The sequence below is a fragment of the Lamprocystis purpurea DSM 4197 genome (genome assembly GCF_000379525.1).
GTDB classification, from domain to species: domain Bacteria; phylum Pseudomonadota; class Gammaproteobacteria; order Chromatiales; family Chromatiaceae; genus Thiodictyon; species Thiodictyon purpureum.
The window spans coordinates 1-57671 of the sequence record NZ_KB902430.1 but is presented as its reverse complement, the minus strand read 5'-3'; the positions used below and the strand labels follow the sequence as shown (position 1 = coordinate 57671).

The following is a 57671-nucleotide window of genomic DNA, read 5'->3' as shown; positions in this document are numbered from 1 at the left end:
GGTCTGCCTGCATGGTCCAGTGCCTTCGCCACTTGGTCGAGAAAGATCTCGGCCGCGGGATCGGTCAGCCCCAGCATGGCGGCATGGAGAATCCGCTCCTCCATGCAGTCCGACTGCCTGGCACCCGCCTGCTGCTGGGCGCGGATGAGTTCCCAGGCCAAGCGGCGCTGGGCCTCGTCGCCAGTCTCGGGGAAGGCACGGCGCAACTGCTCGACCGCCTCCGGGGCACCGGGGAGCAATGCGAAGTCCCCGGCCACGAATGCGGGATGCTGCCAGGCCGCCGCCTCGCTGCCGGTATCCGCCAGACCCACGGGCAGCCGGTGACGCAACTGACGCAGCAACACCGGGCGAATAGCGACACAGGCGCTGAGCAACGCGAGGAGGCGATGCGCCCCCTGATCGTCCCGGATCGCCTGTTCGAAATCGACCGCCCAGGCCGGCCAGGGGCGGGGACCGGCCGGCCGGGGCGGGATTTGTGCGCCGCGGTCGAGAAAAACCGGAAAGTAAAGACCGGCCAGTGTCGGGTCCCACCAGCGGGGCGGACAGGGGGTGAGGACAACCGGCGGCCGACCGCTGCCCGCGAGTCGCCGGCCGAGCCGAACCCAGGCCTGACGCTGCGCCGGCGTACCCAGACAACCCAGGTCACCGGCAATCAGTACGGGCTGGCCTGCCGCGGGCGGGGTATAGGGACGCGGCGGACCCCAGGTCCCGGCCTCCCAGACGTGTACCAGGCCATCCGGCCCCTGATCCATGCGCAGAATACGCAACCCGGTGCCGCCGCGCAGGCGCGGCAAAGCTGCCTTGAGGGCATTGAAGTCATCCCAGAAGGGGTAGAGCCGCGGGTGCAGATCGAGAATGAGCTCACCCGCGACGGCCCAGCGTTCGCCCTTGAGTCGCGGCAGTCGGCGCAGGGGTTGGATGCGCGCACAGGCCGCCGCCACCTGCCGGAGGTCGATGCGGTGACGCTCGGCCAGCTCACCCAGGGCCGCGCGCAGGAAGGGCCAGAGCCGCGGCCAGGGAATCAGGGGCGGCGCCGGACCCAGGGGCGCGACCGGCGACGCGGGCTCGGGCGGCGGCTGGGGCTCGGTGATCGCGGGCGGCGGGGCGAGCACGCGGCGCGCGATGACGCGGTACTGGCGGTGTCGAACCCTGGTCGTCACGGGCTGCTCGCCGGCGGGGGCGGAGAGCGGAAGGCTGGACTGCCCGGCGCTGTCAGCCGCGTCTTCGGCCGCGTGCTCCGGCAGGTCCGCGTAGCCAAGAACCTGCGCGAGCCGACCGAGACGGGCATCGTCCAGACTAACAGCCCAGCGGATGAAATCGGCGCGACCCAGCGCGGCGCGGTTCATGGCGCCGGCGGACGTGTCGGTCGGCTTGCGACCGAAGGGCACGGCGGGGCTCGCACAGCGCCGGGAGGGTACGGAAGCGACCGTCCGGTCACGAACCACGGGCTCCGGTCTTGTCCAAGGCGAAGTGGGCAATGCGCTGGAACAGCGCCTTCTGCTTGGCCTCGCTCGCCCCGCGCGCGTTCACCAAGGCGCGCAGGAGGTCCAGGTACTCGGCCTGACCCGGCGCCGGGCGGCCCAGGTCACGGGCGCGGGCGCGGTCCTCGGCGAGCTGCCGGGCCACCAGGGTGCGGACGGCTTCGGTACAGTGCGTGCCGTAATGCTCCCCGCCACGCTTGACGAGACAGGCGATCAGCGCGTCCGTGGTGGTGGGCAGTTCAAGCTTCAGCACCATGCAGCGGCGCAGGAAGGCCGCCGGGAGTTCGCGCTCCTCGTTGGTGGTGATGACCACCAGGGGCGTCGGTACTTCGGGACACAGCCCCACCGGTTCATCGAGCCAGGGCACGGGGAAGGCGCCGTTGCCCAGGGTCTCGAGCAGGCTGTTGGGCAGGTCCGCCTCGGCCTTGTCGATCTCGTCGATCAGGAGCACGGCGCCCTGGTCGGGTGTCCAGCCGGCCGGCGTGGCGGGGGATTTGACCTTGCACAGGCTGAAGTCGGCGATCTGGGCCTGGGCGGAGGCCCAGTTGAAGACCCACCAGAGCGGGCCTGGAATCAGAAAGCGACGGGGGTCGAGCCGCTCGCGATGATCCAGGTCCGAGCGCACCGCAGCCAGGACCTGGGCCTCGCCCAGGCGGGCAACCGCGTCGTATTCCCACTGAAGGTCTTGAGCCTCGCTGCGGCAATGGACCACGGTGGAGACAAAGAGTCGACCCAGTACCTGGGCGGCGGCGCGGGCGAGTTGGCTCTTGCCCGAACCCGGCTCACCGCGCACCAGCAGCGGCCGTTCGGCGGCCAGGGCGGCGAGCACCGCATCGGCGCTGTCCTGGTCGAACAGGTGCACCGACGCGGGCCAGGTGCCGCAGCGGGGAAGCTCGACACGGGTGTCGATGGGGATGTCGGCAATCATCTGGTTGTTCCGTGCGTCAGTTCCGGCAATTGAATAGCATCGATCGTCTGCAGACATTCCTCGATGTCGCCCGCCAACTCACCCGCCGGCAGGAGGAAGACACCGGCCGCGGCCCGGTCGGCCGCATCGATCACGATCAGGTGCAGCCAGGGAATGGCCTGGCTGACCGCCTGCAAGGCCGCCGGGAGGTTCAGCGGGTTGTGTAGATCCGCTCGATCGATCACCAGCCGGAGCCAGCGCTTGCGCTCATTCAACTGGATGTCGAGTCGTTTGCGCAGTCGATCCCGCAACTCGCTATCGACCGTCGCCGGCGCGGTTTCCTTATACAACTGCTGAAAGATCAGACGCCAAACCTCGTTGACGACATGCCCCTGCGTGATCTTGAAGGGGTCGTCGAAACCGGTCTCGCCGAGCCGGACCGGCGTGATGTCGTCCTCTCCAGTTTGGCGGCGCGTGCGCTCGACCCCGAATCTGGCCTCGCGCTTCAACCACCGTGCCGACAGCACTTCCAAACAGAGGCTACTGCCAATGGGGACATAAAAGGCTGCACCATCAAACCAGGCCCGGACCGCCGGGGCCTCTTTCTCGTCGTAACCATCCACAACCGTGGTGACGACCATCCAGCCCAGGATGTCGTGGGCGCGGTTGCGCAGATCCCGGAGGTCGCCCTGCCGTTGTCGGATCGCACGTCTGGCGTCACCCAGCGCCAGTCGGAAATGGCTCAATGCCCGCCCGAACGCCACTGGCTCAGACGCACAGAGCCGCTCGGCGATCACCGCGGCCGACGCCGCCGGAACACCGGCCACGGGCCGCGACAACGCGTCGCGAAGCGGTACAACAAGGTCCAGCGCTTCAGCAATGCCGGCCACGGCATCGGCGCGAATCGAGGTTGCCGGCGGCTCCTTGGCAGACAGCGCGGAGCCGCCACTCCGCAAGTCAGCCGGCGCGTCTGGGGCTGGTACAGAACCCGACCCGGGGATGGGGCGAGACTTCGAGTGCCGCTCGCCGCGTTCGCCACCGTAAGCGGTCAGACAATGACGAACAAAGGTCGCCGCATTGAGCGCGGCCAGGGTCTGGCGGGCGTCCTTATCATCGCCCTTGTTCCCATCGGCGAAATCGCACACCGCCTTGACGACGATCCAGGCGCGTTGTTTGAGCATGGCGGCGCTGTAGATCCCGGCAGCCTCCATCTCGCCGCCGATGGCCTCGGGGTAGTGCTTGCGCAATTTGCCCTTGAATGCCGGCTCGTCGATCAGTTTCTCACCGGAGAGGAGTTCGCCGAAACGCACCTCGGCACCGCTCCAGTAAGGCGCCGCCGACACGGTTTGAAGATGCTGCTTGAGATGCGGATGGACCGACACCGTATCGCCGCGGGAAATGGTCTTGGTCCTGCCCATGCGCTGGGGCTCATAACATGACACCCGGTCGGAGACCAGAATGGTGCCGATCGGGGTCTTGTCAGGGTCCATGCCGAAGGCGATCCCTACGGCGATGATCCATTCCGGGTCGAGCCCGGTGATGGCATCAAGGGTCAGGGTCGCCGTCCCGCCAGGTGTTGCGCTACCCATGTTGGTGGCCATTGCCAGGATTCGCCGGCCGCCGATGGTTCGCAGGTCCAGGCATGCAAGCCCCTGGACGGACATCGGCTTCGGGAGACCGCCGCGGGGCCCCCTGAAGGTCTCGATAATGGCCTGCTTCTCCTTGTCGTTCACGTACAGCAAGAGCACGTCGCAGCGGCTACTAGCGCGGCGCACGGCAGGGCCCGCAGCGACCGAGGCAGCAACTTGGCGGGCTGGTGGTTGAGGGACACCCGTCACTTGTCCGGGGTCATCGCGGTCGGAACCCGTTGTCTTGGATTTTTTTTGGCTTTGCGGCTTCACCGCGGGTGCATGGTCGCCAGCTGGCAAGTCGATGCTGTGCATCCCCTCCCGACACTCCGGCTGATTCCGATCCACCTGCCAATCATCCTGATGCCAACAGCGGAAATGGAACCGCACCCGGCGTGGATCGGGAAAGAGTTCGATCCACTGGAAGGCATTCGGATAAGGCTTGCCGGAGTAGCAGCACCCGGCGGCGGCCTCGATGCAGGAGCGCCGCGGATCCGCGGGGACGATACGGAAAAGGTCGGGCTGATGGAGATGGCCCCGCAAGATGAGATCGCGATGGCGGTGCAGTGTGCGTTGGGCGTCGTTGCGGTCGAATTCGGCCAGCGACGCCCAGGGGTGGTGCAGCAGGGCGATGCGCCAGTCGCAGTCGCCCTCGCCGTCCCGGTGCAGGACGGTCTGGTTGATCTGATAGGTGCCGAGCAGCAGCCGGCTGTCGTCGTCACCGCCGGCCAGCCAGGCGGAGTCGAGTCCGGCAACATGCAGGCGCTGATCGCGGATGACGATCCGGCGCTGCCACCAAGGGAGGCTTTGGCGCTGGCCGAGCCAGTCGCCGTAGCACTTGAGGTAGGCGGCGTGTCGCTTGAAGAGCAGCTCCCGCGTCGCTTTGGACTTGAGTCGCTCGGTCACCGCCGCCTGGGTCTTGGCGGCAAGCAGTGCCTGGTGGGCATCGCGGGCACCCGGCTCGATCAGGTTCCAGTCGACGTCGTGATTCCCCGGCACCAGCAGTAGACGGTCCAGCGGCAAGGGCGTCGCCGGGTCGCGGGTTAGACGCGGCCAGAGGTCCTTCAGCCAACGGCGGGCGAAGTCGTACTCGGTTCGCTTGCCGGATTGGGCGAGGTCGCCGGTGATGATCACCAGGTCCGGGTACAGGTCGTTCTCGGCGGCATCGTCGGCGATGAAGCCGGCCAGCGCGCGCAGGATCGGGTCGGCGTCCCACTGTGAGCGGGTGCTGAAGTGGAAATCCGACAGGTGCAGGATCCGGATCGGAGAATCGGCGGGGGTCGTGGTCACCGGAGCGCGCTCCATCGTCGTTGGTTTCCGGGCAGACTAACCAATGCGGCCCGGCGGTTGCAACCGGGATTGGATCGATCGATTGGCCCGCGGCGGCGCGCGATGTCCAGCCATTCCTGGACGCGGCGCAACAGGCCGGGCTCAGGTTATGGAGCGAGCGGTTTTTTGTCGATAAGGTGGCGCGGATGCGTTTTGCCGATGGGCTGCGCTGAGTGAGGAAAACTTGATGCGGTTCGTGCCTGACACTGGTGGCGAATTGCGCTCAAACGGGCGTATCCGCCGCACCGGCTTGGCTCAGATCCGGAATGTCTCACGCCAAGGCACCAAGACGCCAAGGTTCTTCAAGGCGCTATCGAAACCGGAGGCGCTCGCGGGGTGACTGGGGGCACCGCAGGATTGCGCTCTTCTTGGCGCGCTTGGCGCCTTGGCGTGAGATAAATTCTTTCCAGACTCCGCGGTCGGGAGAATTCGCCGCCAGTGTCCGTGCCTCACCGCATCCTACGATCGTGAATCCGTCCGGCCGGTTATCGCGCGGGCCTTGATGATCGTTCCGGCCAGCGATGCGCACGGCCCGGCCAAACCACATCACAGCCGGTCATACCCGCTCGACCTGCGCACAAAAAATGCTGGATACTTTCACTTAGTGAAAGTATCGTACATTGATGGGAACACTCGCTGAAGCCATTACCGGGGCGGGCTGGCAGGACCGCGTGCTGACCGAGTCGCAACTGGCCCGGCTGCTCGGCGGCTCGGCACAGCGGCGCTACAATCTGGTCAATCGCGCTCTGCGGCAGGGCGCGTTGCTGCGGCTGCGGCGCGGTCGCTATCGACTCGCCGCCGCGGTGTCCGGGCGGCTGCCGCAGCCCTTTTTGATCGCGCAAGGGCTGCACCCGGGCTCTTACGTCTCGTTCGAGACGGCCTTGAGTGACCACGGCTGGATTCCGGAAGCGGTGCCGGCAATCTTGTGTACGATACCGGGGCGACGGCGTGATGAACTGACGGTGCCGGGGCTCGGTCAGTTTCGTTTCTTGCCGCTGGCGCTCAATCGCGGTTTTTTTCTCGAAGGTGTCGATCGGCGGCTGTTGGATGGGCAAGCGGCGCTGGTGGCTCAGCCGTTGCGCGGCTTGCTCGATCTGTTGTGCCTGAATAAGCAGGAGTGGCCGGGCTTGACGCGTCTGGCGGAAGGCATGCGCCTGGCGCCTGAAGCGCTTGCCGCGCTCCGCCCCGACGCCTTGGAACCGTTTCGGTCCGTCTATCAACACGCGCGCATGCGAACCTTGATCGACAGGATGCAGCAGGAGTTGGCGGCGCTATGATCGATCTGCTGCGTCGGCGGTTGGAGAGCGATGCGGCAGCCGATGCGCGGCAGGAAGAGCAGGCACTCAAGGAGATTCTGCAGGAACTCGCCTTGTACGGGCTCTGGCGCGCCGGTTTTTTCGCGGTGGCGGCATTTCAGGGCGGCACCAGCCTGCGCCTGCTGCATGGTTTGCGCCGTTTCTCGGAGGATCTCGACTTTATTCTGCGCGAGGCGGATGCGGGTTTCGCATGGCAGCCCTATTTCACGACCTTGGTCGATGTGCTTGCCGAGTTCGGGGTGCGTTGCGAACTGGTCGATCGCGGCAAGATGGACCGCGCCGTGCGCCAGGCGATGATCAAAGACAGTTCCATCGGCCGCCAGCTCGATCTGTCATTCTACCGCGGCGATACCGGACGCAAGCTCAAGGTGAAACTGGAGGTCGACACCGGTCCGCCGGGCGGTTCGGGATTCAGTTATCACTATCTGGATTTTCCGCTCGACTTTGAATTGTGCACTCAGGATCTCCCGAGCAATCTGGCGCTGAAGCTACACGCGTTGCTGTGCCGGCCCTCTATCAAAGGGCGGGATTGGTTCGATTTCGGTTGGTATATCACCCAAGGGGTGGCGCCGAATCTGCCGCACCTCGCGGCTGCCCTGTTCCAACAGGGTCCCTGGCAAGGGGTGACGCTGAACCTCGACCAGGCTTGGCTGCAGACGGCCTTGCTCGAACGGATTGGATCGATCGATTGGCCCGCGGCGGCGCGCGATGTCCAGCCATTCCTCGGCGCGGCGCAACAGGCCGGGCTCAGGTTATGGAGCGCGCGGTTTTTTACCGATAAGGTGGCGCGGATGCGTTTTGCCGACGGGCTGCGCTGAGTCAGGAAAATGCGTCAGGAAAATGAGGGGGAGCGTTGGGGTTCGCTCTCGCTCACCCCAACCTACCGGCTCTCACCGAAAACGAAGATGCTCTCACAAAGACACAAAGCCACGAAGCAGGAAAGAGAGATAAGAAGCCATGAAAGGCTTCTCTATCTTTGTGTCTTTGTGTCTTTGTGAGAGGATTTCTTCTCTTTCTGTCGATGCGACTGAAGTCGCACCTACGTCCACGGTTGGGCGAGCGACCGCAGGATGGCGGCTCAGGGCACGCCCGTCGCACCCGGACGACCGTGCAAGTCGCGCGGCGACCCTGTGCTAAGCTTCAGCTTAAGTACGCCATTTCACGGCCCAGTCGACTGCCATGAGCCCAACTTCCGCCACACTTTGCGCGCCGCTCCCCGCGGTCGCGCGCCCGCCCGAACCCTTGACGCAGCGGCTTGCCGCACCGCACGCCGCCGACGCCCTGCCGGTCTCGGAAGAGACCTATTGGAAAGCGTATTACCTGGAGTCGGACGTCCATTACGAATGGAACAACGGTCGTCTGGAGGAAAAACCCGTGTCCGACTACGAGACCTATCTGGTCCATGCCTGGTTCGTCCGGCTCCTGCAGCTCTTTCTGGATACCCGCCCGATCGCCCGCACGGTGGCCTTGGAGATGGGCTTCCGGCTGCCGCTGCCGACCGGGACCGTGATCCGCAAGCCCGATCTCGGCGTGGTGCGCAACGATAACCCCCAGCCGCTCTTACCCCTGGATATCTCTTATCGCGGCGTCTTCGACCTCTGCATCGAGGCCCTGTCGACGACCGAGCGCGGCGCAATCGAGCGCGACACGGTCACCAAAAAGGCCGAGTATGCCGCCGCCGGGGTCCCCGAGTATTACATCCTGCACCGCGACCCCGAGCGACTGGCGTTCTTCACCCGCACAACAGAGGGTGTCTATGTGCCCATCGCACCGCAGAACGGCGTGATCCGGTCGCGCGTGCTGCCGGGACTGCAATTCCGAGTGACCGACCTGTGCGCGCAACCCGCGCCCAGCGCCATGTATCGCGACCCGGTGTATGCCGAGTTCGTGCTCCCCGAGTGGCGGGAGACTGAATTGCAGGCCGCAAGCGAGACGCGGCGGGCTGACGCCGAGGCGCAGGCGCGCCGAGAGGCCGAGCAAGCGCTGGCGGAGTTGCGCGCTCAACTGGCGGGTCGGCCGCCGGAGGGCTAACCGCTCAGGTGGTCAGGAGGTCAACTTGCGATAGATGTCCGACACTTTCAGCGGCAGTTTGCCCACGTCGGCGATGACGGCATAGTTGGCCGGACCGTACATGTGCGGCAGGTAGTCGGCGCCCTGCTCGTCGATGGTGATGCAGAAGGGGTGGATGCCGTCGCGGCGGGCCTCGAAGAGTGCGGCGCGGGTGTCCTCGATGCCGTAGACACCGCGATACTGGTGATCATAATCGTCGGGCTTGCCGTCCGACAGGGTGATCAGGAGCCTGGTGCGGGCGTCCTGCTCACGCAGCAGTTTGGTCAAATGTCGGATGGGGGCGCCCATGCGGGTGTAGTCGCGCGGGGCGATGCCGCAGATGCGCGCCTTGGCGCTGTCGTCGTAGGGCTCGGCGAAGCGCTTGACCGGGTAGCACTCGCAGCGTTTGCGCGTCCAGCCCGAGAAGCCGTAGATGGCGAAGCGGTCGCCCAGGGTGTGCAGGGCCTCGGCCAGCAGGATCAGCGACTCGCGTTCCGCGTCGTTGATCCAGCCCTTGGTGGAGCCGGACATGTCCACCATGAACAGGACGGCGATGTTCCGCTCGTCCCGGTGGCGCCGGGTGAAGAGCCGGTCGGTCTGCTCCAGGCCGGCGCGGCAGTCGGCATAGGCATCGACCAGGGCGTCGATGTCCACGTCCTCGCCGTGCGGCTGACGTCGGGCGATGCGTTCCTCGCCGCGCAGCACCTCGAAGGTGCGGCGGATGGACTTGATCAGGCCGCGGTACTTGGCCAGGGTCTGGTGATAACAGTCCAGGGACGCGGGCGGCACCGCGTGCTCCCGCAACACGCACCAGCCCTTGCGGTGGTGACGGCGCTCGTGATCCCACTCGTCATAGAGAAAGGCGCCCTCCTCATGATAGGTGCCGGCCCAGACCGCGTCCGGATCGCGCCCCGTGTCCGCCGCGGCGCGCCGATAGAGTCCGGGGCCGGCGGCCACCAGGTACTCGGGAGGAATCTCGCCATGGTCCTGGAGAATGCTCTCCATCACGGAGCGGACATCGTCCGGCGGGGCGACCGGCTTGCCGTCCAGCAACAGTTCGAAGCGCACGCCGGTGGGGCGGTCCGGATCGGCGTGGCGCTGCGCCTCCAGACGCGCGGCGGTCTCGGGCAAAGTCAGGGCTTCGGGCTGCTCCGCGCCGGGTGGGCGGCCGTCCTGATCCTCGACCAGCCGGGCCAGAGCGATGCGGAACAGATCCCGTTCCAGGGCGGCACGGGACTCCAGACAGGCGCGCACCGCGTCCGGGTCCAGCGCGCCGCGGTAGCAGCAGGTGTCGGGGCGGCGGCCGTGGAGCCGCGCCGCGAGATTCAGGCTGTCGGCCACGCCGACGGCCGGGTCGGCCAGCCCCGCGACGGCCGCAGCCCAGTCCGGGTCCCTGCCCTCCCCGCCGGGGTCCAACGCGTGCCGCAGGGCCGCCATGTCGCGCTGTAGACCAGGGAAATCGCGGGCGATGCAGGCGTCCAGCCGCACCTGCTCCAGCGCGTGGAACAGCTCAAGCCCGGCCCCGGTCAGGCCGCGCGTTGCCGCCGCTTCCAGCAGCACGCCGCCGCGCCAGGTGCCGTACCAGTTCTGCGCCCATTGATGGACGACCATCGCCTTATAGAGCCGGAAGTTGGCCGCCGGGTCCGCAAAGCGGCCGATAACCGGCGGCAGCAAGCACTGCTCGGTGTCCGTGAAATGCCGGTCGCCGGCGGCGATCTTGAGCGGCCGGCCGTTGAGACCGCAGACGAAGCGCTCCAGCACCCCGGCGCAATCCTCCAGCGCCCGGCCGGCCAGCTTCTCCTGCTGGTTGGCCGCAAAGGCGGCCACCTCCTGGAAAGCGCGGATGGCCGGCAGTTGGCCTTTCTTGTCATACAGATCCATGGCGTACAGCAGCCAGGACTGCACCGATTCCAGATTCATCAGCCCCATGGCCCGCGGGGCGAAGGCGGTGAACTGATAGGCCAGCTCGGCGTTATCCTTGGCGATCACCGCACCCCAATGCAGTACGAACCCCTGCTCGGCGGCGCCGAAGCCGGCCAGGTCCGCCGCCGGGCGCGCGGCCGTGCGCCGGGAGGACAGCACCGGGTCCAGATAGCGGTCCATGCGGTCTTCAAGTTCGGCGGCGGTGAGTGGGGTAGCGGATTTCATGCCTTCTTTGCCTGGGTAAAGCGGGTTGCAACTCACGTGAGTCCGCGATCACCTCTTGGGAGCACCCTTGAGTTTGGCAGCAACGCCCATCTCTGGGTTACGCAAACGCATGACGGCAATCCCGTCAAACGAGTACAGCGACGGACTCCAGTCGGTCGACGACGATATCCTCTCGATCCGAATCGCGGAGGTTGCCTGAAACTGCGTTCGAGAAATCGCGGTTTTGGAGCAATGCAGCAATCTCGATGGCGATAAATCGACGAACCTCCGCATCAGCCGCAGCGATCTGTTCGACAATATCTGCGCGGCCGTCGAAGAGGTTTATTAAATCCTCCAAATCGTGGCTCGCCAGAGGATCATTCCTACCCCGGCCCCGGTACGCCTCTAGTTTGGTCGCGACGAACAAGGCCGGAGTAACCAGGGGGATAGTCAGTTCACTGGTCAGGCGGTAGGACTGAGCGGTTTCTAGTGCCAACGCGTACCAGCGGTTGGTGAAACCCAACACTTGCTCATCCTGAGGCATGAAATCGACGATTAGGGTGTCGAGGCGCATGCGGCAGATGATGTCATCCTCTGGAGAACAGCGAAAACCGCGTAGCTCGAGTTTTCGCTTTAAACGGGTCCACTCGCCGAGCGTAACTGCCCCGATGATCAAGTCAACATCTTGAGTGTGTCGGATCGCTTCGCGCGTCACCTCGTCCGTTACCAAGAGCCCCGTGGCACACCCCCCCAAAAAAGCCACCCGTTCAAGGAGTTCTGCACCTAAAGCCCGAGCGACCGTTGCAATCATCGCGCGATGCGCTTGGGCCTCACCGCTCACAGAACATCCAGGATCTGCTCAAGGCGCTGACGGGCTGCAGTTCGTTCGCGTGGGTTGCCTAACCGCAAGGCATCGACCAGCGCTAACATCGCATATAGGTCCTGATCCTTTTGCACTGCCTCGGGCACCGCCCGGTGCAAAGGTAATACACTTTGCCCAAGTCGACTCCCTCGCGCGTAAGGCCAAACAGGGATCGTCTCGCCAGCGCTTGCGATGTCGTCAGCCAAGACCGGGGCAGCAAATCCGGTAGGTATGCCGCGCATCAAAGGACCCGGCTTGACGGGAAAGACATATCTAAGACAATGCTCAGCCAAGTCCAATAGAACACGGTTGTTGACCCGCAAATGCCGAGTGACACGCTCGCGGCGCAACAGATCCGCATCGACACTTCGGTTCAGCGAGGCGGACACCTCGTTTTTATTAATACCCAGCGATGCCGCCAGCCCCCGGACCGAGTAGCGCTCGGCGGATCGGTCGTCCTTTGACTTGGCTTCTTCCGCTCCAAATTCACTCTCCTCGACGGGTTCCCATCCGTACCAATCGAAGAGCTTGGCTGCCAATCCCTGCTCAATATCCCGTTGGCGCCGCTCGGCGACACGGCGCTCGGCAAGATCAAGGCTCGCGAGCTTAAAAAGAACAACGATATCTTGACTTTTCATTAGATCAGCTTTTTTAATGTCCCTTTGTCCCGGGACAGAGGGACAAAATTAAAAAATCGAGACGGGCTTGTCAAATATTTTTCAAGAACATCTGACGGCGGGGTCGCGCCCGCATCAGTTTTCCAAGCGACTCCGCGGTGGGGCCTAAGTATGTCCAACGAATACCCACCCCACCCCGTCGCGCCCGCATCAGTTTTCCAAGCGACTTCGCGGGTCCTTTGGCTAAAACAATGACCCCGACAACTCGTTGATCGCCGTGAGCATATCCGGGTCATCGGTCAGCGCCTGGGCGACAGCGCTCTTGCAGGCGACCACCGGGGCGACGCCGGCCACCATCAGTTTGGCGGCATGGACCAGCAGGCGGGTGGAGGCGCCCTCGTCGAGCCCCTGCCCTTTCAGATTGCGGGTCATGTGGGCGAACTTCACCAGTTGGCGGGCGGGGCCGGCATCGATACCGGACTCCTTCTCGACGATGCGCTGCTCCAGGGCCGCGCCGGGGTAGTCGAACTCGAGGGCGACGAAGCGCTGGCGGGTGGATTGTTTCAGGTCTTTGAGGACCGACTGATAGCCGGGATTGTAGGAGATGGCGAGACAGAATTCGGTCGGGGCCTCCAGGAGTTCGCCGACCTTTTCCATGGGCAGACAGCGCCGGTCGTCCGCCAGCGGGTGGATGACCACCGTGGTGTCCTTGCGCGCCTCGACGATCTCGTCGAGATAGCAAATTCCGCCGGCCCGCACGGCGCGCGCGAGCGGCCCGTCGACCCAGATGGTCTCCCCGCCCTTGACCAGGAAGCGGCCGACCAGGTCGGAGGAGGTCAGATCGTCGTGGCAGGACACGGTGATCAGCGGCCGTTTGAGCCGCCAAGCCATGTGCTCCATGAAGCGGGTCTTGCCGCAACCGGTCGGACCCTTGAGCAGGATGGGCAGACCATTACGGTAGGCCGCCTCGAAGACCGCGATCTCGTCGCCCACCGGTTCGTAGTAGGGCTCTTCCAGGATGAAATAGTCTTCGGGCTTGATGACCCTAAGCTGATGCTGCACCGGCGGCCTCCGCGGAGATGAATTCGTCAGGGTCAATTGGGGGTTGCGGCCTGCGGTCGCAACCCGAAGCGGCGACGCCGGGCGCCGACCGGGGAGGTGCCGGCCAAATGTTAGCCGGCATCGCTAAGGCACTGTCCGGCTGAGGCTCAGGCCGGTTGATCACAAGCTATCCACAGAAGGGACCACAGCGGATGTGGAGAACCCTGCCGCTCTAAGGGGCTGGGTCCGCGCAGCGGACCCTACGGCTTGATGACTGCTTCCTCTTCCTTGAAGGCCTCGACCGGGATGATCAGGGTCACCTCATCGCTCACGGCGGGGGCGTACTTGCCGAGATTGAAATCAGAGCGCTGAATCTTGGCGACGGCATTGGCGCCGCAAGCCGCCTTCTTCATGATCGGGTGGGGCTTGCACAGGATGGATTCGACCTTGAGCGCCACCGGCTTGGTGATGCCCTTGATGGTCAGGTTGCCGTCAACGCCGACCAGGGTGTCACCCTTGAACCGCAGTGTGTCGGACGTGTAGGTGATGGTCGGGTACTTGGCGGTGTCGAAAAAGTCCTCGCCCTGGATGTGCTCGTCGAACTTGGCGGACCCGGTGTTCACCGAGGTCGTGTCGATGCTCACATTGACCGAGCCGGTCTTGGCAACGCGGTCGATGACGATGGTGCCGGTGGTCTTGTCGAAGCGCGAGGCCTGGTTGGAATATCCCAAGTGGTTGTATTCGAAACGCGGCAAGGTGTGGCTGCCTTCGATGATGTAGGTCTCGGGGGCCGCTGCGGCGGCGCCGGACAGGGTGACGGTGACGGCCAGGGCGATCAGTCTGTTCATAGGGGTGTTCTCAATGGGGTTGCAAGACGTTTTCGTGCTGCGAAGCGGCGACGACGTGAAACTTGATCTGAATCTCGTTGGCGACCGTGCTTACATCCGACCAAGTGCCCTCGCCGATGCCGAAGTCAAGGCGCTTGAGCACAAAGACCCCGTCGAACACCCCGGCGGCGCCCTCCTGTTTGAAGGTGAAGGGAGCGGTCAGCTCGCGGGTCTGGCCCTTGATGGTCAACTGACCAACGGCCTCGAAGCGGTCGCCGCCCAGCGCCTTGACGCTGGTGGACTGGAACCCGGCGGTCGGGAACGCCTTGACGTTGAGCCATTGCTTGCCGACCACTTCCTCGGTGGCCTCCGCTGAGCCGGCATCAATGCTCGAAAGGTCGATCTCCAGCCGGGCACTGGCGGCCGACGGCTCGGCCGGATCGAAGCGTATCTGGCCGGTGAGTCGGCCGAAACCGCCGTCGACGGGCACCCCCATCTGTTTGGAGGTGAAAACGAGTTTGGTTTTCTCGGGCTGCACCTGATTGAACTCGACGGCCTGGGCGGCCCCGGCGAGGAGCAGGACGGCCACCCCGGCGATGCGCGGACTGATCATGGGCGAGTGTCTCCGGAGGGCAATTTGACGAAGGGCAAGATCCGGCGCAGCGTGTCATCCCGATCGATCAGATGATGTTTGAGCGCCGCGGCGGCGTGCACCACGATCAACACCATGAGCGCCCAGGCGAGGCTGCTGTGCAGATCCGCCAACAGCGTGCCCAGCGCCTGATCTTTGCCGACCAGATCGGGCAGCGGCACCAGTCCCAGATAGACGACCTGGAACCCTTTGGCCGAACTCATCAGCCAGCCGCACAGCGGCACGGCCGCCATCAGCAGGTAGAGCAGCCAGTGGGTGGCCTCGGCCAGCTTGAGTTGCCAGGCGGGACCCGGCAGCAGTGCCGGCGGCGGCCGCACGAGGCGCCACAGCAGCCGCGGCATGAACAGCAACAACACGGTCATGCCGATCCACTTGTGATAGGAGTACAGGCGCAGCTTCTCGGGCGACAGCGACAATTCGTGCATATAGAGCCCGAGCGGGAAAGCGGCCAGAATCAACGCCGCGATCAGCCAGTGGGCAAGCTTGGCGGTAGCGGAGTACGGGGTCGCTGGAATCATGACGGGTGGTCCTTGACGGTGCCTGACCGTTGGTTTTTATCACGTCCACATAGTGGTGAGTCTCGACCGCGGTTTCAATGCCCTGGACAGGCGCGACACGCTGGTGGACTGCGCCGGCGCTGGTCCCCCTAGGGCCGAAACCGCGCCGGTTTCAGCAAGCGTGGAGTCTGCCGGGGCCGATCCGATCCAACAACATCGCATACCGCGCCGGGCGCGGTTTAGAGTCGATTCGTCGTCGCTCACCTGAACTTCGGCAAGCCGGAGGAGAGCCACCAACTTTCGAGTTTCGGGTCGTAGTTCCACGTCTGACGATCGGTGATCGTCTTCACCACCTGCCGATCCTCGTAGAAGTACTCGATCGTGGCGACCTGGACGGCCTCCCCCGGGCTCTGCATCAGCGACGGCTGCACGACGTCATAGCCTGCAACCCGCAGATCCTTGAAGACCGCCGGCAGATCCTTGCTGTTGCCCTTACGCTGATCCGGATGTACATATCCGTACGCGGTCTCGAAATAACCCCAGCGCAGGGCGGACTGATAGGCTGCGGTCGCCGCCTGAAGACCCAGCGCCCGCTTGTCTTTCTCGATGGTGCCGCATCCGGCGAGCAGCAGACCGGCGAGGACAACTGCCGTGACCCGACCGCGAAAAGGCCTGTACTTCATCCTGACTCCGGTATATAGCTTTCGGGTGTGATAACCGGACGTAGGGGCGGGTTTCAAACCCGCCCCTACACGAAGGTCTGTCTGGATATCAGGTGCGAACGCTATAAAGGGCGAGCGCGCGGCACCACTCTCCAGGATTCTACGGGATCTTCCGACGGCCACCAACGGCGCCCCGATCCCCCGCCCTGGGTTATGATGCTCGCCCACGCCTCGTGAGCGACCGCCGCAGGACCTGCCCCATGTTGCCACCCATCGTCTCGCCATCCGATGAACCCCAAAGTGAAGTTGCACTTGGCGAGACCCGCATCACCCTGCTCGGCACCGCCCATGTCTCACGCATCAGCGTCGAGCAAGTCGAGCAGTTGATCGGCAGCGGGGACTATGACGCCGTCGCGGTGGAGTTGTGCCGCAGCCGCTACGCTGCCCTCATGGACCCCAAGTCTCTGGCGCAGATGGACCTGTTCTCGGTCATCCGGCAGCGACGCGTCTACATGGTGGTGGCCAACCTGGCGCTGGCGGCCTATCAGCAACGCCTCGCCGATCAGTTCGGCATCGAGCCCGGGGCCGAGCAGCGGGCCGCGGTGCGCCTCGCCCGCGAGCGCGGTCTGCCCGTGCTCCTCATCGATCGCGAAATCGGCATCACGCTGCGGCGGATCTCGGCGAGCTTGAGCTGGTGGAAACGTTACAGCCTGTTCGTCGGCCTCCTGGCCGCGCTGCTGACGACTGACGATGTGACCGAGGATGAGGTGGAACGGCTCAAGGAGGGCGACGTACTGGAGACCGCTTTTGCCGAGTTCGCCCACGACCGTCAGGACCTGTACGCCCCGCTGATCGACGAGCGCGACCGCTATATGGCTGCCAAGCTCCGCCTAGAGGCCGAGCGCAACGGCGTCAAGCGGGTGCTGGTGGTCGTGGGGGTCGGCCACTTGAAGGGCATCACCCGGGAGCTCAACGCGGGCTGCGATGACTGCCAGGCGCGACTGACGGCGCTGGAGCAGGTGCCGAAACCGCGCCGCTGGCCGTCCGTCCTGCCCTGGCTGCTCCTGCTCTTGATCATCGGCGGACTGGCCTACGGATTCGTGCAAAGCCCCGCGCTGGGCTTCGACCTGGTGGTCTCCTGGATCCTGATCACCGGCGGGCTTTGCGCACTGGGCACCCTGATCGCCGGCGGCCACCCCCTGACCGTGCTCGCGGCCTTTCTGGCCGCACCGTTAACGACACTCCACCCGGCCATCGGCGCCGGGATGGTCACCGGGGTGGTTGAACTATCCCTGCGCAAACCGAGTGTCGGCGACTTCGGCACCCTGCGCGGTGACGTCGCCACGATTCGCGGCTGGTGGCGCAATCGGGTCGCGCGCGTCTTCGTCGTATTCTTGCTGAGCACCCTGGGGGCCGGCATCGGCACCTATATCGGCGGCTTCCACATCGCCGGGAAATTGCTGGGGTGACACCAGGACTCTATCCAGATGCTCACGGATCACCGCCATCGCCGCGTCCAGATGCTGGAAGGCATGATCCCCGCCGTCCCACATCATCAGCCGGCCGCAGTCCAGATAGCAGGTCCGGGCGATGCGGTAGTCGATGAGCTCATCGCCGCGGTCCAGGAAGACCGTGGTCGGCACGCCGTCGCACGGGTTCACAATGCCGTAGAGGCGGGTCGCCTCGATCAACTCCGCGGTGATCTGATAGGACTCCCCCTGCGCCGTGGTCATGGTCTCGCCGCGATGGGACAGCAGCAGGTCCCAAGGCGTCAGCGCGGGGTTGATCAGAAAGACATGCGAAAAGGCGAAACGACGCGCCAGCCATTGGCCGTAAAAGCCGCCCATGGAACTGCCGATGACGGCGGGACGCACGTCCCCGAGATCGGCGAAGAAATCACCCAGCCGCTGCACCGCCGCGGCCGGTCGATGGGCCGGATAGTCCGGTGCCAATACAGTGTGGGGCGAAAGACCCTCGCGCAGCATCCGCGCCTTGACCGACTGGCCGGAGCTGTTGAGTCCGTGGAGATAGACAAGCATGGTGACGGTGACTCAGTCGAGACGATGTTCCTTGATCAACCCTTCGCGATACGCATGCAGCAGCGCATGCAGTTCATCGATCTGCTCCTGGATTTCACGGCCGCGGTCGGTATCGCCGATCAACATCCGGCGCGGATAGGTGTGGATGACCTCGGTCTCGGTGTCGATATCGAGTTCCTCCGACACGGCCTTGTGCGTCGACTCAAAGGGTTGGTGCGCGGCGAGCAGCAGGTAGCGTGAATTGGCAATCAGCGTATAACCGGCAATACCGGTTTCTTTCTGATAGGCGCGCGAGAAGCCGCCATCGATGACGATCAGTTTGCCGTTGGCTTTGATCGGCCGTTCGCCCTTGCCGACCTTCACCGGTACATGACCGTTGATGATGCAGCCGCGGTCCGGGTCGAGCCCGAATTCGGCAAGAATCTTGCGCGCGCTGTCCTCCGTGTCACGCAGCGCGTAGTAGGGATTGCGCTTCTCGGCATGGGTCGCCTTGTCGGCGATGAAACAACGCTCGAAGGTCGCCATCTTCTCCTTGCCGAAGAGCGGTGACTGGGGCGCGCACCACAGGAACCACATGACATCCATGCCGTACTGCTTCTGCGCCGGGTTATCGATCGCGAAATAGCCTTGCCGCGCGAGCCGGTCCACCCGATCGAGAAACGCCCGCCCGGTAAAGGACTCGCCATCGACGTTGAAGGCGCGAAATTGGCCGTCCTCGTTCATGGCGACACAGCCGTGATAGAGCAGATTGCCGTCATGGACCAGATACAGGCTGCCGTTGGCAAAGAGGAAGCGCGTGTGCTGCTGCAACTTGCGGCTGTTGACGAAGGACTGCAGCAACTTGTCCATCACCGACTGCTCTTCCGGCGTAAGGACATCCGGATTGGCCGGGTCGATCGTGGGGAACAGGTGGTCCAGCAGGGGATAATCCACCCCGTCCAGCCTGATGCTGCCGCGTTCATAGTCGACCTGATCGAGCAGCAGACGATCGTTCATCAGGTAGTGTGGACGGCGCTTGATCACCTGGCTCTCCAGCTTGAACTGGATGATGGTGATCGCCTTCTGCATCTGCGCCAACAGGCGGATTTCCTGACTGGTGAAGCTGTGTTCCTTGGGCAGCTTGGGAGCGAAGAGCTCACAGGGGTCATCCATATAGGTTTCAAGCGCGAACGAGGCCAGCGGCAACATACTGATACCGTAGCCGTTCTCCAGCGTTTCCATGTTGCCGTAACGCAGGCTGAAACGGATGACGTTGGCGATACAGGCCTCACTGCCCGCCGCCGCCCCCATCCACAGGATGTCGTGATTGCCCCATTGAATGTCGACCTGATGGTATTGCATCAATAGATCGAGAATCGTGTGGGCGCCCGGGCCGCGATCATAAATGTCGCCGATGATATGGAGTTTCGCCACGGCCAGGCGCTGAATCAGTTCCGCCAGGGTGGTGATGAAGGTCAGGGTGCTGCCGGTCGACACGATGGTATCGATCTGGCTCTGATAATACGCCGTCTTGGACTCGACGCCCTGCTGATCGTACAGCAGTTCCTCGATGGTGTCGGCAACATGACTGTGCAGAAAGCCGCGCACCGTTTCCCGACGGTATTTCGCGGTGAGACTGCGGCAGAACTTGACAAGGCGGATCAGCGTCAACCGGCTCCATTCGTCCTTGTCGGCGACGCAGCGCAGCATCATGGGCGCTTTCAGCTCGGGATAGTAGATCAGCGTGGCCAGGTTGCGCCGTTCGGGTTTCGTCATCGCGTCGCCGAACATCGCGTCGATCTTACGCCAGATCGATCCGGCACCATTGCGAATGACATGCTCGAAGGCTTCATGCTCACCATGGACATCGGAGAGGAAATGCTCGGTTCCCTTGGGGAGTTGCAGCAGGGCCGTCAGGTTGATGATGGCCGTCGATGCAGCCTGAATCGACGGATACTTCTCCGCCAGCAGGTTCAGGTATTTCTGTGTGACATCGGGAGCGTTCTTGGGCATGGGCATGGTTTACTCAGATTCGGTCAGGCAAGATGCCTGGCACCCTTGGTTCATGGGGACAGTCGCTACCTCGCCTCCGGCAACCGGGTTGAGAGGATCGGCATGCTGCGCTCCGCCCATCCGCCGACGGGCGATCAATCGACCGTCGCGGCGACGGCCCGCAGCGCATCTCCGAGTCGAATCAGGCCGCCTTGCAGCACGCGGGCGTTCAGCCCGCCATGGCCGCGCATGGCGTTGTAACCTCCCGGGCCGAGCGCCTCTTCCATCCGCGCGCAGGGATGGCAGAGGCCGCTGCCTTCCAACAGAACCTCACCGACCGTGAAACAGCGGCCCTTGAGTGCGGTCAGATTGATCCCACTGATAGCAAGATTACGACGCAGCCGCGCGGGTTCGAGCGGGGGTTCGCCGAGCAGGGAGCCGATCACGGCCAGATGTTCGTACTGGATCAGGGTGATCCCGCGGGACCCGCCGGCGCTGCCGTAGTGATCGCCGTGCAGACCGGCACCGACCAGCGCACGGACCTCCGGCAGCTCCAGCACGGTGCCGCGGCGCTTGGACCGCACGCCGATCCACACCACCCGACCGACACGAGGGAAGTGCTCCATGAGATCAACCATGGCCGCCCCTGTCCTTGTCATTTGTTCGGTCCTCGCCAATGGGAACCCTGTCTCCAACAATGGAGTTCGCAATCATGGTCCGGATTCCAGTTCGATTCCAGCCGTGAATCCTGGCCCAGCCCAGGGCGCGCGTCAATGGTTGGGGACGTCCCGTTGAACCTACAGAGGCAGCGCTTGCACATGAAAGATCTTTGTCTTCGCGTACCCCGGCTGATCCTGCTCGGGATACTGGTCGGTGCCGCCCTTGCCGGCTGCAGTCAACTGCAAATTGCTTACGGCACCTCCGAGTTCCTCATCAAGCGTTACGCCGATGACTACCTGAAGCTGGACAGCGAGCAACTGGCGCGCTGGGAGCCGAGCCTGAAGGCCGCGCTCAAGACGCATCGGGCGGAGGAGCTGCCGGGTCTCGCGGGCCTGTTCGACGCTTTGCACACGGCTAGTGTCAACGGATTCGACCAGACCAATACCCGCTGCCTGACCGCCGCGTTCCGTACCCTTTACCTGCGTCACGCCCGACTCGCAACCGCGGCGACGGCACCCTTGCTGGCGGGGCTGACACCCGCGCAAGTGCAGGCGTTGGAGCAGCGCTTCGCGGCCGACTACGCGGACGACCGGATCGAGCCCGGGACCCGCGATCTGCGGCGGGAACTGCGCAAGCGCACCAAGCGGTATGTCGAATCGATCGAGGAGTGGACCGGCCCCTTGAGCGCCGCCCAGCGCACGCTGGTCGCCGACGTGACCGGCCGGATGCCGGACACGACCCAGGCGCTCCTGGACTACCGCACGCGCAAACGGGAGCGATTGATCGCGCTGCTGCGCGCCGACGCGAACGCGACCAACATCGAGCGCTTCCTGAGCGCCTGGCTGGTCGATTATCAGGACCTGCCCCCGGCCTTGGCCGCGGCCGGGGACGCGATCGGTGAGCGCATGGGTGAACTGCTGATCCGGCTCGGGGCGACCCTGGATCAAGCCCAGCGCAAACGACTCAACAGCCGGCTGGAGTCGCTGCGGGATGATCTCATGCAACTGCAGCAGGCACCGCGGCTGGTGCCTGTCGGTTGCCCGGCCGCCGGCATCGAGCCAACGGTATAACTGCCGCAGCCTGACATAAAGGTACGGTTCCCGACCAAGTCAAATCAGTCTGATGGACTAGAAGAGATCGTCCACAACCTTGGGCGCCGCGCGTGCGGGCTTGGCGGCCTGGGCCTTGGGCTTGACGGCGGCGGTCTTTTTCTTTGCGCCCGACGCTGCCAGGCCACCGGCGCCCACCGGTTCCGGTCCCATCAGCATCAGCCGGTATTCCTCCATCACCGCCTCGGTCAGGCCCCCGGTGGACTTGGTTTCGGTACCGCGATTGCCATCGACACGCACCCGGACCATCCCGGGCGGCATGTCGAGCTGGGCAACGGCCTTGTCTTGTAACGCATCGTCCATGTAGTCGGTCCACATGCTCAGGGCCGCCCGACCGCCCTCCTCCCCGCGGCCGAGCTTCTCGTTGTTATCGAAGCCCAGCCAGGCGACCGTGACGAAATCGGCTTGGTAGCCGCAGAACCAGGAGTCGCGAACATCATTGGTGGTGCCGGTCTTGCCGACGATATCCTTACGGTTGAGGCGCAGGGCACGGGTGCCGGTCCCCCGCTCGATGACATCCCGCATCATGGACGTCATCTGATAGGCAATGCGCGGATCTATGACCTGTTCGGCCAGATGTTCACCCGAGACGGCCTCGGTCCGCGCGGGCTTGTCCTTCCCGTAGCGGTACCAGCAATCGGAGCAGGACCGCGGCGGCGATGCCTCGTAGATGACATCCCCGTTGGCGTTCTCGATACGCGCGATGAAATAGGGCAGGACGTGATAACCGCCGTTGGCAAAGATGGCATACCCCTCCGCCATCTTCATCGGCGAGGTCTCGATGGTACCCAGGGCCATGGTCGGACCCAGGACTTTCGGATCGACCTCGAAGCCGAAACGACGGATAAAGCGGCTCGCGTCGTCGAGACCGACGCTCTGCAGCAGGTTGATGGAGGCCAGGTTGCGCGACAAGGCCAGTGCCTTGCGCATCCGAATGGGCCCCATCTGACGGCCATCCGAATTCTGCGGGCTCCAATTGCCGACACCCTTGACCGTCGAGTCATTGATCAGGCTCGCCGGGGTCCAGCCCTCGTTGAGGGCCGAGGCATAGATGAAAGGCTTGAAGCTCGACCCCGGCTGCCGACGCATGTCCACCGCGCGATTGAACTGGCTTTCCGTGTAAGCGTAACCGCTCGCCATGGCCTGCACCGCCCCGTCGCGGGGTGCGAGGGTGACCAGCACGCCGGTAACCGCCGGGATGGAACTCAATTCCCATTGGCCTTTTTGATCAAGACGCAACCGGATCAGGTCACCCTTGGCCACCACGTCGGCGACCCGGCGCGGCACCCCGCCGCGCCAACCGGCGTTGCGGAACTGCCGTGCCCAACTCACCTGACTGAGCCCCAGGGTCGTCCAGCGGCCCCCGCCCATGTAGACTTGGGCAGTTCCTGACTCGATGCCGGTCACCAGCCCAGGCTCCAGGCTTGGCACCCGCGCCACCCCCTCCAGGTAGGCGTCCATGTCCGCCTCGGAGGCCCCGGCCAGATCGACTTTCGCCTCGGCACCACGATAGCCATGGCGCCGCTCATACTGGCGCAGGGCCTTGCGCAAGGCCTCCTGGGCCGCGGTTTGCAGACGGGAATCGATGGTCGTGGTCACCCGCAGGCCCTGCTTGGCCGCTGCCTCGCCGTAATAGCTCTGGATCTCCCGGCGCACCATTTCCGCAACATAGCCGGCTTCGAGATCCACCTGTTGGCCATGGAGTTTGGCCAGATCTGGCGTCCGCACGGCCGTGTCGAACCGGGTCTGATCGATGAAGCCCAGTTCCAGCATGCGACCGAGGATGTAGTCGCGCCGCTCGAGCGCGCGCTCCGGATTGGAAATCGGGTTGTTGGACGAGGGTGCCTTCGGGACCCCGGCGAGCATCGCCATCTCGGCAACACTGAGTTCGGAAAGGTCCTTGCCATAGTAGAGCGAGGCGGCCGCCGCGACGCCATAGGCCCGATGGCCGAAGAAGATCTGGTTCAAATAGAGTTCCAGAATCTCTTCTTTACTGAGGGTTTTCTCCACATGCAGGGCGAGCAGCACTTCCGCGAGCTTGCGTCGGAAGGTCTTCTCCGGGGACAGGAAGAAGTTGCGGGTGACCTGCATGGTGATGGTGCTGCCGCCCTGCGCCTTGATGCCGGTGGAGGCGTAGTTGATCAGCGCGCGGCCCATCCCGACCACGTCGATACCGCCGTGCTCGAAGAAGCGGCTGTCCTCGGTCGCCAGGAAGGCGTTGATCAGCAGCGGCGGAAATTTGTCGAAGGCCATGGGTTGCCGCCGCTCCACGCCGAACTCGGCCATCAGGGCACCGTCGGCACTATAGACCCGCAACGGCTCCTGGAGCTGGACCTCGCTCAACCCCTGCTTCACATCCGGCAGCTCCGGCAGGGTCACATTGACGAAGAGGGCCGCCCCGAACAGACCCAAGGTCAGGAATTGCAGCGGCGTTCCCAAAGGCGCCAGATAATGCAGGAACCACCCGCCGACGGATCGCGGGGCGCGAGGCGTGCGACGCCGCGCCGGTGCGGCAGCCGATGGGGCCGCCCGCGACCGGCGCGCCGGTTCCGCGGCCACCGCCCCGTCAGCTCCCGGCCCGATTCTGGGAACTCCGGTCGTCGAGGATCTTTCACCAACAGGGATGTTGTCACCCCTGCGCGGCGCGTCGTTATCGCTCACTCTTGGCACGCTCAACTCCGGCCGCCCGGTTCACGCACGTGGGCGCACCGCCGGGACGAGCCTCACTCGTGTGGTGGTAAAACCGCGATTCTACACGATGATAAGGCCGGGCCCACGATCCGCGCCAGTGGCCCCCGCGCCACATCCCGGCGCTTGCCTGCGGATACGCAATGCGGTGGCACCCCGTCTTCAATAGCCTTGTACAGTCGGTCGGCCGGTCTCCCGACGGCCCCATCATCCAAACCCAGCCCAAACCCCTTCGCGGAGGATATCACTCGTGGATCGCTTTACCCGAAATTATAGCGTCGTCCTTGGCATCATCGTCATTGCCGTTTTTGTCATGTGGATGCGCTCGACCTGGCAACCACGGGTGTGGGAGATCAATCAAGTTCTCGAATCGGATCCGGCCGTGTCCGATTACCCCTACCAGTTCCGCGTCCTCTCCCTGGAAAACGGCGTTGCAACGATATCGACACCACGGTCGGCAGCCTTTCCCGCCATCCAATTCCTGCCGATCGTGTATCCGGAACTGGCGGGCCTGAGTGATGACCATCCGGCCATGGTCAAGGCCCAGCAGTCCCTGGTGGATCACCAGAAACGCGCGATGGAGGTGGTGGAGGCACTGCCTGACGTCAAATCCGTGACCTGGGGGCTCGATGTGCAGTGGCTGGCGGATCATGGGGTCCAGGTGCAGAACACGCGCTGAAGCGATTTCCGTCAAAGCGCCTCAGGGTCGATACCGAGCGCCATCAGGCGCGCGGCCAGTTGATCCGCGCGCGCCCGCGCCTGCGCGGCCTGGGCCTGCTCCTGATCGGCCCGCGTCCGCTCCTGATCGGCCCGACCTCGCTCCCGCTCGGCCTGTGCGCGCTCCTGCTCGGCGCGGGCCCATTGTTGAGCCGCTCGCGCCTGCTCCTGAGCCACCGATTCGGCCAGGGTCGGGACCAGGGCACCATCCGGGGTGAAAAACCGCAGCAGACCCTCATGCACCCCAAGGCGCAAGCCGAGCATGGCGCTGGGTAGCCGGCCTGCCGGGTCCGCCGCGATGGGCTGATACCGCGCATCCACGAGGTGGAAGCCAGCCAGATCGTGGGTGTCGGGTGAAAACCAGAAATACTCCGGAGTACGGAAAACGTCCTGGTAGAGCGACTTCTTGGCCGTCCGGTCCGTGCGGGCGGTCTCATCGGACAGCAGTTCGATGATCAGATCCGGGTACCGCCCCTGCTCCAGCCAAACGGTCCACGAACGCCGCGGCCGACGCGCCACGCCGCGCACCAGAAAAAAATCCGGTCCGCGCAGTTCCCGCGGGGCGAACTGGTCACGCCGGAAATAGACACTGAGGTTCGCGCCGATAAAGAAATCGTCCCGGTCGCGCCAGTACCAATCCAGCGTGCTGACCAGCAAGGCCAGTTGATCATAGTGCAGGGAACTTTCCATCTCGGGTTCATCGCTGTCGGGCTCGCGGCCTTGCGCGAAGGCCAGGTAGAAATCCTCGGCGGTTTGTGACATGGCAAGAGACCTCGCGGGCACTGAATCCTGAAAAGGTAGCGAGTCGGCAATAACTTAAAAAATACAATCGTTGTCGTTGTCGTAATCGGACAAGCAAACTACAGTTGGGCACATAGCCTTCGTACCTGATGACAGACTCTGGAGTAGGGGCGGGTTTAAAACCCGCCCCTACGTCCGGTTATCACGGCCGAGGGCTATCAGCAGCCCGATGTCCAGCGAATGCCTGTCGGGTCCGGATTGACTGTTTGATCCGGATTCACCCCAAGTATATCTTGACTTGCGCCAACGGCGCCGATCCGGCTAAATACCCAGGCGCTGGTGTGTGTTGACCGGCCGCGGACCGCACACTCCCGGCGCGGAGCATTCCACTGAAAACCGCAACACAGGCAACCGACCATGGAACAAAGCAATCCCTACTCCAGTCCCCGCAGTGATCTGAGCCGACCCGTCGCCGGCCTAGTCGACACCACCAACCCGTTCGATCCCAAGGGCCGTTTCACCCGGCTGAGCTGGCTGGCCTGGAACCTGGTGCTCGGGGTCCTGATGATGGGCGCTGTCTTCGGACTGATGGCACTCGGCGTGATCGCCGTGCCGGAACCCGAGGCGAATGAGGCGGTACCCGTGTTCATGGGCATCGGCCTGCTGATCCCGCAGATTCTGTTCCTCGTCGTCTATCTGTTGCTGGCCATCCGCCGTTTCCACGACATCAATGCCGCCGGCTGGTGGTCGATCCTCCTGATCGTCCCGCTGGCCAATCTGGTGGCGGTGCTCGTGCTCGCCTTCAAGCGCGGTGACGCGATGGCCAACCGGTTCGGACCACCACGCCCCACGCCAAGCTGGGAGCGCGTGGTGGGCATTATTTCGATTGTCTTCACGGTGGTAGGGCTAGTGGGCGGAATCATCGCCGCCATCGCCATGCCGGCCTTGATGGAATATCAAAGCGCGGCCATGGGTCACTGATGCCGCCAGGCCGGCCGGCCCGAATCCGCTGGGGGCCGGCGGCACCCACCACGGCGCCGCCGGATTCGTGCTAGCCTTCGTTCTTGCGATCCCAAGATTCGGACGCCTGTCGCCCATGTCATCCATCGCTGCCCCCCAGCCCGCACCCGCGTCGCAGGTCCCGGCCCCGCCGCCCCGGCGCCTGCCCGCGGCGGACCCCACACCGCGCTCCGCGGACGGCCTCCTGGTCTCGGAGGCGATCTACTGGACCACGTATTACCTGGAGTCGGACCACCATTACGAGTGGAATAACGGCCGCCTGGAGGAGAAACCGGTGTCCGATTACGAGACCTTTCTGGTCTATGCCTGGTTCGGCGAACTGGTGCGGCACTTCCTGCGCACCCACCCCTGCGCGCAGTTGGTCGGCCTGGAGATGGGTTTCCGACTGCCGCTGCCGGGCGGCACCGTCATCCGCAAGCCCGATTTCGGCGTGGTGCGCAACGACAATCCCCAGCCGCTGCTGCCCCTGGCATGCTCCTACCACGGGGTCTTCGACCTCTGTATCGAGGCCCTGTCCGACCAGGAGCGTAGCGGCATCGAACGCGATACCGTCATCAAGAAGGCCGAATACGCCGCCGGGGGCGTGCCCGAGTATTACATCCTGCACCAGAACCCCGCTCACCAGGCGTTCTACACCCGCACCCCGGCCGGGTTCTATACGCCCATCGCACCGCAGGCCGGGGTGATCTGTTCGCGGGTGCTGCCGGGGCTGCAATTCCGCCCGACCGACCTGGCGCGCCGACCGGACCTGGAGACGTTGCGCGACGATCCGGTTTATGCCGGCTTCGTCCTGCCCGGCTGGCGCGCGGATCGGGAACGGGCGGAGGCCGAGGCGCAGGCCAAACGCGAGGCAGTGAACCGGGCCAACGCCGAGGCGCGGCGGGCTGATGCCGAGGCGCAGCGGGCCGAGACCGAAGCGCAGGCCAAGCGCGAGGCCGTGGACCGGGCCGAGGCCGAGGCGCAGCGGGCCGAGGCCGAGGCGCAGCGGGCGGTCGAGCAAACCCGGCGGGCCGACGCCGAGGCCCAGGCACGGCAGCGCCTGGAGCACGAGCTGGCGGCCCTGCGTGAACGCCTCGCGCAGGGTTAGGATGCGGTGAGGAACGGACAGCTGCCGATCTGGGTCACTTCAAGGATTCCGGAATCTGCTAATAAAGCGAATTTATGAAAGCAAACCGAAATACTGTTTTGACAGTGACATGGACCTGTCACTACTCTGCCGCACTCGCGTGATCCGGACTCCCTCGGCAGCATCGTCGGAACCCATCGTCGGAATCAGTCGGACGCCAGGGGCAGAACGCGAGTCAGCCCGCCGGACATCGTCGGCGCCGAGCCGTACTCGGCCGGGATGCGCGGCGCGGACTGGGTTGAACACCGCGGGCGTACAGCGGCGCGGCGGTTTTCAGTGGAGCGTCTTCCCGTGCTGCCGGCGCCTCGCCCCGCGCCTTGACCCCGATGGCGGCACATCACCGCAGTGAATGTTTGGAGATTTATCGCGATGCCCACGTTTGTGCGTACCGACAAGTGCGACGGTTGCAAGGGACAGGACAAGACCGCCTGCATGTATATTTGCCCTCACGACCTGATGAAGCTGGACCAGGACGGCTCCGAGACCGGCCACGCCATGAAGGCGTTCAACCAGGAGCCCGAGCAGTGCTGGGAATGCTACTCCTGCGTCAAGATCTGCCCGCAGCAGGCGATCGAGTGCCGTCATTACGCCGACGTCGTGCCCATGGGCGCCTCCGTGCAGCCCTTGCGCGGCACTGATTCCATCATGTGGACCATCAAGTTCCGCAACGGGACCATGAAGCGCTTCAAGTTCCCGATCCGCACCACCCCGGAGGGTTCGATCGACCCCTACGGCAACAAGCCCACCGCCGACATCGCCAACATCGAGAAGGCCGGCTTCTTCACCACCGGCACCGACGGTCTGCACGCGGCAGACGCAACCCAGCTCATCGCCAAGTAGCGCGAGTCCGGCAGCGTGCGGCCCCTACCTGATGCCCGTTTCCGGACCCGCTCAGGTCTCGCCGCGAACCCAGTTGAGAACGCAAAGGTAATTTGATATGGCAGGTGTATTCGGAAATCCCGAAGTCGTCGAAGAAGAGGTCGACATCCTCCTCATCGGCGGTGGTATGGGCGCGTGCGGTGCCGCCTTCGAGGCCGGTCCCTGGCTGGACCAGGCCAAGAAGGCCGGTTTCGACATCAAGATCAAGCTGGTCGACAAGGCCGCCATGGATCGCTCCGGCGCCGTGGCGCAAGGCCTCTCCGCCATCAACACCTATCTGGGTCAGAATGACCCGGCCGACTATGCCCGCATGGTCTCCAACGACCTGATGGGCATCACCCGCGACGACCTGGCCTATGACCTGGGCCGGCATGTCGACGACTCGGTGCATCTGTTCGAGGAGTGGGGTCTGCCGATCTGGAAGCAGCCGGGCGACGAGGGCAAGCCCCTGGTCGAGGGCGGCAAGCCGGTGCGTTCCGGCAAGTGGCAGATCATGATCAACGGCGAGTCCTACAAGTGGATCGTCGCCGAGGCCGCCAAGAAGGCGCTGGGCACCGAGCGCATCCAGGAGCGCGTCTTCATCGTCAAGCTGGTCAACGACAAGAACGACAGCAACCGCATCGCCGGTGCCGTCGGTTTCTCCACTCGCGACCACAAGCTGTTCGTCTACAAGTTCAAGGCCTGCCTGCTGGTGGCCGGCGGCTGCGTGAACATCTTCCGTCCGCGTTCGGTCGGTGAGGGCACGGGCCGCGCCTGGTATCCGGTGTGGAACGCCGGTTCGACCTACGCCATGGCCGCCGAGGCCGGCGCCGAACTGACGATGATGGAAAACCGCTTCGTCCCGGCCCGCTTCAAGGACGGTTACGGCCCGGTCGGCGCCTGGTTCCTGCTGTTCAAGTCCAAGGCCATCAATGCCTACGGCGAGGAGTATCTCTCCAAGCCCGAGGCGCAGGCGCTGCTGGAGCCCTACGGCCCCTACAACCGTGCCTACGTGACGCCCTCCTGTCTGCGTAACCACGTCATGCTCAACGAGATGCTGGAAGGCCGCGGGCCCATCTACATGGACACCGTCAGCGCCCTGGGCAAGCTCGCCGAGACCATGACCCCCAAGGAGATCAAGCATCTGGAGGCCGAGGCCTGGGAAGACTTCCTGGATATGTGCATCGGCCAGGCCGGCGTCTGGGCGGGTGAGAACATCGAGCCGGAGAAGAAGAACTCCGAATTGATGCCCACCGAGCCCTACCTGCTCGGCTCGCATTCGGGCTGCTGCGGCATCTGGGTGTCGGGTCCGACCGACCTGGGCGCGCCGACCAGCGAAGGCCATGCCGAGGCCGACAAGGTGCCGGGTCATCTGCCCTCCGGCTGGAACTGGGGCTACCGCTCCATGACCACCGTCAAGGGGTTGTTCACCGCCGCCGACGGCGTCGGTGCCTCCGGGCACAAGTTCTCCTCCGGCTCCCATGCCGAAGGCCGTCTGGCCATGAAGGCCATGATCAAGTTCGTCATGGACAACAAGGACCACAAGCCGGAGCTCGATACGTCAGTCGACCAACTGATGGAAGAGATCTACCGTCCGGTGCGTAACTTCCTGGAGAACAAGGACTACACCACCGCGATCGATGTGAATCCCAATTACATCACCCCGCGGATGCTGCAGTTCCGTCTGCAGAAGATCATGGACGAGTACGTGGCCGGTGTCGCGACCTACTACCGCACCAATGCCAAGATGATGGAAGTGGCCGAGCACAAGCTCGGCATGCTCAAGGAAGACGCGCTGAAGATGCGTGCCAAGGACCTGCACGAACTGCTGCGCGCCTGGGAGAACTACCATCGTATCCTGGCCGCCGAAGCCCACATGAAGCACATCCAGTTCCGCGAGGAGTCCCGTTATCCGGGCTTCTACTACCGGATGGACTTCAACACGGTGGACGACCAGAACTGGAAGTGCTTCGTCAACTCGGTCTATGACAAGTCCAGCAAGTCCTGGACCGTGTTCAAGCGCAAGCACGTCGACCTGATCGACAAGGCCGTCTCCTACAAGTGATGCGCTGAGCGGTCCCGTTTGGAGACCGCGGAGGAAGGCCCGGGCGCCGTAAGGCGCCCGGGCCTTGGCAATAGCCTTTGCGATCCGGTACAGGCTTTTCCGGCAGTCGCCTTATAGCAGACCGAGATTCCTTGCGCTGGCTGCGGGAAAGACACGCGCCAACGCCTCGCGCCCAAGACCATAGTGTTGAGCCAATAGACCGGCCAAGACGTCCCGGTATTCGTTCAGCACCGGCAGGTCCCGGTCTTGGTGCAGATCGCCGGAGCCGAGACCCCCCTGTTCACCGCGGATGGCCCCGCCTTGGATGCCGCCCCCCAGCACCCAGAGGGTGGTTCCGTGACCGTGGTCGGTGCCGCGGCTGCCGTTCTCGCGGAAGGTGCGGCCGAACTCCGACATCACGACCACCAGGGTCCGTTGCCATTCCGAGCCGAGTTCCTGGGCCAGGGCCTGGAGTCCCTCCGTGAGATCCCGCAGCCGGCTGGAGAGCGCACCGCGCGCTGCTCCCTGTCCGGCGTGAGTGTCCCATCCGCCGACGTCCACGAAGCCCAGCAAGTACTCGGGATGGTCGCACAGCAAGCGTCCCATGCGCGCCGACTCCAGAGCAAAGCTGCCGGCTGGAAGGGCTGCGCGGGAGGCCTCCTGCATTTCCTGCTGCAACTGAAGGGAGACCTCCCGCCTAAGCCCCAGACCGTCTCTGACCAGATCTTCAAGGGCATGTTCGTCGTACATCGCGAGGATCAACTCCTCGAGGCCCGGATTGATCTTGCCCCGACGCGAGCCGCTCAGGGGCCAGTTCGCGACCGGCATGGGCCCATGGAAGCTCGGCGGCAAGGTGGGGGTAAAACTCACGCCCGTTGCGGGCCCACGAGCATCATCCAGTTCAGTCAGCAGGCGATTCAGAAAACCGCTGCCGGAAGCGGGACGCGCCTCCGGGGCCTGGCCAAGCTCGACCCAGTCCTGAGCCTGGAAGTGGCTGCGGGAGACGAAGCCCGTGCCCGTGAAGGGCACGAAGGCCAGTTGTTTGGCGTCCCAGAAAGGCATCAGGGCGTCGCTCACGGACGGGTGCAGCGCCCAGCGGTGATCCAGCGGCACGGCGGCCTCCAGGTTGGCCGGGTCCGGCGGCGCGAGGGCAATGTTCGGACGCGCCTCGTAATAGAAGGGCTCGCCGTAGGGTACCAGGGCACTCAGTGCGTCGTAGCCGCCGCGCAAGAAGACGAAGACGAACCTGGGCCTGGGGCGCACCGCCGGGGCTGCCCAGAGCCGCCAGGCCACGGGCATTATTCCGGCTCCCAGCGCCAGACGCAGAAATTGCCGCCGATCCATCCCGTATGCACGCATGATTCACCAGTACATGAATTCAGGGCTGGAGATCAACAGCGCCAGCCGCCCCGCGTCACCCTTCGCCCTCGTCAGGGCCTGTCTGGACTTCGGGCCGAGTGTGGCCTCCAGCGCGCCCACCGCCGGGCTGGCCCGAATCTGCTCCGGCGGCATCGCGGTTTCTGCCAGGCGGGGCAGCGTGTTGACGATCTGAGGTGCCAGTTCAAACCGCTGCGCCAATTGGCCGGCGCTAAGCCAGTCGCCTCCACGTAGGCTATAGCCATCGGGTGTGCGGCAGCTAAACAAACCCTGCCCAAGAGCAGAGAGCCAGCCGAGCGGCAACTGGGCATTCTTGACAGGCACTCCGCCACTCAGCAAGGCCAGGGCGGAAGTGAGCCAGCGCTGAGGCTCTTTGAATGTCTTGAGGCCGGGGGCGTCCCGGCGGTTCAGGCGCTCCCGAATGGGACCTAGGACAGCGGCGAGATTTCCACTGGTTTCTCGGAAGATCCGGGCGGCCTCCTCTGCAAGGGCAGGAGGAGATCCTTCGCCAACCAGAAAGAGGCAGAGTTTTCCCGCCAGATGGCGCGCGGTTGCCGGATGCCGGGACAGACGATCGGCCAAGGCTTCAAGCTCCCCAAAGCCCTTGCCGGGGATCGTTTGCCCGAGGAGGTCCTTGCGGCCAAAGTCGTGGCGCCTGGGATCGAACAGGAATTCCCCGCGTTGAACCAGGTGGGGCACCTGCTTGGGCGCCCACTGTACGGGCTCCAAGGGCCGCAGGCCAGCGCCGGTGAGGATACGCGCTGTCTCGCGGACGTCCGCCTGGTTGTAGCCGCCGTTCACCCCCAGGGTATGGAGTTCCAGGAGTTCCCGGGCGTAGTTCTCGTTCATCTTACCGGAGCCGTTGCGGGTGTTGTCCAGGTACACCAGCATGGCGGGATGCGTCATGGTGCCGAGCAGCAGATCACGAAACCGCCCCTCTGCGTTGGGCCGCAATACTTCGTCGATGTAGCTGGGGAGGGCGGCGCCGACCAGGTCATTCTGCCAGAGCACGTTGAAGTGATTAAACCAGAACCAGACCAAGGCCTCGACTCCATCGGCTGGCTGACTGACCAGGCGGCGAAAAAAGCCGCCCGAATACTCCATGACGAGCAGGCGGCGTGCCTCACGCAACTCGCTTTCCGCGAGCCGACGCTGGTCGGCATCTTGGATGGCGGTGATTTCAGCGCTCCTTTGGCGATATTCGGACATCGCCTGAGCAGCGGGCGTAGCCGTGAGCCTCATCATTTGCGTATTCCGCCCGATGACGCTGGCTTTGTCATCGGCATTGGCAGGGAACCCAGTCCGGGAGGGCTTTCCCTTGTTGGTTATTGGATCTTGGTACCATCAGCCTTATTCAAGGGTTAGTGCTGGCTGAAGTTGTTGTCCCGCTATTGCTTAGCGAACTCGCGGCCGAGCTCCTCGACTTCATAGAAAACGGCGACTTTCATAGCGGAAGCTGGGGGCCAGTGTCCAATCGGACAAGGGATCCGCTCGGGCTAGTCGAGTCGGGTCGCTGGAAGGTGTTGCCACGGACCCGCTCCTTGGCAACCGGACGTGAAGGTTTTCCCGCGTCCGGTTCAAGATCGAGGCGCTTTGCGACGCTCAAGGGAGGGATTCGGCTACGGCGTCCACTTGATCGCCGACACCGAGCATGAGCCGGGTTTGGCTGTCCGCCGGGAGGCGGTGTTGAGAAGCATTCCTATTGTGATGCTGCCGCGACCCGAATTTTTTCGCGCGCTCGCGAGAAAGTCCCGCGCGTCAGGACCGCCTGAAGCCGTTCTGGCCCTGCTGCGCCTGCGAAAAGCGCCACAGTACAACTGTTTCGAGATTGATAATCAGGAAAAACTCTGCTAATCCTGTCCTATTTTCAGCCGCCGGGCAGGGTTCGCGAGACCGCTTCCAGGTGCGGCGGCTGCTTGGTCCAGGGCATCGTGACGCTGGCATAGGAGCAATCATGGCAGACAATGACTATCGCGCGGATCAGGGTACCATCACTCCGACGTTTTTCCTCGGGGTCGGTGGGGTCGGCTCACGGATCATCGACCGCATCGCGGCGCGGGCCGCCGGCCTGCCGAACTGGGAGAGTCAACTGCGGCCGTTGACGGCCTTCATCTCCATCGACACCAATGACCTGGATCAGGATGCATTGAAGCAGGTGCCGAAGGGGAACCGCATCAATATCGCGGCCTTCGATAAACAGAAGGTCGTCGCGCATCTGCGCCGCTCCAATGACCCGCAGACCGAGCAATGGCTGCCGTCGACCTATACCCCGCGGGAGGGTGTCAAGCCGGGCGCCGGGCAGATTCGCATCGAGTCGCGGCTGGGCTTTTTTTTCCATTCCCCGACGATCCGGCAGCGGCTGACCGATCTGGTGAATCAGGCGCTGGCCCCGGGCGTGACCTGGCGCAAACAGGGCAAGTTCAATATCTATCTGTTTTGCACCCTGGCCGGCGGCACCGGCTCCGGCAGCTTTCTGTCGTTGGCTTATCTGATCGACGAGATTATCGACCGGACCGGTTGGCAGCCGCGCGTGATCGCGAATCTGCTGTTGTCGACCCTCCTGACGGACAAGGTCGGCCCGGAACTGCACGCCAATATCCACGCCAACACCTATGCGGCGCTCAAGGAATTGGAGAACCTCACCAAGCTCGATTACAGCCAGGTCCGGCAGGCCGGGCGGACCAGCGAGCCCTTTCAGTATTATCGCAATGAGAACGCGCGTGAAACGCTCAGCGTCAGCGCCCGGCCGTTCTTCGTCTCCTTTGTCATGGACCGCCCGCCGCATGTCGGCACCCGCGATCCGGAAAAGGTCATCGCCGATACCGCATTCATGCAGGTCTTCACCCCGGTCATCAATGAATTGGCCGGCGAATACGATAATTATGAGCAGCACCTGGAAGCGCTGACCCGCTTTCCCGGCGACTTGCGTGATGTGGGCGAGGGCTTCACCAAGAATTACGGCACCTGCGGTGCGGTCGCTATGGTCCTGCCGGGTCAGGATCTGCTGGAATACTGCGCACTGCGCTTCGCCGCTGCGGCGCTGCGCGCCCAGATCACCTTCGGCGTCGGCGAGAGCGATCCCGCGGACGAGCGCGCCCGCGCGCTGGCCAAGCTCGCGGTGGACTACAACAGCCCGCGCTTTGCGCAGCTGTCGGACGAGGGCCGCGAGGAGCTGATCAATGCCGCCTTTGTCGCCTCCGTGCGCGAACTGGCGCGTCAGGATGCCAATGAAGAGCTGTTCGACGGCTATTGGTACCGGCTGGTGGAGTCGGTGGATACGGGTGCCCTGACCGGCACCAGCGACAAAGGCGAACCTGTCCATGCCGACACGCTGATTCAACAAGTGGCGCGGCAACTCGCGCAGCAGCGCGAGGTCCTGATCAACCGGATCACGATCAAGGACCGCACCATGTTCTTCCAGAAAGAGCAGGCCAATGCCTATATCGACATGGTCTCCAAGCTGGAGGAGGAGGTCCGCCAGGGTCACCAACTGGTGGATAGCGATGCGCCGGGGCTGGTGATGGCGGCCCGCGAGGGCGAGGCCATCACCGGCCTCAAACTCGATCCGATTCAGGAGCGTTATCTCGTGGTGCGCGTGCTGGAGGTCTGCGCCAAGACCTGGCTGATCGAGGCGCGGCAGGACGAACAAGCGACCGAGGCGAAGGATATCGTCAAGTCGCCGAAGAAACGCTCCGAGCTGCGTGACCTGACCTATGAGAATCTGCGCAAGGCCGCCGCCAGCCGGCGGCTGTTCAATCGCGATCAGGACTTCCTACAGGCCAGGGAGGAGGCGCAGGCCGTCTATACCCAGGCCAAGGGCGCGGCCTTGCGTTATCTGGATGCGCGGGTCCGGCTGATGCAGTTGCGCGGTCTGATGGACTTCCTGCAAGACCGCTCACGCCAATATGTCCGCCTGGCCACCCGGATGGACGGCCTGGTCAAGGAACTGGAGAAGGATGCCGCGCGCCTGATGGCCGGTGAGACGGCCGTGGTCCCGCCCTACAGCATGCGGGTCGAGGTCTTCGAGTCCCTGGACGAGCCGCGCCACCGCATCTGGGATCGGGTCTACCGCCGGCTGTTCATCGATGACGGCCGCTTTGTCGGTACCTTCGATCGTCAGGCCCTGGCCCAGGCCATTGCCCAGGAACTCAAACCCGTGGTCCAGGAAGGCGGGCGGGTCGTCACCAAGGGTGTGGATCAGACCGTGGCCGATCTGCGCCGGGCCATGACGCAACTCGGCCGCGAACGGTTGCGCGGGCGGATCTTCGGTCAGGCCAAGGGTGCAGACGGGCAGCCGGGACTCGATGTCATCTCCGGGTTGGATCTGGAGGCGCGCTTGACCTTGGAGTCGGCCCAGGCGCCGGGCGAGCCGGTGACGGACGACGCCATTGCCGCCTACCGCAAGCGCAAGCTGCTCGCCCTGGGGCAACTGGCCGGTGTCATGGCGCGGGTCAGCACGGCTGAATCCGCGGCGCTGGACGATGGCGTCGTCACCAACCGCACCCGGCTGGTCGTGCTCGGTGTCGATACCGATGCCGGCGGGCGCGGGGCCCAGGCGTTCAAAGAAAGCCTGATCGACGTGCTGAGCCACGGCGGCCGACAGGTCAAGACCACCCAGTGGCATGACCCGCGCATCATCATCGTGCATGACGTGGTCATGCCTATTCCGCTCTATTACTTCGAGGCGGTGATCGATGAGATCGAGCCCTCGTATCTCAAGCTGGCGGCCGATGAGCGCCGCGGTTTCCGCTTGCACACCGACCGCCATTGGGAAGACGCCCTGCCGAATCTCAACCCGCGCCAGGCCGAGGTGTCCACCGGCTGGGCGCTGAAGACCTTCGCCACCGGGCTGATCACGCGAGTGATCGGGGTCGACACGCTGGGCGACCCCGGTGACGCGCTGGACCTGTTCGTCTGGCGCCGCGCCGGGGGCAAGCCATTCGAACTGGGAGCCGAATTCGCCCCGGCCCTGGCCAAGATCGGCATCATTCATGACGACGAGCATCTGAGCGCCTCGTTTACCGAGCAGATCAAACAGCATTGGGGGACAATGGCGGCCGACGAGCGTGAAGCACGTCGTCTGGAACTCATCGGTCAGCTCACCGATGATCTGGACCACATCAGCCTGAAGCGCGTCGAGGGCCGGGATGTTTCGGCCTACGATTACCTCAATGCGCCGATCATGCGCGCGCTGCTGCGTGAACTCAAAGCGATTGCCGCTGAGCAGGAAGCTGCGGAGCCCACTCGGAGGGAGAAAAAGCGCTATTGATCGGAAGCCGATTGGAGCGCTTGGGAAAGCGTTGGAAATTGGTGAAAAAGCGAAGACAATCGTTGTCGTTGTCGTTGTCGTTGTCGTTGTCGTTGTCGTTGTCGTTGTCGTTGTGGAAGAAACGATTCGGCCTCGATCTTCGCTCAGCCCGTAGAGCACCGGAGGCCGAGGCTTTAGCCGGTCGATATCGCATTCGCGAGGCCTTCCTCTGGCTAAAGCCTCGACCTCCAGTGCGCGGCGCCCCGGCACTGGCAAGGACGATGGTCAAGGCCATGCCGGGACTGCTGCTGTTACAGCCGCCGGCACTGATCCTCCTTATTCCCTGAGACTTGATTGAAGCCACCGGTCGGTGCCGGCACATTGCTCTTGCACTGCAGATTACCGTCGATGGTGTTGTAGCGGATGGTCAAGCCCCCGGTGTTGCTGAAGGCTTGCACATCAGCATCCACTACATTGTACTGTACGACGAGCGGCACGCGGTTGCCATTCAACTGAATATTGCCGCCGACCGTGCTGCGCGCGATATTGCTGCTATTGCCGAGCAAGTCATCGAGTTGGATGTCGCCTCCAACCTCGGTGCGGACCACGCGCACAAACTTGGCGCCTTCCGCTTGAATGTTGCCGTCGATCGATGCGTCGCGTACGGTGAGCGACCCTCCGGAATAGACCAAGACATTACCCTTCACCCTGGTCTTATCCAACACGCACGCGCGGCCATTCACCACCACGTTCCCATCGATCGTCACCGCCCCGAGATTCGGTGGGCAGGGATAGTCATCCGCCGCGGCGCCATGAGCAGTGACGGCTAAACCCAATGCCAGTAGAGCCGCGAGCGGGATTGCTCTGGAATTTGTCATTACAAGAACCTCATGTCTATTACAAGTCTGTTGAAAATCGATCCGGAAGACGACTCAGCGTTTCGATGCACTCTCCCTTCTCAATAGAATTGGTACGTGACCGGTACTCTTCAAGAAAATCCGCTCGGTAATCATCAGTAGCAAATAAGGGGGAATAAGAAATCCAGGTCTTGGGGCCGGGATGCAGCGCGTCCCGCAAGGCGTCGCCGTCATCGCACCGGCCTGCACCACGGCCTTGATCATAAACCCGGCCGCCGCGTGATCTGCACGGTCGCCGGTCCGCACAGCGGACCCTACAGGTCACGGTGTCACCGTAGGGTCCGCTATGCGGACCGTCCGCGGCCGGCCGGAACGATGATCAACGCCTGCGCCGCCTCCTCCCGCTCCAACTGCCGCGCCACGTCCCCCGGCGAGCCGGTGCGCCGCGCCAGGAGGTCATAGGCGACCGGGACGACGAACAGGGTGAACAGGGTCGCGGCAAGGACACCGAACAGAATGACGGTGCCGATGACGGCACGCGTCTCGGCGCCGGCGCCGGAGGAGAGCAGCAGCGGGATGGCCCCGGCGGCGGCGGTGAAGCTGGTCATGAGGATGGGGCGCAGCCGCACCCGCGAGGCTTCGATCAGTGCCTCGCGAAAGGCCGTGCCCTGATCGCGCAGTTGATTGGCGAATTCAACGATGAGAATGCCGTTCTTGGCGGCCAGACCAACCAGCATGATGAGCCCGATCTGGCTATAGATGTTGAGTGTCGCGCCGGTGATCCAGAGCCCGAAGAGCGCACCGGCCATGGCCAGCGGCACGGTGAGCATGATGATGAACGGGTGCACCCAACTCTCGAATTGGGCGGCCAGCACCAGATAGACCACGATGATGCCAAGGGCGAAGACGAACAGGAGGCCGCCGCCGGCCTGGCGAAAGTCCTTGGACTGGCCCTTGAAGTCGATCTGCGCCTGCGCGGGCAGGTGGGTGCGCACCAGTCCCTCCAGATAATCCAGCGCCTCGCCCAACGCCAGGCCCTCGGCCAGGTTGGCTTCCAGGGTGATGGCGCGCAGCCGGTTGAAGTGGTTGAGGCTGCGCGAATCCGCCCGCTCGGAGACGCGGACCAGGTTGGCGAGCGGGATCAGTTCGCCGCTGCGTTCGGAGCGGACATAAAGGTTTGTGAGGCTGCCTGGGGTGCGCTGGGCGTCGCGCTTCCCCTCCAGGATCACATCGTATTCCTCGCCGGCGTCCAGGTAGGTGGTCACCCGCCGCGAGCCGAGCATGGTTTCCAGGGTGCGCCCGATGGTGCCGACCTTGACCCCCAAATCCGCCGCCCGCTCGTAGTCGATCGCCACGCGCAACTGCGGGTTGGTCTCCTTGTAGTCCCACTCGATCCCGCTGAGTCCGGGGTTGGACTTGGCGATCTCGGCCAGCAGGAGGTCGCGCCACTGCGCCAGCTCCTCATAGGTCCCGCCGCCCAGCACGAATTGCACCGGTTTCTGGATGCGCGCCCCGAACCCCTGGCGCATCACCGGGAAGGCCTTGATCCCCGGCAGGTCGGCGAGCCGCTTGCGGATTTCCTCCATGATGACCCAGGCCGAGCGGCGCTGATCGAAGTCGTTGAGGACCAGGACCGCCATGCCGGTGTTGAAGGCCAGGGTCCCGCCGAAGCTGCGCGGGGAGCGGATCTGCAGCCGGGTTGCCTCGCCGCTCTGCGTATAGGGCAGCAGCCGCCGCTCGATCTCGTCCATATAGTCGCTCATATAGGCGAATGAGGCGCCCTCGGGTCCGTCCACCAGCACGAAGAAGGCGCCGCGGTCCTCTTTCGGCGTGTATTCCTGGGGGATCGCGCGATAGAGCCAAGCCGCGGCGCCCAGGGTGCCCAGCAGCACCAGCACCATGATCCAGCGGTGGTGCAGAAAGAAGCCCAGGGCCGCCAGATAGGCGCGGCGGATCGACTCGAAGACCCGGTCGATGCCCCGGCTGAGCCGCCCCGGCTGATGGCCCTGGGGCAGGATCTTGGACGCCATCATCGGCGAGAGCGTCAGCGCGACCAGGGTGGAGAAGGCCACCGCGGCGGCCATGGTGAGCGCGAACTCCGAGAACAGCCGCCCGACACTGCCCTGGAGAAAGGCGATGGGGACAAAGACGGCGATCAGCACGACCGAGGTCGCGACCACCGCGAACCCCACCTGACGGGTCCCGCGGTAGGCGGCCACCAGGCGGGTCTCGCCGTATTCAGCCATCCGCCGATGCACGTTCTCCAGCACCACGATGGCGTCGTCCACCACCAACCCGATGGCGAGCACCAGGGCCAGCAGGGTCAGGATGTTGATCGAGAAGCCCAACATCAACAGCACGGTGAAGGTGGCGATCAGCGACACCGGTACCGTCACCGCCGGGATCAGGGTGGCGCGCACCGAACCCAGAAAGAGAAAGATGACCAGCACCACCAGGACCACGGCGACCGCCAGGGTCTTGTAAACCTCCGCGATGGCGCCCTTGACGAAGACCGAACTGTCGTAGCTCTGCTTGATCTCCAGACCCGCGGGCAGGGTCGGATTGATGCGCGCGGCCTCGGCCTTGACGGCATCGGCCACCGCGATGGTGTTGGCGGTCGACTGTTTGGCGACGCCCAGACCCACCACGGCATCCCCGTTGCTGCGGAACAGATTGCGGTCCTCTTCGGTGCCCCGTTCGACCCGCGCCACATCGCCCAGGCGTACCAGGTAGCCGTCGCGCCCGCGTCCCAACACCAGCCGGGCGAACTGCTCGGCGGAACCGAATGCGCGGTCGAGCCGCACGCTGAACTGACGCGTCTGCGACTCCACGCTGCCGGCCGGCAGTTCCAGGTTCTCGGCCCGCAGCGCGTTCTCCACGTCGGTGACCGTGAGGCCGCGCGCGGCCAGGGCCTGCCGGTCGAGCCAGACGCGCATGGCATAGGTCTGATCCCCACCCACCCGGATGCGCGCCACCCCGTCGAGCACCGAGAAGCGATCCACCAGATAGCGGTTGGCATAATCGGTCAGTTCGGGGACCGAGAGCCGGCCGCTGACCAGATTCAGCCAGAGGATCACGTCATCGTTGCTGTCGACCTTCTGGATCTCCGGCGGGTCGGCTTCCGTCGGGAGCTGATCGAGGATGCCGGAAACCCGGTCGCGAATATCGTTGGCCGCCCCGTCGATGTCGCGGCCGACCGTGAATTCGACCGTGATGGCCGAGCGCCCGTCCTCGCTCACCGAGGCGATGGTGCGAATGCCCTCCACGCCGGCGATGCGGTCCTCGATCAGCCGGGTGATGCGGGTCTCCACCACGGCGGCCGCGGCTCCCGGGTAGGTCGTCTCTACCGACACCACCGGCGGGTCGATGTCCGGGTATTCGCGCAGCGGCAGCCGATCGTAGGCGACCAGACCGAAGGCGGTCAGCAGCAGCGACAGGACCGCGGCCAGCACCGGGCGCCGCACCGCGACATCGGAGAGGATCATGGCTTGACCGCCTCCCGCGCGCCCAGCAGATCCTTCAGCGGTCGGGTACCGTCGTCCAACACCAGATCCAGCGCCTGGCCCGCGCGCACCTTGTCGCTGCCGTGGGTGATGACCCGATCGCCGGCCCTCAGGCCATCGGTGATCTCCACCTCGCCGGGGCGGCGGGCGCCGATGCGGACCTGGACCCGCTCGGCCCGGTCGTCGGCGCCCACCCGCATGACGAACTGATCCTGACCCAGCGCCAGCAGGGCGGACTCCGGGATCACCAGCGCCTGTCGCGGATTGCGCTCGAGCTCCACCTGCATCAGCAGTCCGGGGCGCAGCCGGCCATCCGGATTGGGGATCAGGGCGCGCACCTGGATGGAGCGGGTCACGGGGTCGATGCGGCTGTCGACCCCGCTCACCTCACCGCGAAAACGCTGGTCCCCATACTCCGGGGCGCGCGCGGTCACGGCGAGACCGGGTTTGAGGTCGGCGAGGAAGACGCTCGGTACCGAGAAGTCGAGCTTCATGGTGCTGAGGTCATCCAGCGTGGTGATCTGGTTCGCGGGCTCCACCAGGGCGCCGACGCTGATATTGCGCAGCCCCAGCACGCCGTCGAAGGGGGCTTTGATCAGCCGGTCCGCCAGCCGCGACTCGATCGCCGCGAGTGCCGCGCGCGCCGTCTCCAGATCGCGGCGCCGCTCATCGAGCAGCGACTCGGCCGCCGAGCGCTGCCCGGCCAGTGACTTCACCCGTTCATACTGGCGCTGCGCCTCCGCCACCCGCGCCCGACCCTCCTCGATCAGCGCGTGCTCCTCGGCCCCGGTCATCTCCACTAGGATATCGCCTTTCTTGACCCGCTGGCCGTCGTCAAAGTGGATCGCCGACACGGTCTCGGTCACGTTCGCGGTGACCACCACCGACTCGCGTGCCTTCAGGGTACCCAGCGCCTCGACCGGGTCAGTGAAAGGCAGGGTGCGCACCACGGCAGCGATCACCGGAGTCGCCGGCTGGGGCGGGGTCTCCGCCGCCCGCGCGGCGGCAGCCGCGAGCAGGGTGGCGCAGAGGAGCAGAGCGGTACGAAGCGGCATGGAGTGACCTGGCGGACGCTTGACGGGGCTTGGTGGTTCAGCGTTTGCCTTAAAATGGAGACGCCATCCGGCCAGTACCAGTGCACGCCTGATCAACGGCCGACAGGCGCCAACGCGGTCGACCGCGTTGGAAGTTTGAAATCCGTCCCTGGTTACCAAGTTCAGTAAGGTCAGCCTGTTTTCGGGGTTGAACCAGCTCAATGACCTGACGCTCGATGCACGGTTTGCCACGGTCTGCGGCTATACTCAGGCGGATCTGGAGACGACCTTTGGCGGGCATCTCGCGGGTGTCGACTGGGCCAAGCTCAAACGCTGGTACAACGGCTACAACTTTCTCGGCGAGCCGGTCTACAATCCTTTCGATATCCTGTTGTTCGTCGACAAGGGCCAAGTTTACCGCAACTATTGGTTCGAGACCGGCAGCCCGAGTTTTCTGATCAAGCGGTTGCAGTGCCGCGGCACCTTCCTGCCCGAGTTGGAAGACCTTGAAGCCAGCGAGGAAATCCTCGACTCATTCGACCTTGAGCGGATCGATCCGGTGACGCTGCTGTTCCAAGCCGGTTATCTGACGATCGACCACGCCCGCCAGATTTTTGATCAATGGCTGTTCTCACTTCGTGTTCCCAACCAGGAGGTGCGTCAAGCGCTTGCCAACCAATTGGTCGATGCCTACACGTCCCGCTTGCCCAGCGAGCGATTGCGTTGGCAAAAGACCCTCTACGATTCTTTAGCCCAAGGTGATGTCGCCGGCCTGTTGGCGGCAATCAGCCGGCTGTTCGCCGGTATTCCCTGGCGGAACTTCACGGCCAACGATTTGCCCTTGACCGAGGGCTATTACGCCAGCGTCCTCTACGCCTTCTTTGCCAGCCTCAATGCCGAGATCATCCCCGAGGACATCAGCAATCAGGGCCAAGTCGACCTGACCATCAAACTGGTCGACTACATCTATGTCATCGAGATCAAGCTGCACCGCGGCCAGGCTGGAGCGGCGCCGTCCGGGATCGCGCCGCGCCCTGGCGACGCGACCGTGCCCGTGTTGACTCAGGCGGGCGACAATCCGGCCCTGGCCCAAATCCAGGCCCGCGGCTACAGCGCCAAGTACCGCGGTCTGTCGAACAAGGGCTTGTTTGAGGTTGGACTGGTGTTCGACCCTCAAGTGCGCAACCTGACGCAAGCCGATTGGGTGGCGGTGGTTTGACCGAGCGCGGACCTCAGCCGGGCGCGGGCGTCAGCCGCTCCCACTCGAAGCGGCTCAAATTGCGTGACTCGCGGCTGAATTCGATACCGATCAGCGTGACCGGGCTGCCCGCATACTTGGCGGCATAGCCGCGCGCCTTGAGCTGGTCGAGCGCACGTCCCGGCTGGGTCATTTCGTTGACCTTGAACTCGATCAGCCACACCCGGCCACGATGGCGCACGGTGAGATCGATCCGCCCGTGGTTGGTGGCGTCTTCAGCAATCAGGTCAATGCCCAGCGCCGCGAAATAGCAGTAAACCACTGACGCGTAGTAGCCCTCGTAACCCGCCAGTTGGTTGTTGCGGTACCAGTCGTGGGGGATGGCGGCAAAGAAGGCGTGAAACAGGCGCTCCAGGGCGGCAGGGTCGTCCGCTTCCAGGGCGTCATAGAGACCCAGTTTGTTGCGGTCCTGGCGTTGACCGGAGCGCGACAACTCGGCGAGGAAATGGTCGCTGAGTGACTGGCGGACCTCCTGGTTCGGCAGGCCCAGTTGATAGATGGCGGCACCGGGCATGCCGCGCTCGCCCTGGATCGTCAGATAGCCGGTCTGAAACAACAGGGTCTCGGGCTCGATGGCATCGACGTCGAAGCTGCCGAGCAGGCGGTCGGTGACCTCGATCTCCTCCAGTGCGGCGGCGTCGAACCCGCGCCGCCGCATCAGTTCCACCAGGAAGGTTGGTGTGCCGCTCTCGAACCAATAGGGCCGCAGTAGCCGGGAGTCGAGATAAAGCAGCACGTCGAAGGGGTTGTAGACGCGCTCGCCGAGGAAATTGTAACCGTTATACCAGTGGCGGACCTGCTCCAGATCGACGTCTTCAAGATAATCCGCAAAGACGCTCTGCAATTCCTGCTGCGTGTAGCCGCACAAGGTGGCGTAGCGCGGATCGAGCGTGATGTCGATGAGATTGTTGAGTCCGGAAAACAGCGACACCTTGGAGAACTTGCTGACCCCAGTCAGGAAGCCAAAGCGCAGGTGTGCGTCCTGAATCTTGATCACCGAGTAGAGTGAGCGCAGGGCATCACGGATCAGTCGAGCCTGCGCCGGATCGTGCAGGTTGTCCAGGATCGGCTTGTCGTATTCGTCCACCAGCACCACGACGCGTTCGCCGGTGGTGTGATGCATGAACAAGACCAGTTCTTCCAGGGCCTCGTCCGGGGTCCGGGCGCTGAGGGTATGATCGTGGGTCTCTGCCAAGAGTCCAAGATTGCGCATCAGGCGTCGTTCGAGATCCTCCCGGCTTCTGACCACGCCCTGGCCGAGATCGATCCGAATCACCGGCGAGCGGCGCTCCCAGTCCCAGTGATTGGCCAGATAGAGCCCTTCGAAGAGCGCGCGGTGACCGGCGAAGGCCTCCGCCAAGGTCGAGACCAGCAGGCTCTTGCCGAAGCGTCGCGGGCGCGACAAAAAATAGTATTTGCCTTCCGCCGCCATGCGCGCCACCAGCGGCGTCTTATCCACATAGCAATGGCCTTCCTCGCGGATCAGCGAGAACGTTTGGATGCCGATGGGAAGTTTGCAGCGCATGATCGGATTCTAGGCGTTCGCGGCCGGAAAGTCCGCGGTAACCGGATGCCGGATCGCTGGCTATCGGACGAAACTGCCCCAGTTGTAATGGCTTCAATGCCGCGGTATTTCAGCGGTAGACGAACTGCTTCGAGAGGGTCCGGTGCAGGTTGTCGAGAACGACCGCACGCGCTATATCGTGCTGCGTGCTGAGGACTGCGAACGTCTCACCGCGCGTCCGAGCGCTTGGGATTGGCTAGAACGGCCTAGCTGCGCGACTCGGGACCGGGCGGCGATCGATGCCGACCTGGCGGCTGAGCGCGCTGCCTGGGACATTTCATCGTGATATTCTTTCTTGATGTTTGCGCCCTAATCTATCTCGTCTAGGCTAAGGAACCCTTTCATGCCCAAGACGAACGATGGCGGTTTTAAACGCGTTGTGGGCTTGAACGTGGCGGTTCTCGGCGAGATCACCGTTACTTGAGTCCCGCGGGAACATCAGACGATGACCAATTCAAGCCGGTCGGAGTCCCCTCAAATGACCACCGTGTACCGCCCACCCTTCGCACTCTCTCCGCCAATCCTGGCGCTGGTTTCTGAAATCTCAGAGCGCGTCGGTCAAGTCAAGGCCGCCGCGGACAGCGCCACGCTCCTGCGGCTGCGCCGTATCAGGCAGTGCCACACCCCTCATCGAGTTCATGCTGGGCGTGATCCGGATGGCCCTGGCGGAACTGGAGTTTGCGTGACTCGATGAAACTTTGGCTGAAACCGCGACCGAAATCTCCGGCATCAAGGTTCTGCTAAGGGAGGTCCAGGCAGGGCCGAACGCCGAAACGCCTCGCAAACCCGACCGCTGACCCGTTCTTGAGGTTACCGCCCCATCAATCGCGCCAGCCCGTCCCAGCCGAGTTGAACGGCGAACAGCGCGAGGACGATCCCCAGGGCGCGACAGACCAGGCGGTATCCCCCGCCGGTCAAGCCCCGCCCCCAACGCGCGGTGAGCAGCGCCAGCACCACCTTGGTGCCGACGAGCAGTGTATAGAAGGCCAACAGGAACCACAGGGCGAACCAGGGGGACCGGTCCGCGGCGGCGGCCAGCAGCGGGCCGCCAAGGGTGATCCAGAACAGCCAGGGGTAGGGGCTCAGCAGGTTGACCGCCATGCCCCGCCCGAGCGCGCCGCCGACTTCGGCGCGGCCCGGTTCGGGCAGCACGGCACGCCATTGCGCGCGTGCCAGGTGGGCGACCACCAGGGCTCCGCCCAACGACAGTACGGCCAACCAGGGAGATTGCGGGTCTAGGCTGCCGGCCAGGCCCCAACTGAGTGTGACGATCGGCGTGTCGGTGAGCAGCGGGGCGAGCGCCACGCGGATTCCGGCGGACGCACCGCCACGCAGGCTCTCGGTCATCACCAGGGCGAGCAGGGGGCCGGGCGCGAGTCCCGCGCCGAGGCCGAGCAGGACTGCTTGCAGAGTCATCGCGAACATGTTGATTGAAGCGCTGTCGGTCGTCGATTTTCTTGGGGTTAAACCGCGTCCGGCGCGAAATGCGTAATTTTCATTGTGTGTTCGGCCTTGGGGATTTAACCAACCTCGGTGGAGACGGGGTTTAAAATTGATGCTCTTCAAAACTTTAAACCGCGCCAACTCCATCAATTGTCGAGTCTGCCGGGGCCGAGCCAATCCAAAAACATCGCATACCGCGCTGGGCGCGGTTTAGCGGTGATCGCCGCAATCAGGCTTTGCCATGGGTTCCGTCACCAGGCCCTGTCCAGCTCACAGGCGGCTGAGGATCGGCTTCCGCCGCGGCGGGGCTTGCCCGGTGACATGAATGGTTTCATAGTACCGCTATGACTTCTGTTGTCGCACTCTACGATGCCCTGACCTCGGCCCCCGACGATCGCGCCCGTGCCCGGGTGATCGCCGAGGCGTTCGAGCGTCTGGAAGAACGCTATCCCCACCTGCCGGACTTGGCCACCCAAGGCCATGTGCGTGAGGCTGAGTTGCGTCTGCAGAAGGAGATCGAGCAGGTGCGCGGCGATCTCCAGGCCACTGAATTACGTCTGAAAAAAGAGATCGAGCAGGTGCGTGCCGAGTTGAAACTCGACATTGAGCAGGTGCGTGCCGAGTTGAAACGCGACATCGAGCAGGTACGCAGCGATCTGCGGGCCACTGAACTGAGCCTGAAAAAGGACATCGAGCAGTTACGGGCCGAGCTCAAGGCGGACATCGAGCAGGTCCGTACCGAGCTCAAGCTCGATATCGAGCGGGTCCGTGGCGAGGTGGCGCGCACCAAGATCGACTTGCTGAAATGGATCGTTCCGCTGATGTTTGCGCAAGTGGCCGCCATCGCTGCCTTGGTGAAGCTCCTTTGAATTGAGGCTCCAGGTGCGCATTCGGGCCGCCTGACGCGGAACCAGCCCCCGCCGGTATCAGATGACGAGCCAGACCAGGGACCATGCCCAGACGCACACTCTTGATTGGTTACGGCGGATTCGGTCTGGACGCCATGCAGCGGCTGCTGCACCAATCCGCGTTGCGCGGCGTGCTGCGGTGGCGTGAGACTCAGACCGGCGGGGTCGCCTCGGCCCAGCGTCAGCTCGAAGATCTGGGTTTGCTGGCGCTGCCCGACCCATTCGACGGCGCGGCCGGCAGCGCCGCCCAGTCGGCGGCCGGTGCGCCCCAGTTCCTGACCGACCTCTACCGCCAGATCAAGGTGCTGCCGGCCGACGCGGCGGTCGCCGAGGGCGGGGTCGCGCACTGGGTGCGGCGCGCGGCCGATGCGCTCATGGCGCAGGGCGCCTTCGATCAGGGCGACCTGGTGGGGCTCGACCTGATCGTCCTGGCGCGTCCGACCGTCCCCGAGACCATCCCCCATCTGGACATCCTGCTCCAGGACATCCTGAAGACACTCGCCGACTCGCGCTTCTTTCAGGTCGCGGTGCAGGGCGCGGAGAATCTCAACTGCATCCTGATGCTGGACTTCGACGACTACTGGCTAGGCGCCGGCGCGCCGGAGGCGGTCGCCGCTGCCGAAGGGCTGCGCGCGGCCTTGCGCAATTCCATGCTGGGCTGGGAGCGCCGACAGGCCCAGCGGCTGGCGGCGGTCGACCGCTGTTATCTGGTGGACGGCCGCACGGCGATGGGTCATCGCCCGCCGCCGGTGCGGCTCGACGAGGTGGTGCTGTTTCTCGAGCTGCTGCTGTTCGAGGGGCTGCGCGCCGCCCGGCAGGGGCTCTTTCAGCAGCAGTCACTGGCTGCGCCCATCACCGCCACCTTCGGTATCCGCCTCTTGGAGGAAAGCACCCTGGTGCTGAGCCGCGAGGCGGCGGCGACCTTCGGACGGCGCTGGCTGGATGCCCTGATCGGCGATCAGGAGCAGTGCCCGGACCGCGCGGCCCGGCGGGTGCAGGAGACCCTGGAACCCTATCGCCGCCGGACCATCGAACAGGGCATCGACGATGCCCGTCTGGAACAGTTGTTCGCGGCCGGCGGCACCCGGTTGACCCAGGCGCTGATGGCGGTGCCCGATCGGCAGGCGGCGGACTGGCCGGAGCGCCTCCAGGCTGTTTTCGAGCGCGAGCGCCAAGCCCTGGCGCAGACGCTGGATCGTGCCGGCTGGGAGATCGTCAGCGCGCTCAAGAAGGCGCACTTTCAGGACCTGGATCAGCAGGTCGCGGCGGCGGTCGAGGCCGATCTGCATGACGCGCGCGCCCCGGCCTCGCTGCGGCTGGTGCGCGAGGCGATCGACAGTCTGCACGATGAGGGCCGCCTGGGGCCCGATGGCTTGTCCCCAGTGGCCGCGGTCGACGCCGATCCGCTGCGGCGCCTGCGGCTGCTGCACCGGCGCTACCGCGATCAATCTGACGAATGGCTCGCCCGTCAGGGCCGCGCGCTGCAATGGTTCTGGCCGCTGTTCGCACTGGTGCTCGCACTCGGCCTGGCGCCCCTGTCGGTGCGGGTGGCCGGCCAGCTCAAACCGCCCGGCCCGACCTGGCTGGGCGGCTGGGTCGATCAGGCGGTGACCGCGCTGCACACGGTCAACCAGCCGCTGCTCTGGACGCTGGTGTGGCTGCCGCTGGTGTGGCTGCTGTTGGCGCTGCTGATTCAACCGCTGATCACCGCCCGCATCGCGCGCGCCCAGCGCTTTTTCACCAGTGCCGAGCGCGGACGCTTTCACGACCATATCCGCGACCTGCTGGCGCCGCTGCGCGAGTCCTTGCTGGAGCGCGTGCGCCGCAACATCCGCTCCAGTCTCGCCAACGATGTGCAGAAGACCCTGAGCCGCATCGGCGAGCGGCTCGCCGAGCGTGGGCGGGAGATGGACTGGCTGCGCCGTCAGCTCAACGAGTTTCTGCGGCTCAGCAGCCAGCCGACCACCCCGGTGCGCAAATGGGTCAGCCGCGACGGCGCGCTGGAGACCATGCTGGAGGCCAATCCGCCGATCCGCGACCGCATCTGCTATCGACAGGAGGCGCTGCCACAGCCCTTCGCCGGCTGGAACGCGCACTTTTGTGATGCCTTCCTTGACCCGCTGCGCTTCATCGACAGCCTGAGCAAGCCCTATGCGGACGGCTATGAGCACGCATTGCAACGGCGTGATGCCGGTGAGGATCTGCCGCTGCGCCGCCGCGAACTGATCGATTTTATCGACCATAGCCGGCTCACGCCGGCCTGCCGCTTCATGCAGGACACCGGCGTCACCGATGAGCAGCGCTGGTGCATCACCGCGCAGCGCTGGCGCAGGGTGCCGGGCATGGTCGAAGAACTGAACAACCGGCTCGGCATCGTCGCCGAGGACATCATCCCGGCCCGCGATCACGCGCGGGTCTATCTGCTGGTGCTGCAAACCGGGGTGGCGGCGGCGAACCTGGAGCGGGAGCAGACATGAGTTCAGCCGTGCGGTTAACGGCCGGGTTGCAGTGCGGCGGAACGACGTGCTCACGGGGGCAGGGTCAATGAACCAGATCGCCGCGCTGCCGGCCTGGCTGATCCCGGTCGCGGCCTTCGCGTGCCCGCTGGGGCTGGCATTCGCGATCAATGCCCTGGTCATTGCACGGCGGCCGGACCGGGACAGCGGCGCCTTCTGGACTCCGGTCCTGGTCTGGTGCGGCGGCCTGCTGGCATTGTCGCTGCTCTATGCCTGGACCCTCCAATGGTTCGGGGCAGCCTGGTGGTTCAATGGGTGGCACCCCTTGTTCGACGAGACCGGGCTCAAAGTCGATCTGCCGGGGCTGCCCGCCCTGGTGCTGCCGGTGCCGGCGCCCTTGGGCGCGGATGGGCAGCGGCTGGCGCATCCCGAATGGTGGGCGCTCGCCAGTCCATTCGCCGTCTGGTTCGCCGCGATCCTGATCCGGCTCCTGGTGCCCGCGGCGCGACGCGGCCCGGAGCAGCCGCGCCCCGGCGGTTGGCTGGCCGGTTCCGCCGGGTTCGCGTGTTCGCGGCACTGGGTGGGGTACGCCCTGGCCTCGCCCCTGTTGCTGCTGCTGGCCTGGAGCGCCGATCAGCTCGGCGAAGGGCCGATCCAGGCGCGTGCCGCACTCTGGGGGACCCTGGCCGTCCTCGCCGTCACCCTCATCGTCCTTGCTTTCAGCCGCGGCCGGGCGGGCGATGCGGCGGCGGCAACCGCGGCGGCGGCGCCGGCGCCTGAAACCGATGCCGACGATTGGGTGGACGCGCTGCGCCGCCGCGGCTTTGCCGTCACGCCGCTCGCGCGGCTCGAACCCAGTCTTGAGGGGGCCCAGACCCAGGACCCCGGTGCCCGCGCACTGCTCGACCAATGGCCCTTCCTGCGCGAGCGCCAGGTGGCCCCGGAGCTGGTCGAGGCCGTCGCCGATCTGTTCGGCGCCGGTGCCGGCCGGCGCCGCCATGGGCTGGACCGGCTGATCCTGGCTCCGGACGATGCCGGCCAGTTGGAGGCCCTGGCCGCGGCCATCCGGCTCACTCACCTGCGTCTGGAACTGGTTACCCTGGTGATCTGTCCGCGGGGCGCGACCGCGCTCGCGGAGCGTCTCGCGCCCTGGCTGCCGGGCCGCGAGCTGATCCATCTGCCGCGGGCCAATGCGCCGATCGACACCACGGCCATGGTTTGGGTGCTCACGGCCGGCACCCTGTCGGATCAGTTGGCCGACCTGTCCGATCATCCGCTGCTGCTCAACCGCATCGGTCTCGTTGCCTGGTGGGATCTGGACGCCTATTCCGGTGTCATGGCCGCCAACTTCTGGGCCGTCTCCCATCGGCTGCACCGGCTGATCAAGGGCAAGGGCCGGCAGGAGACCCGCTCGCTCACCTTCGCCCGCTATCACCAGAGTCACGAGGCCAATTTCGCCGCCTTCGCTGCGCAGACGCTGCCCTATGACTACCAGGCCGAGGATCGGGTGGTGGTCGCCCAGCGCCGCCGCCATCCGCTCTGCATCCACCTGCTGGAGCCGACGGCCGACCTCAAGCCCGCGGATCTGGTCGCACAGGATCACTGGGACCCCAGCCTGCTGGCCGCCCGGACCTCGGTGGAGGCCGGCTGGCGCACCCGCTTCGAGCCGCCGCGGGGCCTGGATCGGATCAAGGCCGCCGACTTCCTGCAACAGCGGATCGACGGCCGCCGCCTGGCGCAGTGGCTGCCGCCGGGGCCGGCCGACGCCGGGGCGCGGATCATGGAAGTGCGCGCCGAGGACGTGCTCTCGCTCGGTCATCTGCTCTCCCAGGGCGGACGCTGTCTCGAGTACCTGCCGGCCCACCATGTCGGTGTGTTCCTGCCGCCGGGGAACCCCTATGTGCGCCGGCTGCTGCTGCGCCTGGAGCGGGACCCCGCGGCCTTCTTCCGCCTGGTGCGCCGGCTGGTCCCCGGTGTGCCGCAGCCGGCGATCGTGCGCCGTCATCTGCTGCTGGCCTTGCGCGAGATGGAAGCGGTGGCCAACGGCCTGCTCACCACCTTCCAATGGCGCGACAGCATCCTCGATCCAGTCTTGGAAGACCTGGCCAACCATCACCAGATCGAGCGCCGTGACGTCCGCTTTCTCGACCACGACAATCGGCTCAAGGTCGATACCGGCTACACCAGTTCGGTCGCCGAATATCGCCCCGGTCCGCTGGACACCGTCGGTGATCAATTGGTCTCGATCATTCTGCGCGAGGCCGGTGAGGCCGAGCAACTGCTGCTGCGCATCGACCCGGAGCGGGTGACTATCGTCGCCTATCCGCGGCGCGTCTTTCAGGTCAAGGGCCAGACCTTCCGTATCAACGCCTGGCCCAGCACCGATGCGCAGGAGATCAAGCGCCGCGGCGTGCTCTATTGCACCCGCACCGATGACCCGGTGCTGACCTGGCGGGTGAGTGAACCGCGGCTGCGCCGCACCCTGGTCGACCCCAGTCAGAACCAGGCGTTCTTCGCCAACAATACGCTCAATAAGGTCGTCATCCAGACGCAGTACGCGGAGGAGGTCAGCGGTCTCATCGAGGTCCGGCGCGAGGGCCAGTTCGATGCACAGTCAGGCGCGCCGCGCCAAAGCGAGACCGACTGGGGCGAACCCATCGAGAGCCTGACGTTTCCGACCAAGGGGTTGATGCTGCGCTTTCTCGAAGAAGACCTGGCCGAGCGCACCGCCGCCCTGCATTCCATCGCGCTGGCCTTGAGCCAGGTCCTGGCGGTGCATGTCGGTGTCGAAGAGGACGCGGTGCGCGTCATGGCGGCGGAGAACCTCAAGGTCGGCCGCCGCCGCGAATCGGGTCTGGTCATCCTCGATCTCTATCCGCACGGCATCGGCCTGATCGATGCCCTGAATGACGACGACGCCCTGTTGCGCCGCATGTTGGAGCACACCCGCGACTGGCTCGCCGAATGCCCCTGCGCCAGCGAGGCAGGTTGCCCGCTCTGTCTGCAATCACCGCCGTCCATCGCCGCGACCCGCTATTCAGTCGACCGCCACTTGAGTCGGCGCGAGGCGGTGGAGGTGTTGCGGCAGGTGTTGGGGGATTGATGATTGACGGAATCGATTCCAGGGTTTCGTGGCAATGTTTCATCATTGCCGGTTATGCAACTGTACTGACAGGAGAATAAAGTGAGACTTCGAATGATCGCGCTCGCGTCTGTGTCCATGTTGGCTTTGTCATTCGTTCTAATCGACTGGGCCCAAGGGGGGAACCCCGAGTCTGTCGCAGGTGTCGTCGCCGCCAATGCTGACGGCAGCGTTCTTGCAGCCGCCGTCTCGCCACAGGCCGCGGTCGTGTGTACCGGTAAGCATGCACTCTGCGATTTCTCCAGGGACTGTAAGGTTTCCGGCAACACGGCCAATTGCGCCTGCTGGTCAGTCGACGAGCAGCATATCGTATTCCCCAGCAAAATTCAGGACCTGGAGGTCAAGCGCATGACCCAAGCCGTCTGTACGGACGCCCATCCTTGTGCAGTGGACCAGGCCCCGGTTTGCGTCGCCATCAAGACCGGCAAATATACGGTGAACAATGTCAAGTATCCGTGGGTCTCGACCTATTCTTATCGGGGCTGGTGCGATAATTGGCAGCCGGTGGGCTGTAGCACAGGCCCATGGGCTGACTGTATGGCTGCACCCTGTACTGAAACTGCGCGCCCGACCGATCCGGAACGGCCCTTGACTTGCCAATGTCCGATGGAGAACAGCCCGTTCGTTGGTTCGAACGGCACCTGCCTGAGCGATAAGCCTGGAACGGTTATCTCGACAATTCCCTTGGCGACATGGGATTTTCGTAATAACAAATTCAGGATCTATCTGCCTGGCTATGAATATGTTCAAGGCGCCTGTGGGATTTTGGAATCTGACTTGCGGTGAAACGCAAGCGAGCGTGAGTCCCTGTCACTAAGTAACGAGTCAGAAATAGGTTAAACAATGAATAAAATCGTTGTCGTTGTCGTAATCGGATAAGCGATTCAAGTTTGGCATGAGCAGCCCGCTGTCTGTCGGATTTCGATTCGCTACACAGCCTGGGCGTACAAGGCCGCCGAGCGTTTGAAAGGCTTCGATCGCCACGCACGGGACCAACGCATCCTCGCGGGGATCATCAACTCGATTACGACAACGACAACGACCGAGACGGCCCGGAGTTCCGGGGGCAGTTTATTTGATTCACGCTGCCAAAAAAAATCAGGGACCGACCACGATTACCTGCATCAAGAGGGCGATCACGGTGCTGCAAGAACTGCTGGACAAAGAGGATGCAGGACCGGCAGCCTCCAACCCCACAACGGATGACAGGGGGCGGCGGCCTGAAGGCCGGCCCCGCGGGGTGCCGGAGCCGGGCAGCGCATGTGCCACGTCCTGGTCTAAAGGAGAACCGCATGCCGGCATCGTCTATGCCGCGCAACATACGTCGATTCGCGCGATGATTCATGGACTAATGCTGATTTACCGCGTGCTGGACGGCGATGAGATGGCAGGTCAGATCGAGTTTCTGTAAATCCGGCGCGGACCGCGGACGTGGCATACGTCACGCCCGTAAACCTTTGACAAAAAAATGTTCTCTGCTATCGCGGAGAAGCCGGGGATAGGTCGAGCAAAGCGCTACGCGGGTCCTGGAACCCCGCGTATTCTTCGGCGGGCACCAATGCAAGTGCGCAGATGATTTCAGGCCGTACGGGAAGCGCAGCAAGCCCATCATTCTCTGGCCTTGTCGGGACCAAAGCAATTTGTCGCTGCCGAACACGATGGGCGCCGCGATGATAGTGGCCGCAAGAAAACCGGAAGTCGAGGCTTTTGCCGGTCCGGCGCGCAGGCACCACTGATTTTTTTTGAGATCTCGGGAATCGCCACCGGCTAAAGCCTCGACCTCCAGTTGCGGACAGGCGGTCGCTGGCCGGAACGATGATCAAGGCCTCCGCGGCCCTGTTCGTCGCGCATCCGGAAGCGATGGGCACAGCCCGGTACGTCGCGCAGCAGGGTTTCGCCGAGCAGCCAGATCGAGTAGTTCGAGCGGGTTGGGCGGGCCTCACGCCTCACCTATTCGTCATGGCCAAGGCGTATGATGTTGCCATGAAATCCGTTGTGCTCGTCGCCTTCCTTCTGTTTTCCCCGCTCCTCGCTGCCGCCACGGTGCAGGTCGGTGCCCCGCTGCCCGCGCTGACCTTCAAGGACCAGCACGATGTGTCTGCGACCATCACAACCGACACCCGCTTTCTGATCTTCGTCGCCGAACGCGCCGCCTCGACGGTGGTCGAGACCGCGCTCGAGGGCCAGACCGCGACCACGCTCGCCGCCGCGAAGGTGCGTTACGTTGCCGACATCAGCGCCATGCCGGGGATCGTGACCACGGTGATCGCGCTGCCGCAGATGCGCAAGCGTCCCTACCCGATGTTGTTGGGGCGTAGCGCGGACGCGACGTCCATGCTGCCGCGTGAGCCCGGCAAGGTGACGCTGATCGAGTCGGCGAACGGTCGCATCCTCGCCGTGCGGTTCATCGCCGACGTTGCGACCTTGCGTGCCGCGCTGGGGCTGGTACCTTAACCAACGTCTTGTCGCACTATTGGGAGGAATCCTATGACATCTGCCTTAGAACGCTTTCAAGCCCTTACCAAGGCGGCGCAGGAGCGGGCCAGCGTCGCGGATGCCATCGGCCGGCACGAATCGGCTCCTGGCGTGCCGGACCCGGACGCCCAGGACGGGTCGAGCGAGACCGACCTGAAACTCCGTAAAGAGATCGAACAGGCGCGGGCGGACTTGGCGGTGCGCATCGAACAGACCCGCTGCGCGGTCAAGACCGAGCTTGAGGGACTGCGCGGCCAGGCAAGGACCGAGGTCGAGCAGATGCGCGACGAGGCGAAAGCCGAAGTCGAGCAATTGCGGGGTGAAGTCACGACCGCGATCGAACGCGGGCACAGCACTCCCTGAGGTCATTCGCGCGGCCCTGAAGGCCGCGCGGACTCAACCTCCAGTAACCGGGGCGGCGCGACCGGAGGCCGACGCTTTAGCGGGCGGCGGATGCCCGACCGGGTGGAGGTCGGCGATCAAGGGTATGCCCGACGCCTGCGGTCGGAGTGCGCGCCGCTCGGCAGCGAACGAACCGGCTCATGCTGCGCATCGTTTCGCTAGCGATGCGACATCTCCGTGGTACGTCCCTGACCGAGGCCCAAGCGCGGGCGTGGGAGGATAGCCCCCTTATTCGGTGCGCGGGACGACCCGCACCAGGCGGGCCGTCAGTGCTTGCACCACCAACCCGGAACGGGTTGCGGCAACGACACCGCGTTACCCGTTCACTTCATGGTCAAAGGCGGCGGCGGGCGACGGCTCAACCGCCAAGATGGCCTTCAGGTCATCCTCGGTGAAGTCCTCCAGCCGCAACACCTGCCGGTCGCGCTGCTTCAAGCGGTGGTACTCTTCCACGGACAGGAGCACGACCTCCGGGGCCGCGGCGGAACTGGCCGACGTGCCGCGGCCCCTGTTCCTCGCCAGGCTGGCCGACTACGGCGTCGCTACCTTTGATCTGACCGCGGACGAACTGGCGCACGATTTCGCCAATGTGTGAGGTCATCGCGGATACCTCGCCGATCCAATACCTGTTTCAGCGAAATCTGCTGGACCTGAAGCACCTGGGTTTCCGATTGTCACCCGCGGCGCGCCATGCCCTGTTATAGCGTTCGCACCTGATATCCAGACGGATTTTCGTGTAGGGGCGGGTTTGAAACCCGCCCCTACGTCAGGTAATCACGTTCGAAGGCTATATTATAGTGGACCCCATGTCCAGGACAGTTTTCCCCCGAATTTAAGTTGTCGTGCCGACGTTCATCGCAGCGGTTTGGCGCTGCCCCAGCCACCGCGGAGCGGTCGTTAAGACGGCATCCGCGCAGCGATTAAGAAAAGATCTGTTGCTGTTGCGCCGCAGGCGTTCTCAGCCAGCTCCGGCGGCCGTGCGGCGCAGTGTGGGCAAAGGGTGAATGAGTGTGGGCAAGGTGGGGGCAACGCGCCC

At 64.5% G+C, this 57671-nt stretch carries 44 protein-coding genes and 2 pseudogenes (1 of these 46 running past the window's edge); 22 read left to right on the top strand and 24 right to left on the bottom strand.

Going from position 1 to position 57671, the window contains the following annotated elements:
* The 3 genes in view from A39O_RS42610 to A39O_RS0107555 are tightly spaced (at most 46 nt apart) and all read right to left on the bottom strand, a layout consistent with a single transcriptional unit that may run on beyond the window.
* Positions 1-1388: the beginning of a formylglycine-generating enzyme family protein gene (locus tag A39O_RS42610; RefSeq protein WP_020504084.1), read on the bottom strand. 1570 nt of this gene lie to the left of the window's left edge; only the first 1388 of its 2958 coding nucleotides appear in the window; the start codon lies at positions 1386-1388; its stop codon lies off the left edge, out of view.
* Positions 1389-1434: 46 nt separating this feature from the next.
* Positions 1435-2409, bottom strand: coding sequence for an AAA family ATPase (locus tag A39O_RS32485; RefSeq protein WP_020504083.1), 975 nt, complete (start codon positions 2407-2409; stop codon positions 1435-1437).
* Complete coding sequence (locus A39O_RS0107555; protein WP_169338418.1) at positions 2406-5306, bottom strand: metallophosphoesterase; 2901 nt, start codon at positions 5304-5306, stop codon at positions 2406-2408. Before A39O_RS0107555 ends, A39O_RS32485 begins: the two co-directional genes overlap by 4 nt.
* Before the next feature lie 662 nt (positions 5307-5968).
* On the opposite strand from A39O_RS0107555, the gene A39O_RS0107545 reads away from it, so the two are divergent.
* The 3 genes from A39O_RS0107545 to A39O_RS0107535 all read left to right on the top strand — a co-directional run bounded on the left by A39O_RS0107545 (position 5969) and on the right by A39O_RS0107535 (position 8692).
* The gene (locus A39O_RS0107545; RefSeq protein ID WP_020504080.1) at positions 5969-6622 is read left to right on the top strand and encodes a hypothetical protein; all 654 of its coding nucleotides are present in this window, start codon (positions 5969-5971) and stop codon (positions 6620-6622) included.
* Positions 6619-7479, top strand: a complete 861-nt coding sequence (locus A39O_RS0107540) for a nucleotidyl transferase AbiEii/AbiGii toxin family protein (RefSeq protein WP_020504079.1) — start codon at positions 6619-6621, stop codon at positions 7477-7479. The genes A39O_RS0107545 and A39O_RS0107540 overlap by 4 nt, the downstream gene beginning before the upstream one ends.
* Positions 7480-7840: 361 nt before the next feature.
* A complete protein-coding gene (locus A39O_RS0107535; RefSeq protein ID WP_083924569.1) occupies positions 7841-8692 on the top strand; it encodes a Uma2 family endonuclease in 852 nt (283 codons plus the stop codon).
* A 12-nt stretch (positions 8693-8704) separates the two neighbouring features.
* Here the strand turns inward: A39O_RS0107535 and A39O_RS0107530 are convergent, their stop codons facing one another.
* From A39O_RS0107530 to A39O_RS0107495, 8 genes are all read right to left on the bottom strand, one after another.
* A complete protein-coding gene (locus A39O_RS0107530) occupies positions 8705-10858 on the bottom strand; it encodes a nitric oxide reductase activation protein NorD (protein ID WP_020504077.1) in 2154 nt (717 codons plus the stop codon).
* A 124-nt stretch (positions 10859-10982) separates the two neighbouring features.
* The gene (locus A39O_RS0107525) at positions 10983-11648 is read right to left on the bottom strand and encodes a hypothetical protein (RefSeq protein WP_051088781.1); all 666 of its coding nucleotides are present in this window, start codon (positions 11646-11648) and stop codon (positions 10983-10985) included.
* 26 nt (positions 11649-11674) lie between these two features.
* A complete protein-coding gene (locus A39O_RS0107520; protein ID WP_020504075.1) occupies positions 11675-12337 on the bottom strand; it encodes a hypothetical protein in 663 nt (220 codons plus the stop codon).
* 222 nt (positions 12338-12559) lie between these two features.
* The gene (locus A39O_RS0107515) at positions 12560-13378 is read right to left on the bottom strand and encodes a CbbQ/NirQ/NorQ/GpvN family protein (RefSeq protein WP_020504074.1); all 819 of its coding nucleotides are present in this window, start codon (positions 13376-13378) and stop codon (positions 12560-12562) included.
* 239 nt (positions 13379-13617) lie between these two features.
* The gene (locus A39O_RS0107510; RefSeq protein WP_020504073.1) at positions 13618-14205 is read right to left on the bottom strand and encodes a YceI family protein; all 588 of its coding nucleotides are present in this window, start codon (positions 14203-14205) and stop codon (positions 13618-13620) included.
* Positions 14206-14215: 10 nt separating this feature from the next.
* Complete coding sequence (locus A39O_RS0107505) at positions 14216-14797, bottom strand: YceI family protein (protein ID WP_020504072.1); 582 nt, start codon at positions 14795-14797, stop codon at positions 14216-14218.
* Positions 14794-15354: a cytochrome b gene (locus A39O_RS32480; RefSeq protein WP_020504071.1), complete on the bottom strand. Its 561-nt coding sequence runs from the start codon at positions 15352-15354 to the stop codon at positions 14794-14796. Before A39O_RS32480 ends, A39O_RS0107505 begins: the two co-directional genes overlap by 4 nt.
* Positions 15355-15593: 239 nt before the next feature.
* Positions 15594-16016, bottom strand: a complete 423-nt coding sequence (locus A39O_RS0107495) for a hypothetical protein (protein ID WP_020504070.1) — start codon at positions 16014-16016, stop codon at positions 15594-15596.
* Positions 16017-16255: 239 nt separating this feature from the next.
* Here A39O_RS0107495 and A39O_RS0107490 point away from each other — a divergent pair, with 239 nt between their 5' ends.
* Positions 16256-17464, top strand: coding sequence for a TraB/GumN family protein (locus tag A39O_RS0107490; protein ID WP_020504069.1), 1209 nt, complete (start codon positions 16256-16258; stop codon positions 17462-17464).
* A 42-nt stretch (positions 17465-17506) separates the two neighbouring features.
* Here A39O_RS0107490 and A39O_RS38035 read toward each other — a convergent pair.
* The 3 genes and pseudogenes from A39O_RS38035 to A39O_RS0107475 form a co-directional block, all read right to left on the bottom strand.
* Positions 17507-18034: pseudogene (locus A39O_RS38035) on the bottom strand (YqiA/YcfP family alpha/beta fold hydrolase); the annotation flags it as partial.
* A 12-nt stretch (positions 18035-18046) separates the two neighbouring features.
* A complete protein-coding gene (locus A39O_RS0107480; protein ID WP_020504068.1) occupies positions 18047-20026 on the bottom strand; it encodes a fructose-1,6-bisphosphatase in 1980 nt (659 codons plus the stop codon).
* Between the two features lie 134 nt (positions 20027-20160).
* Positions 20161-20643, bottom strand: coding sequence for an MOSC domain-containing protein (locus A39O_RS0107475; protein ID WP_211211553.1), 483 nt, complete (start codon positions 20641-20643; stop codon positions 20161-20163).
* Positions 20644-20823: 180 nt separating this feature from the next.
* Between A39O_RS0107475 and A39O_RS0107470 the strand changes: the two genes are divergently transcribed.
* Positions 20824-21735, top strand: coding sequence for a DUF6279 family lipoprotein (locus A39O_RS0107470; protein WP_020504066.1), 912 nt, complete (start codon positions 20824-20826; stop codon positions 21733-21735).
* Positions 21736-21792: 57 nt separating this feature from the next.
* Here A39O_RS0107470 and A39O_RS0107465 read toward each other — a convergent pair whose 3' ends face one another.
* The gene (locus A39O_RS0107465; RefSeq protein ID WP_245561816.1) at positions 21793-24333 is read right to left on the bottom strand and encodes a penicillin-binding protein 1A; all 2541 of its coding nucleotides are present in this window, start codon (positions 24331-24333) and stop codon (positions 21793-21795) included.
* A gap of 379 nt (positions 24334-24712) precedes the next feature.
* On the opposite strand from A39O_RS0107465, the gene A39O_RS0107460 reads away from it, so the two are divergent.
* Positions 24713-25141, top strand: a complete 429-nt coding sequence (locus tag A39O_RS0107460; RefSeq protein ID WP_026199229.1) for a hypothetical protein — start codon at positions 24713-24715, stop codon at positions 25139-25141.
* An 11-nt stretch (positions 25142-25152) separates the two neighbouring features.
* Here the strand turns inward: A39O_RS0107460 and A39O_RS0107455 are convergent, their stop codons facing one another.
* Positions 25153-25941, bottom strand: a complete 789-nt coding sequence (locus A39O_RS0107455; RefSeq protein ID WP_020504063.1) for a Uma2 family endonuclease — start codon at positions 25939-25941, stop codon at positions 25153-25155.
* Between the two features lie 396 nt (positions 25942-26337).
* Here A39O_RS0107455 and A39O_RS0107450 point away from each other — a divergent pair, with 396 nt between their 5' ends.
* The 4 genes from A39O_RS0107450 (at position 26338) to aprA (ending at position 30989) form a co-directional block, all read left to right on the top strand.
* Complete coding sequence (locus tag A39O_RS0107450) at positions 26338-26901, top strand: DUF805 domain-containing protein (RefSeq protein WP_020504062.1); 564 nt, start codon at positions 26338-26340, stop codon at positions 26899-26901.
* A gap of 115 nt (positions 26902-27016) precedes the next feature.
* On the top strand, positions 27017-28027 hold the full coding sequence (locus tag A39O_RS0107445) for a Uma2 family endonuclease (protein ID WP_020504061.1): 1011 nt from the start codon (positions 27017-27019) through the stop codon (positions 28025-28027).
* A 408-nt stretch (positions 28028-28435) separates the two neighbouring features.
* Positions 28436-28906, top strand: a complete 471-nt coding sequence (aprB, locus tag A39O_RS0107440) for an adenylyl-sulfate reductase subunit beta (RefSeq protein ID WP_020504060.1) — start codon at positions 28436-28438, stop codon at positions 28904-28906.
* A 97-nt stretch (positions 28907-29003) separates the two neighbouring features.
* Positions 29004-30989 carry an adenylyl-sulfate reductase subunit alpha gene (aprA, locus tag A39O_RS0107435; protein ID WP_020504059.1) on the top strand — a complete coding sequence of 662 codons (1986 nt, stop codon included), beginning with the start codon at positions 29004-29006 and terminating at the stop codon, positions 30987-30989.
* A 111-nt stretch (positions 30990-31100) separates the two neighbouring features.
* Here the strand turns inward: aprA and A39O_RS0107430 are convergent, their stop codons facing one another.
* Both A39O_RS0107430 and A39O_RS32475 read right to left on the bottom strand, forming a co-directional pair.
* Entirely contained in the window at positions 31101-32327 is a 1227-nt protein-coding gene (locus A39O_RS0107430) for a DUF1501 domain-containing protein (protein ID WP_211211552.1), read from the bottom strand.
* Between the two features lie 3 nt (positions 32328-32330).
* Positions 32331-33674: a DUF1800 domain-containing protein gene (locus A39O_RS32475; protein ID WP_281170053.1), complete on the bottom strand. Its 1344-nt coding sequence runs from the start codon at positions 33672-33674 to the stop codon at positions 32331-32333.
* A 303-nt stretch (positions 33675-33977) separates the two neighbouring features.
* On the opposite strand from A39O_RS32475, the gene A39O_RS0107420 reads away from it, so the two are divergent.
* Both A39O_RS0107420 and A39O_RS0107415 read left to right on the top strand, forming a co-directional pair.
* Positions 33978-34199: a hypothetical protein gene (locus tag A39O_RS0107420; protein ID WP_020504056.1), complete on the top strand. Its 222-nt coding sequence runs from the start codon at positions 33978-33980 to the stop codon at positions 34197-34199.
* 100 nt (positions 34200-34299) lie between these two features.
* Positions 34300-37614: a tubulin-like doman-containing protein gene (locus A39O_RS0107415; protein ID WP_020504055.1), complete on the top strand. Its 3315-nt coding sequence runs from the start codon at positions 34300-34302 to the stop codon at positions 37612-37614.
* A 290-nt stretch (positions 37615-37904) separates the two neighbouring features.
* Here A39O_RS0107415 and A39O_RS0107410 read toward each other — a convergent pair whose 3' ends face one another.
* The 3 genes from A39O_RS0107410 to A39O_RS32470 all read right to left on the bottom strand — a co-directional run bounded on the left by A39O_RS0107410 (position 37905) and on the right by A39O_RS32470 (position 43008).
* Positions 37905-38471 carry a hypothetical protein gene (locus tag A39O_RS0107410; RefSeq protein ID WP_040527405.1) on the bottom strand — a complete coding sequence of 189 codons (567 nt, stop codon included), beginning with the start codon at positions 38469-38471 and terminating at the stop codon, positions 37905-37907.
* A 323-nt stretch (positions 38472-38794) separates the two neighbouring features.
* Positions 38795-41935 carry an efflux RND transporter permease subunit gene (locus tag A39O_RS0107405; protein WP_020504053.1) on the bottom strand — a complete coding sequence of 1047 codons (3141 nt, stop codon included), beginning with the start codon at positions 41933-41935 and terminating at the stop codon, positions 38795-38797.
* Positions 41932-43008 (bottom strand): efflux RND transporter periplasmic adaptor subunit, encoded by a 1077-nt coding sequence (locus A39O_RS32470; protein WP_020504052.1) that lies wholly within the window; start codon positions 43006-43008, stop codon positions 41932-41934. The genes A39O_RS0107405 and A39O_RS32470 overlap by 4 nt, the downstream gene beginning before the upstream one ends.
* A 187-nt stretch (positions 43009-43195) precedes the next feature.
* Between A39O_RS32470 and A39O_RS32465 the strand changes: the two genes are divergently transcribed.
* Complete coding sequence (locus tag A39O_RS32465; protein ID WP_020504051.1) at positions 43196-44206, top strand: PD-(D/E)XK nuclease domain-containing protein; 1011 nt, start codon at positions 43196-43198, stop codon at positions 44204-44206.
* A 13-nt stretch (positions 44207-44219) separates the two neighbouring features.
* Here the strand turns inward: A39O_RS32465 and A39O_RS0107390 are convergent, their stop codons facing one another.
* The gene (locus tag A39O_RS0107390) at positions 44220-45770 is read right to left on the bottom strand and encodes an ATP-binding protein (protein WP_020504050.1); all 1551 of its coding nucleotides are present in this window, start codon (positions 45768-45770) and stop codon (positions 44220-44222) included.
* Positions 45771-45912: 142 nt separating this feature from the next.
* On the opposite strand from A39O_RS0107390, the gene A39O_RS41675 reads away from it, so the two are divergent.
* Positions 45913-46095, top strand: a complete 183-nt coding sequence (locus tag A39O_RS41675) for a hypothetical protein (protein ID WP_169338416.1) — start codon at positions 45913-45915, stop codon at positions 46093-46095.
* Between the two features lie 524 nt (positions 46096-46619).
* On the opposite strand, the gene A39O_RS0107385 is transcribed toward A39O_RS41675, so the two are convergent.
* The gene (locus A39O_RS0107385; protein ID WP_157639790.1) at positions 46620-47225 is read right to left on the bottom strand and encodes a LysE family translocator; all 606 of its coding nucleotides are present in this window, start codon (positions 47223-47225) and stop codon (positions 46620-46622) included.
* A 371-nt stretch (positions 47226-47596) separates the two neighbouring features.
* On the opposite strand from A39O_RS0107385, the gene A39O_RS0107380 reads away from it, so the two are divergent.
* From A39O_RS0107380 to A39O_RS32460, 5 genes are all read left to right on the top strand, one after another.
* On the top strand, positions 47597-48121 hold the full coding sequence (locus A39O_RS0107380) for a coiled-coil domain-containing protein (RefSeq protein ID WP_020504048.1): 525 nt from the start codon (positions 47597-47599) through the stop codon (positions 48119-48121).
* A gap of 83 nt (positions 48122-48204) precedes the next feature.
* Complete coding sequence (locus A39O_RS0107375) at positions 48205-50637, top strand: hypothetical protein (RefSeq protein WP_157639788.1); 2433 nt, start codon at positions 48205-48207, stop codon at positions 50635-50637.
* A 67-nt stretch (positions 50638-50704) separates the two neighbouring features.
* The gene (locus A39O_RS0107370; protein WP_020504046.1) at positions 50705-53719 is read left to right on the top strand and encodes a DUF1998 domain-containing protein; all 3015 of its coding nucleotides are present in this window, start codon (positions 50705-50707) and stop codon (positions 53717-53719) included.
* Positions 53720-53812: 93 nt separating this feature from the next.
* Entirely contained in the window at positions 53813-54544 is a 732-nt protein-coding gene (locus A39O_RS40535) for a hypothetical protein (RefSeq protein WP_157639786.1), read from the top strand.
* Between the two features lie 355 nt (positions 54545-54899).
* Entirely contained in the window at positions 54900-55169 is a 270-nt protein-coding gene (locus A39O_RS32460) for a hypothetical protein (protein WP_169338415.1), read from the top strand.
* A 404-nt stretch (positions 55170-55573) separates the two neighbouring features.
* On the opposite strand, the pseudogene A39O_RS43805 reads toward A39O_RS32460, so the two are convergent.
* Positions 55574-55702: pseudogene (locus A39O_RS43805) on the bottom strand (Rpn family recombination-promoting nuclease/putative transposase); the annotation flags it as partial.
* Between the two features lie 51 nt (positions 55703-55753).
* On the opposite strand from A39O_RS43805, the gene A39O_RS0107360 reads away from it, so the two are divergent.
* The 3 genes from A39O_RS0107360 (at position 55754) to A39O_RS43480 (ending at position 57230) form a co-directional block, all read left to right on the top strand.
* Complete coding sequence (locus A39O_RS0107360) at positions 55754-56212, top strand: hypothetical protein (RefSeq protein ID WP_456073020.1); 459 nt, start codon at positions 55754-55756, stop codon at positions 56210-56212.
* A 33-nt stretch (positions 56213-56245) separates the two neighbouring features.
* The gene (locus A39O_RS32455; protein WP_020504043.1) at positions 56246-56596 is read left to right on the top strand and encodes a hypothetical protein; all 351 of its coding nucleotides are present in this window, start codon (positions 56246-56248) and stop codon (positions 56594-56596) included.
* A 430-nt stretch (positions 56597-57026) separates the two neighbouring features.
* Positions 57027-57230 carry a UPF0175 family protein gene (locus tag A39O_RS43480; RefSeq protein ID WP_407635630.1) on the top strand — a complete coding sequence of 68 codons (204 nt, stop codon included), beginning with the start codon at positions 57027-57029 and terminating at the stop codon, positions 57228-57230.
* The last annotated feature ends 441 nt before the right edge of the window (positions 57231-57671 follow it).

What these genes read in the sequence shown, in the direction of transcription:
- A39O_RS0107480 (WP_020504068.1), bottom strand. Translation starts at nt 20,026, where the DNA reads ATGCCCAAGAACGCTCCCGATGTCACACAGAAATACCTGAACCTGCTG.
- A39O_RS0107510 (WP_020504073.1), bottom strand. Translation starts at nt 14,205, where the DNA reads ATGAACAGACTGATCGCCCTGGCCGTCACCGTCACCCTGTCCGGCGCC.
- A39O_RS32480 (WP_020504071.1), bottom strand. Translation starts at nt 15,354, where the DNA reads ATGATTCCAGCGACCCCGTACTCCGCTACCGCCAAGCTTGCCCACTGG.
- A39O_RS0107405 (WP_020504053.1), bottom strand. Translation starts at nt 41,935, where the DNA reads ATGATCCTCTCCGATGTCGCGGTGCGGCGCCCGGTGCTGGCCGCGGTC.
- A39O_RS0107430 (WP_211211552.1), bottom strand. Translation starts at nt 32,327, where the DNA reads ATGCGTGCATACGGGATGGATCGGCGGCAATTTCTGCGTCTGGCGCTG.
- A39O_RS0107495 (WP_020504070.1), bottom strand. Translation starts at nt 16,016, where the DNA reads ATGAAGTACAGGCCTTTTCGCGGTCGGGTCACGGCAGTTGTCCTCGCC.
- A39O_RS0107525 (WP_051088781.1), bottom strand. Translation starts at nt 11,648, where the DNA reads ATGATTGCAACGGTCGCTCGGGCTTTAGGTGCAGAACTCCTTGAACGG.
- A39O_RS0107475 (WP_211211553.1), bottom strand. Translation starts at nt 20,643, where the DNA reads ATGGTTGATCTCATGGAGCACTTCCCTCGTGTCGGTCGGGTGGTGTGG.
- A39O_RS0107410 (WP_040527405.1), bottom strand. Translation starts at nt 38,471, where the DNA reads ATGACAAATTCCAGAGCAATCCCGCTCGCGGCTCTACTGGCATTGGGT.
- A39O_RS32485 (WP_020504083.1), bottom strand. Translation starts at nt 2,409, where the DNA reads ATGATTGCCGACATCCCCATCGACACCCGTGTCGAGCTTCCCCGCTGC.
- A39O_RS0107450 (WP_020504062.1), top strand. Translation starts at nt 26,338, where the DNA reads ATGGAACAAAGCAATCCCTACTCCAGTCCCCGCAGTGATCTGAGCCGA.
- A39O_RS32455 (WP_020504043.1), top strand. Translation starts at nt 56,246, where the DNA reads ATGACATCTGCCTTAGAACGCTTTCAAGCCCTTACCAAGGCGGCGCAG.
- A39O_RS32470 (WP_020504052.1), bottom strand. Translation starts at nt 43,008, where the DNA reads ATGCCGCTTCGTACCGCTCTGCTCCTCTGCGCCACCCTGCTCGCGGCT.
- A39O_RS0107455 (WP_020504063.1), bottom strand. Translation starts at nt 25,941, where the DNA reads ATGTCACAAACCGCCGAGGATTTCTACCTGGCCTTCGCGCAAGGCCGC.
- A39O_RS0107490 (WP_020504069.1), top strand. Translation starts at nt 16,256, where the DNA reads ATGTTGCCACCCATCGTCTCGCCATCCGATGAACCCCAAAGTGAAGTT.
- A39O_RS0107505 (WP_020504072.1), bottom strand. Translation starts at nt 14,797, where the DNA reads ATGATCAGTCCGCGCATCGCCGGGGTGGCCGTCCTGCTCCTCGCCGGG.
- A39O_RS0107520 (WP_020504075.1), bottom strand. Translation starts at nt 12,337, where the DNA reads ATGAAAAGTCAAGATATCGTTGTTCTTTTTAAGCTCGCGAGCCTTGAT.
- A39O_RS0107370 (WP_020504046.1), top strand. Translation starts at nt 50,705, where the DNA reads ATGAACCAGATCGCCGCGCTGCCGGCCTGGCTGATCCCGGTCGCGGCC.
- A39O_RS0107375 (WP_157639788.1), top strand. Translation starts at nt 48,205, where the DNA reads ATGCCCAGACGCACACTCTTGATTGGTTACGGCGGATTCGGTCTGGAC.
- aprA (WP_020504059.1), top strand. Translation starts at nt 29,004, where the DNA reads ATGGCAGGTGTATTCGGAAATCCCGAAGTCGTCGAAGAAGAGGTCGAC.
- A39O_RS0107415 (WP_020504055.1), top strand. Translation starts at nt 34,300, where the DNA reads ATGGCAGACAATGACTATCGCGCGGATCAGGGTACCATCACTCCGACG.
- A39O_RS0107530 (WP_020504077.1), bottom strand. Translation starts at nt 10,858, where the DNA reads ATGAAATCCGCTACCCCACTCACCGCCGCCGAACTTGAAGACCGCATG.
- A39O_RS0107470 (WP_020504066.1), top strand. Translation starts at nt 20,824, where the DNA reads ATGAAAGATCTTTGTCTTCGCGTACCCCGGCTGATCCTGCTCGGGATA.
- A39O_RS0107390 (WP_020504050.1), bottom strand. Translation starts at nt 45,770, where the DNA reads ATGCGCTGCAAACTTCCCATCGGCATCCAAACGTTCTCGCTGATCCGC.
- A39O_RS0107380 (WP_020504048.1), top strand. Translation starts at nt 47,597, where the DNA reads ATGACTTCTGTTGTCGCACTCTACGATGCCCTGACCTCGGCCCCCGAC.
- A39O_RS0107445 (WP_020504061.1), top strand. Translation starts at nt 27,017, where the DNA reads ATGTCATCCATCGCTGCCCCCCAGCCCGCACCCGCGTCGCAGGTCCCG.
- A39O_RS0107385 (WP_157639790.1), bottom strand. Translation starts at nt 47,225, where the DNA reads ATGACTCTGCAAGCAGTCCTGCTCGGCCTCGGCGCGGGACTCGCGCCC.
- A39O_RS0107535 (WP_083924569.1), top strand. Translation starts at nt 7,841, where the DNA reads ATGAGCCCAACTTCCGCCACACTTTGCGCGCCGCTCCCCGCGGTCGCG.
- A39O_RS0107540 (WP_020504079.1), top strand. Translation starts at nt 6,619, where the DNA reads ATGATCGATCTGCTGCGTCGGCGGTTGGAGAGCGATGCGGCAGCCGAT.
- aprB (WP_020504060.1), top strand. Translation starts at nt 28,436, where the DNA reads ATGCCCACGTTTGTGCGTACCGACAAGTGCGACGGTTGCAAGGGACAG.
- A39O_RS0107545 (WP_020504080.1), top strand. Translation starts at nt 5,969, where the DNA reads ATGGGAACACTCGCTGAAGCCATTACCGGGGCGGGCTGGCAGGACCGC.
- A39O_RS40535 (WP_157639786.1), top strand. Translation starts at nt 53,813, where the DNA reads ATGATCGCGCTCGCGTCTGTGTCCATGTTGGCTTTGTCATTCGTTCTA.